Raw genomic sequence first — 56697 nt, forward strand, 5'->3', positions numbered from 1 at the left:
GAATAAAATGCTCGCGGTAGTAAGCAAGCTCAGCCACCGACTCACGAATATCGTCCATCGCCTGGTGAGTGCCCTGCTTCTTGAAGCCTGCCAGAATTTCTGGTTTCCAACGGCGAGCCAGCTCTTTCAGGGTGCTGACATCGAGGTAGCGGTAGTGGAAATAGCTTTCCAGCTCCGGCATATATTTAAACAGGAAGCGGCGGTCCTGGCCGATGCTATTGCCACAGATAGGCGATTTTCCTTCAGGGACCCACTGTTTAAGAAACTCAATGGTCGCGAGTTCCGCCGCGCGGTCGTCCTGGGTGCTCGCTTTTACACGTTCTACCAGCCCGCTTCCGGTGTGGGTACGAACGTTCCACTCATCCATCAGCGCCAGCTGCGCGTCGCTCTGATGCACCGCAATTGTCGGGCCTTCCGCCAGAATGTTCAGATTCGCATCGGTCACAAGCGTAGCGATTTCGATAATACGATCGCGCTCCGGATCGAGGCCCGTCATTTCAAGATCGATCCAAATCAGGTTGTTTTCATCTGCACTCATGCTATTTTCCACCCTTCTCGCGTCACAACGCAGTGACTATATTCATCTAAAATAGCGTGTATCATAGAGGTTTTGCCTGACTTGGGCGACCAGGAGCCAGCAAGATTGAGTAAAAATAAACTCTCCAAAGGACAACAGCGCCGGGTAAAAGCTAACCACCAGCGCCGACTCAAAACGACTGCGGAGAAGGTCGATTTCGATGACAACCTGTTCGGCGAACCCTCCGAAGGCATCGTCATCAGTCGTTTTGGTATGCATGCCGATGTGGAATCCACAGCAGGTGACGTTCACCGCTGCAATATCCGCAGGACTATCCGATCCCTGGTGACCGGCGATCGCGTGGTCTGGCGGCCAGGAAAAGCCGCGGCCGAAGGGGTAAACGTGAAGGGTATCGTGGAAGCGGTACACGAGCGTACCTCGGTGTTGACGCGTCCGGATTTCTACGACGGTGTGAAACCCATCGCCGCGAATATCGACCAGATAATCATCGTCTCAGCTATCCTGCCAGAACTGTCGCTGAACATCATCGACCGGTATCTCGTCGGCTGTGAGACCCTCGATATCGAGCCGCTTATCGTCCTGAACAAAATCGATCTGCTCGACGACGAAGGCATGGCTTTCGTCAATGAGCAGATGGATATCTATCGCCGTATTGGTTATCGGGTACTGATGGTGTCCAGCCGAACCGAACATGGCCTTGACCCGCTGAAAGACGCGCTGACCGATCGCATCAGCATCTTTGCCGGGCAGTCCGGGGTGGGGAAATCCAGCCTGCTGAACGCCCTGCTGGGGCTAAAAGACGACCAGATCCTGACCAACGATGTTTCTGATAACTCGGGGCTTGGCCAGCACACCACCACGGCCGCTCGCCTGTATCACTTCCCGCATGGCGGTGATGTGATTGATTCCCCTGGCGTTCGTGAGTTTGGCCTCTGGCACCTGGAGCCGGAACAAATCACCCGCGGGTTTGTCGAATTCCATGATTATTTAGGCCTGTGTAAGTATCGCGACTGCAAACACGATACCGATCCTGGCTGCGCCATTCGTGAAGCGGTAGAAAAAGGTGAAATCGCCGAAACGCGCTTTGAGAATTATCACCGCATTCTGGAAGGCATGGCTGACGTAAAAACGCGTAAAAACTTTTCGGAAACCGATAACTGAGAATTATGCTGGCGACGACTGACATTTACGCCGGACGTCGCTAAAATCGGCCGCTTTTCGATAAGATCTGGTGACGTTACGCCGGATCAGGAACGACAAATCATGGCCTGGAGGCTATTTTGCTAAACGATCTTAAACTTTCCTTGCAATACATTCTGCCTAAACTGTGGCTCACCCGCCTCGCAGGCTGGGGTGCAAGCAAACGCGCAGGCTGGCTGACCAAACTGGTCATCGACCTGTTCGTTAAGTACTACAAGGTCGATATGACAGAGGCGCAAAAGCCAGATACCGCCAGCTATCGCACCTTTAACGACTTCTTTGTTCGCCCGCTGCGTGACGATATCCGCCCGGTGAATACCGACCCGAACGTGCTGGTGATGCCGGCGGATGGCGCAATCAGCCAGCTTGGCCGCATCGAAGACGACAAAATTCTGCAGGCGAAGGGCCACAACTACACGCTGGAAGCCCTGCTCGCCGGTAACTACCAGATGGCGGACCTGTTCCGTAACGGGACCTTCGCGACCACCTATCTGTCGCCGCGCGACTACCATCGTGTGCACATGCCGTGCAACGGTATTCTGCGGGAAATGATTTATGTACCGGGCGATCTGTTCTCGGTAAACCACCTGACGGCGCAGAACGTACCTAACCTGTTCGCGCGTAACGAGCGCGTCATTTGCCTGTTCGATACTGAATTTGGTCCGATGGTGCAGATCCTCGTTGGTGCGACCATCGTCGGCAGCATCGAAACCGTGTGGGCAGGAACAGTGACTCCGCCGCGTGAAGGCATCATCAAACGCTGGACATGGCCTGAAGGCGAGAGCGAAGGCGCCGTAGCACTGCTGAAGGGCCAGGAAATGGGTCGCTTTAAGCTCGGCTCCACCGTTATCAACCTGTTTGCTCCGGGCAAAGTGACCCTTGTTGAGCACCTGCAGAGCATGTCAGCCACGAAACTCGGCCAGCCGCTGGCGGTCTCTACTGAGTTCACCACTCCGGTCGAAGCCGAGCCAGTCGTTGAAGACATTGCCGAACCGATTGTGCAGCCGCAGGCTGACACAATGGTTGAAGAGAGCGCCAGCCCGCTGGCCAATGACAAGAAAGACGAAGGTTAATTCCTGACAAAAGGGTTTCGCCGTGCGCCTGATTATCACTTTCCTGATGGCCTGGAGCCTCAGCCTGGGGGCGTACGCAGCGACGATCCCCGACGCCAGACAGATAACCCAGGAACTGGAGCAGGCAAAAGCGGCAAAACCCGCCCAGCCTGAAACCGTAGAGGCCCTCCAGGCCGCGCTGAATGCGCTTGAGGAGCGAAAAAACTCTCTCGAGCGCACTCAGCAGTATCAGCAGGTTATCGATAACTACCCCAAACTCTCCCAGGCGCTGCGCTCGCAGCTGAATAACCTGCGCGATGAACCTCGCCAGGTCCCGACCGGGCTTTCCAGCGACACGCTGAACCAGGAGATCCTGCAGGTCAGCAGCCAGTTGCTGGAAAAAAGCCGTCTGGCGCAGCAGGAACAGGATCGCGCCCGGGATATTGCCGATTCACTGAACCAACTGCCGCAGCAGCAAACCGACGCTCGTCGTTTACTGAACGAAGTTGAACGCCGTGGCGGTTCGGTCGCCGGGAGCTCGTCGTTAGCTCAGGCACAAAATCTGAATCAACAGGCCGAAGCCGCACGACTGAAAGCACAGGTCGACGAATTAGAACTCGCCCAGCTATCCGCTAACAACCGCCAGGAACTCTCGCGGATGCGCTCAGAGCTTGCGAAAAAGCAGAGCGAACAGCTTGATGCTTACCTGCAGGCGCTGCGTAATCAGCTCAACAGTCAGCGTCAACAGGAAGCTGAGCGCGCGCTGGAAAGCACCGAGCTGCTGGCGGAAAGCAGTGCTAACTTACCTGCCGGTATCGTTAACCAGTTCAAAATCAACCGCGAGCTTTCTGCCGCATTGAACCAGCAGGCCCAGCGGATGGATCTGGTCGCTTCGCAGCAGCGCCAGGCCACGAATCAAACCGTGCAGGTACGCCAGGCCCTGAACACGCTGCGCGAACAGTCGCAGTGGCTGGGGGCTTCAAACCTCGTTGGTGAAACGCTTCGCGCCCAGGTCGCGCGTCTGCCTGAAATGCCGAAACCGCAGCAGCTCGACACCGAGATGGCCCAACTGCGCATCCAGCGTCTGCGTTATGAAGATCAACTGAGTAAGCAGCCGCAGCTGCGCCAGACGCTGCAAGCAGAAGGCACACCGCTGACGGCCGAGCAGAACCGTATTCTCGATGCCCAGCTACGGACCCAGCGCGAACTACTCAATTCTCTTCTCCAGGGCGGTGATACGTTGATCCTCGAGCTGACAAAGCTCAAAGTCTCAAACGGTCAACTGGAAGACGCGCTGAAAGAGGTGAACGAAGCCACTCACCGCTACCTGTTCTGGACCTCTGACGTCAGCCCTATCGGCTTTAGCTGGCCGCTGGAAATTGTTCAGGATCTGCGTCGTCTGATTTCGCTCGACACCTTCAGCCAGCTGGGCAAAGCCTCCGTGATGATGCTGACCAGCAAAGAGACGCTGTTCCCGCTGTTTGGCGCCCTCATTCTGGTTGGCTTCAGTATCAGCTCGCGTAAGCACTTCACCCGCTTCCTGGAGCGTTCCAGCGCCCGGGTTGGTAAAGTCACCCAGGACCACTTCTGGCTGACGCTGCGCACCGTATTCTGGTCGATTCTGGTGGCTTCTCCGCTACCGGTGCTGTGGATGACGCTGGGATATGGTTTGCAGGAGGCCTGGCCCTACCCGCTGGCGGTGGCCATCGGCGACGGCGTGACCGCCACGGTGCCGCTGCTGTGGGTAGTCATGATCTGCGCCACCTTCGCCCGTCCGAATGGCCTCTTCGTGACCCACTTCGGCTGGCCGCGCGATCGCGTAGCGCGGGCGATGCGTTACTACCTGATGAGCATTGGCCTGATTGTGCCGCTGATCATGGCGTTGATGATGTTCGATAACCTCGATGACCGTGAGTTTACCTCCTCACTCGGCCGGTTATGCTTCATTCTCATCTGTGGTGCATTGGCGGTGGTGACGCTAAGCCTGAAACGCGCCGGGATCCCACTGTATGTCGATAAAGAAGGCAGCGGTGATAACCTGCCCAACCGGATGCTGTGGAACCTGCTGATGAGCGCCCCGCTGGCTGCGATGCTGGCTGCGGCGGTTGGTTATCTGGCAACTGCACAGGCTCTGCTCGCTCGTCTGGAAACGTCGGTGGCTATCTGGTTCCTGCTGCTGGTTATCTACCACGTCATTCGCCGCTGGATGCTCATCCAGCGGCGCCGTCTGGCGTTCGATCGTGCGAAGCACCGCCGCGCCGAAATGCTCGCTCAGCGCGCCCGCGGTGAAGAAGACCATCACGCCACCAGCCTTGAAGGCTCGGCGGAGGTGGAAGTCAGCGAGGTCGATCTCGATGCCATCAGCGCCCAGTCCCTGCGGCTGGTTCGTTCCATCCTGATGCTCATCGCGCTGGTCTCAGTGATTGTGCTGTGGTCGGAAATTCATTCCGCTTTCGGCTTCCTTGAGAACATTTCGCTGTGGGACGTTACCTCAACGGTGAAAGGAGTTGAAAGCATTGAGCCCATCACCCTTGGCGCCGTGCTGATTGCTATTCTGGTGTTAATCATCACCACTCAACTGGTGCGCAATATGCCTGCCCTGCTGGAGCTGGCGCTGCTTCAGCATCTCGATCTCACGCCGGGCACCGGCTACGCCATTACCACCATCACCAAATATCTGCTGATGCTGATTGGTGGACTGGTGGGCTTCTCGATGATTGGCATTGAATGGTCGAAGCTGCAGTGGCTGGTCGCGGCACTCGGTGTCGGGCTGGGCTTTGGTTTACAGGAAATCTTCGCCAACTTCATCTCTGGCCTGATTATCCTCTTCGAAAAACCGATTAGGATTGGTGATACGGTGACCATCCGTGACCTGACCGGCAGCGTAACCAAAATCAATACCCGCGCCACCACCATCAGCGACTGGGACCGTAAAGAGATAATCGTGCCGAACAAAGCGTTTATCACCGAGCAGTTCATCAACTGGTCGCTGTCGGATTCGGTGACTCGTGTAGTGCTGACGGTGCCAGCGCCGTCGGACGCGAACAGCGAAGAGGTCACACAGATCCTCTACACCGCCGCCGAGCGCTGCTCGCTGGTGATCGATAACCCGGCACCGGAAGTGTTCCTCGTTGATTTGCAGCAGGGGATCCAGATTTTCGAGCTGCGTATCTACGCCGCTGAAATGGGCCACCGCATGCCGCTGCGTCACGAGATCCACCAACTGATTCTGGCGGGCTTCCGCGAGCATGGTATCGATATGCCGTTCCCGCCGTTCCAGATGCGTCTGGAAACGCTGGGCGGTAAAACGCCGGGGAAAACCATCTCTTCTGCGGGCAGACGCTCAAGAGCGCCGGGGAGTTTATAAGAGACAAGCCCTCTCCCGGACGGGAGAGGGTTAACGCGAGGGGTTACGCGCGATCGACCGTAAAGGCGATCACTTCAGCCAGGCTTTCCGCCCCCAGCGCCAGCATGATCACACGATCCACACCTAACGCCACGCCAGAGCAATCCGGCAGCCCTGCTTTTAATGCTTCCAGCAGGTTGGTATCAATCGGCTGCTGCGGCAGGCCACGAGCGGCGCGCTTGCGGTTATCCTGGTCAAAACGCTGCTGCTGTTCACGGGCATCGGTCAGCTCGTGGAAACCGTTCGCCAGCTCAATACCTTTGTAGTAAACCTCAAAACGCTCCGCAACCCGGTGATCTTCAGTGCTGATCTGCGCCAGAGACGCCTGGCTTGCCGGGAAGTGATACACGCAGACCGGACGGTCTTTGCCGATGTGTGGCTCAACGCCGAACGCAAACAGCATCTGCAGCAGCGTGTCGCGGTCTTCTTCGGTATCGGCAATGTTGCTCAGGTCGAGCTTAGCCGCCACTTCACGCAGCTGTTCTTTATCCGCGGACAGAGGGTCAATTTCCAGATGGCGCTGGAACGCCTGCTGATAGGAGAGGCTCTCTGCCGGCTGGCACTCCAGCACCTGCTGCAGGAAATCATCCACTTCGTTAATCAGGCGATACATGTCGAAGTGCGGACGGTACCACTCCAGCATGGTGAATTCCGGATTGTGATGGCGACCCATCTCTTCATTACGGAAACTACGGCACAGCTGGTATACCGGGCCACAGCCCGCAGCCAGCAGGCGCTTCATGTGATATTCCGGGCTGGTCATCAGGTACAGATTCATCCCCTGAGAATGGCCGGGGCCAACGAAACGGGTCTCAAACGGAACCAGGTTGATATCGGTGACCGTTGCCTGACTCATGCATGGCGTCTCCACCTCCAGTACCCCGCGATCCGCAAAGAAGCGGCGGATTTCCGCCATCACGGCGGCGCGTTTTAGCAGGTTAGGAATGGATGCGCTCGGCTGCCAGGTTGCCGTTTCGCTCATGGTAATTTCTCCGAATTGAAACAAGGGCACGAAGTCTACTCGCAACCGTCCGGACAGACAAATTTTGCACAGAAAATTTTCTCAGCACATTCCCTGATATCAATCCGTGACACGATTCATCAATTAGGGTGATAAATAACGTGACGTAACCGCAAAATAATCGAACACATCAATTTTCCCCTCTTTCCCAAAGGTTATACTGTTTTACCCATAAAGGAGCAGTGGAAACGCTTTCGCCATGGTAACGCCTTAGTCGTCAACTACGCTTGATGAGGCGCATTGCGAAAAAACAATAAACTGGAGGAATGTCGTGCAAACCTTTCAAGCCGATCTTGCCATTATAGGCGCCGGCGGAGCTGGATTACGTGCAGCCATCGCGGCAGCGCAGGCTAATCCCAACGCCAAAATCGCCCTGATCTCTAAAGTCTATCCCATGCGCAGCCATACCGTCGCAGCCGAAGGTGGATCTGCCGCCGTCGCGCAGGATCACGATAGCTTTGAGTATCATTTTCACGATACCGTTGCCGGTGGCGACTGGCTCTGTGAACAGGATGTTGTAGATTATTTCGTGCATCATTGCCCGACGGAAATGACCCAGCTTGAGCAATGGGGTTGCCCGTGGAGCCGTCGTCCTGACGGTAGCGTCAACGTGCGTCGCTTCGGGGGGATGAAAATCGAACGTACGTGGTTTGCCGCCGATAAAACCGGCTTCCACATGCTGCACACGCTGTTCCAGACATCACTCCAGTTTCCACAGATCCAACGCTTTGACGAACATTTTGTCCTCGACATTCTGGTCGATGACGGCCAGGCTCGCGGCCTTGTCGCCATGAACATGATGGAAGGGACGCTGGTACAAATCCGCGCCAACGCGGTGGTAATGGCCACCGGCGGCGCTGGTCGCGTTTATCGCTATAACACCAACGGCGGTATCGTGACCGGCGACGGCATGGGCATGGCGCTCAGCCACGGCGTGCCGCTGCGCGATATGGAATTCGTTCAGTACCACCCAACCGGCCTGCCGGGTTCCGGCATTCTGATGACCGAAGGCTGCCGTGGTGAAGGCGGTATTCTGGTCAACAAAAACGGCTACCGCTATCTGCAGGATTACGGTATGGGCCCGGAAACGCCGCTTGGCGAGCCGAAGAACAAATACATGGAACTTGGTCCGCGCGACAAAGTATCCCAGGCCTTCTGGCACGAGTGGCGCAAAGGCAACACCATCCCGACCCCGCGCGGCGACGTGGTCTACCTCGACCTGCGTCACCTGGGCGAGAAGAAACTGCTTGAGCGTCTGCCGTTCATCTGCGAACTGGCAAAAGCCTACGTCGGCGTGGATCCGGTGAAAGAGCCGATTCCGGTACGTCCGACCGCGCACTACACCATGGGCGGTATTGAAACCGATCAGCATTGCGAAACCCGCATTAAAGGGCTGTTCGCCGTGGGTGAGTGTTCATCCGTTGGTCTGCACGGTGCTAACCGCCTCGGCTCTAACTCACTGGCAGAACTGGTGGTCTTCGGCCGCATGGCGGGTGAACAAGCCATGGAGCGCGCCTCCGTTGCCGGGGAAGCCAACAGCGCGGCCCTCGACGCGCAGGTCGTTGACGTTGAAAACCGCCTGAAAGCGCTGGTGAATCAGGAAGGTAACGAAAACTGGTCGAAGATCCGCGACGAAATGGGTCTTTCTATGGAAGAAGGCTGCGGTATCTATCGTACGCCGGAGCTGATGCAGAAAACCATCGACAAGCTGGCAGAGCTGCAGGAACGCTTCAAGCGCGTACGCATCACCGACACTTCCAGCGTCTTCAACACCGACCTGCTGTACACCATTGAGCTGGGTCACGGCCTGAACGTTGCCGAATGTATGGCGCACTCCGCCATGGCGCGTAAAGAGTCCCGTGGGGCGCACCAGCGCCTGGACGAAGGCTGCACCGAGCGTGACGACGTCAATTTCCTGAAGCACACCCTCGCCTTCCACAACGCAGATGGTTCGCTTCGCCTCGACTACAGCGACGTGAAGATCACCACCCTGCCGCCAGCAAAACGCGTGTACGGTGCTGAAGCGGAAGCGGCCGAGAAGAAGGAGAAGGCCAATGGCTGAGATGAAAAACCTGAAAGTTGAGATTGTGCGCTACAACCCGGAAGTGGACTCCGCACCGCACAGCGCTTTCTATGAAGTCCCTTACGATGAGCAAACCTCACTGCTGGATGCCCTGGGCTACATCAAAGATAACCTGGCCCCGGACCTGAGCTATCGCTGGTCGTGCCGTATGGCTATCTGCGGCTCCTGCGGCATGATGGTCAACAAAGTGCCTAAGCTCGCCTGTAAGACCTTCCTGCGCGATTACACCAACGGCCTCAAGGTTGAGGCGCTGGGTAATTTCCCGATCGAACGCGATCTGGTGGTCGACATGACCCACTTTATCGAAAGTCTGGAAGCGATTAAGCCGTACATCATCGGCAACCCGCGTACACCGGATCAGGGTCCGAACATCCAGACCCCGGCGCAGATGGCGAAGTATCACCAGTTCTCCGGCTGCATCAACTGCGGTCTGTGCTACGCCGCCTGCCCGCAGTTTGGTCTTAATCCTGAGTTTATCGGCCCGGCGGCCATTACCCTGGCGCATCGTTACAACGAAGACAACCGCGACCACGGTAAGAAGGAGCGTATGGCGCAGCTTAACGGTCAGAACGGCGTGTGGAGCTGTACCTTTGTGGGCTTCTGCTCTGAGGTATGCCCGAAACACGTCGATCCGGCTGCCGCCATTCAGCAGGGTAAAGTCGAAAGTTCGAAAGACTTTCTTATCGCTACCCTGAAACCACGCTAAGGAGTGCACTATGACGACTAAACGCAAAGCGTATGTACGGCCAATGCCGGCTACCTGGTGGAAGAGTCTGCCTTTCTATCGCTTCTATATGCTGCGTGAAGGTACAGCGGTGCCAACAGTCTGGTTCAGTCTGCTGTTGATTTACGGTCTGTTTGCCCTGAAGCATGGTCCGGAGTCCTGGACTGGCTTCGTTGGTTTTCTGCAAAACCCGGTGGTGGTTATCCTGAACCTCATCACCCTTGCAGGTGCGCTGCTGCATACCAAAACCTGGTTCGAACTGGCGCCGAAAGCCGCAAACATTATTGTTAAAGGCGAGAAAATGGGTGCCGGCCCTGTCATTAAAGGGCTGTGGGCTGTCACGATCGTTGTGACCGTTGTCATCCTGTTTGTCGCGCTGTTCTGGTAAGGAGGCCAAAGTGATCAATCCAAATCCAAAGCGTTCGGATGAACCCGTATTCTGGGGGATGTTTGGCGCGGGCGGCATGTGGGGAGCCATCATTGCACCGGTGATTGTGCTGCTGGTAGGTATTTTGCTACCGCTGGGACTTTTCCCGGGCGATGCGCTGGGCTATGACCGCGTGCTGGCATTTGCCCAGAGCTTTATTGGCCGTGTGTTCATCTTCCTGATGATCGTGCTGCCGTTGTGGTGCGGCTTACACCGTATCCACCACGCGATGCATGACCTGAAAATCCACGTTCCTAACGGTAAGTGGGTATTCTACGGCCTGGCGGCTATCCTGACGGTCGTCACGCTGGTCGGCGTTATCTTCCTGTAATGCAGAAGCCCTCTTAGCCGCACGGCTAAGAGGGCTTTTTTTCGCAAGTCCCCTGTTTTTTTCCTGCCACGCTCTACACTTAGCTTAAAACCCTGCAAGGAAGATATCATGCGTCTGATGCCTGGTATTGCTATGGTGGTTGCTGCGTTATTGCTGGCGGCCTGCAGTTCCCCAATTCCCCCCGCTGGCGTCACCGTCGTTACGCCGTTCAACACACAACGCTACCTCGGCACCTGGTATGAAATAGCCCGTCTCGACCACAGTTTTGAAAGCGGCCTTGAAAACGTCACCGCCACCTACAGCCTGCGTGATGATGGCGGTCTGAACGTGCTGAATAAGGGCTATAACCCCGATCGTGGCATGTGGCAAAAAACGGATGGTGTTGCGTACTTCACCGGTTCAACAAACGTTGCCGCCCTTAAGGTGTCGTTTATCGGCCCCTTCTACGGCGGGTATAACGTGATTGGGCTGGATAAAAACTACCAGCATGCGCTGGTCTGTGGGCCGGATCGCGACTATCTGTGGATCCTTGCCCGCACACCGACCATTTCCGCAGAAATGAAGCAGGTGCTACTGGCAAGCGCGACCCGGCAGGGGTTTGACGTCAGTAAGCTAATTTGGGTGAAACAGACGCGTTAGTGCGTGCTGAGCTTCAGGCCAATGATGCCGGCGACGATCAGCGCCAGGCTTGCGATACGCGCGACGCTCGCGGACTCACCCAACAGCAGGATCCCGGTGATGGCGGCCCCAACGGCACCGATACCTGTCCACACCGCATACGCGGTGCCAACGGGCAGGCTTTTCATCGCCCAGGAGAGCAACGCAACGCTCGCAATCATCGCGACCGCAGTGATAACGCTTGGGACGAGACGGCTAAAACCATGGGTGTATTTCAGGCCAACGGCCCAGACGACTTCAAGAAGACCAGCAACAACTAAGATTAACCAGGACATACGGACTCCAGTGTGGGGCCGTCCCCGGTGAGTGATACGCTTACAGGTCGTCCCGTAAGGTCTTTGGAAAAGTTATTCTACTCAAAGGGTCAGCAGATTCAAGACGTTTGACTTAAGTCACCCGTTAGCTATTTTTATTCCGCGAAATAAGCCCGTTTAGCGGCTCACATCGCGCCTTCATTCGCTTTATGGCTTCTTTATGATGAAAGTTTAGCGCGCTAGTCACGCTCATTTCATGACGAAAGCATCATGTATAAAACTCTCATTATTGACCGTTGCCATTTCAGCCGATGTGGGCTGGAGTCCTGGCTCAGACAGGTCGATTTGTTCGCATCTGCAGTATCCGTCACCAGCCTCAGCAGTCTGTTGTCGGCAAAAGAACACATCGAAATGTGGCAACCGCATGTGATTATTGCCGACCTCTGTGGATTCACCACCGAATTGCAACAGCTCCCCTGGCTCGTCTCCATTCTGAGCCACGCCTGGCCTCGGGCACGCCTGATCCTCTTTCAGGAGCATCTGCCTGCGGGCGAAGAAATGCACGATAACGCCTGGGCGCAACTCAACAAAAATATCGCGCTGGCGGACCTTGCTAACGTTATCGACGCTGCATTCCGCTCAAGCCCGGGGGCGAATCATCACCGCATTGTCACACCGCTGCTAACCCGCCAGGAAGAGAAAGTGCTGTCACTGTGGATGGAGGGGACAAACCATAACACCATCGCCCGCCTGATGAATATCAACGGTAAAACGGTATACACCTACAAAAGAAATATCCGCCTGAAACTGAAAATGGAAAATCGTTTCTCCCCATTTTTAGCCGTGACTGATAAAGCCGGATAACGGCACGGCCTTATTGCCGCACCGTCGATGTCGCAATTACTGCTGCGCTTTTGTTGCTGCACCAGAAATTACGCTACCACCTTCAGAAATATCCTGACCGACACCACGAGTGGTATTACACGCTGTCAGCACTGAAGAAAGCACCAGTACAGAAAAGATCGCCGCAATTGTTTTCTTAATCATACTATCTTCCTTATTTTGCCAGTGATATTTGTGTATAGCTTTTTAAGCATAGACAAAATCCGGGAAGGAAGTGGGAAAGGCGGGATTTTTAAGAACAGGCGCAGCAGGACTGCCGCGCCTGGTAAGCATCACATAAAGCGGGGATTACTTCACGCGAGAAACGTATTCACCAGAGCGGGTGTCAACTTTGATGACTTCACCGATCTGTACGAACAGCGGAACTTTAACCACAGCACCGGTGCTCAGGGTCGCTGGTTTACCGCCAGTACCTGCGGTATCACCTTTCAGGCCTGGGTCGGTTTCAACGATTTCCAGCTCAACGAAGTTCGGCGGAGTCACGGAGATAGGCTGACCGTTCCACAGGGTCACGATGCACTCAGCCTGATCCAGCAGCCATTTCGCGTTATCACCAACGGCTTTCTCATCAGCAGCCAGCTGCTCGAAAGTTTCGTTGTTCATGAAGTGGTAGAATTCGCCGTCGTTGTACAGGAAGGTCAGGTTCATATCTACAACGTCTGCGCCTTCAGCGGAGTCGGTAGACTTGAAGGTTTTCTCGACGCGAGTACCGGTCAGCAGGCGACGCAGCTTAACGCGTGCGAATGCCTGGCCTTTACCAGGTTTAACGAATTCACTGGCTTCAACCGCGTACGGTTCGCCGTCCATCATGATTTTAAGACCAGCACGAAAATCGTTGCTATAGTAAGTCGCCATAAGGCCCTCTGAAATTGTAAAATGGTAGCTAAGCCACAAAATGGCGCATATTGTAACCCTAAATACCCCATCCAGAGAAGATTGGTTAGTGCAACTTGCCGATGTTCTCACCGATCCGGATGAACTATTGCGTCTTCTGAATATAGACGCTGATGAAAATTTGCTCGCTGGCCGGGAGGCAAAACGCCTTTTCCCGCTGCGCGTTCCGCGTGCGTTTGTCGCACGAATGGAAAAAGGCAATCCCAACGATCCTCTTTTACGTCAGGTGCTTACCTCGCAAGAAGAGTTCATCGCCGCCCCCGGATTCTCGACAGACCCGCTGGAAGAACAGCACAGCGTGGTGCCAGGATTGCTGCACAAATACCGCAACCGCGCTCTGCTGCTGGTCAAAGGCGGATGTGCGGTAAATTGTCGTTATTGCTTCCGCCGTCACTTTCCGTACAGCGAAAACCAGGGCAATAAACGCAACTGGCAAAGCGCGATGGAGTACGTTCGTGCTCATCCGGAGCTTGATGAGATCATTTTTTCCGGTGGCGACCCGCTGATGGCGAAAGACCATGAGCTGGACTGGCTGATAAGCGAGCTGGAATCCATCGAACACGTTAAACGTTTACGTATCCACTCGCGTCTGCCCATTGTCATTCCGGCGCGCATCACGGATACGCTGGCGTCGCGTTTTGCCCGTTCAAGGCTGCAGATCCTGCTGGTTAATCATATCAACCACGCCAATGAGATTGACGAGGACTTCCGCAACGCGATGCAGCGTTTGCGGCAGGCTGACGTGACGCTGCTGAACCAGAGCGTGCTGCTGCGCGGAGTGAACGATAACGCGCAGACCCTCGCCGACCTCAGTAATGCCTTATTTGATGCCGGCGTAATGCCCTATTACCTGCACGTGCTGGATAAAGTCCAGGGTGCGGCGCATTTCCTTGTGTCCGACGATGAGGCCCGCACCATTGTCCGGGAATTGCTGACGCTGATTTCCGGTTATCTGGTTCCGAGACTGGCGCGAGAAATTGGCGGCGAGCCGAGCAAGACACCGCTGGATCTTATGCTTCGCCAGCAATAACAAGTAAACAAATTAAAAGGCATTAATATATTCATGGCTAAGATAAATATCTTAGCCATAATTTTATTTGGCATTAATACATGATGTGTTATTTTACCAATCCGTTATTCATTACCAATTTATAATCTCACTCTATATATAACACCTACATTATTTAATAAAGTAATGTTCAGGGAGTATTACATGTCATTATTGATAAAAGGGATCAACACCGGTGTTATTTGTCACGGTAATCATTTTCTGGCTCTTGCGCTCAAAATTAAACACCAACAGAATAAAGAGGCGTCTTTTTTCCTTCCGGCACTGGTTCTAAGAGATCTCCTCATTGCCCTGGAGTACCGCCTCTGGCAGCATGCAGCGGAGTCACCCACCGCGCAAGAACAACGCCTGCACGACAAGCGGCGTGAAGCCAAAAAACTGCGCGCTCACGTTCCTGCTATTACCGCAGAAGAGCTGAGCCACGCCGATATTCAGCGACGTGTTGCTGCTGTTACACTCGTTGCCAGCGAATCCACTCATCTGCTGTTCACCTTTACGCTGAACAATGGGCGCGTCGTTGAAATACGGGTTGAGGAGAATCAGATTGAGGTATTAATCATCGCAATGATTCAGGCGATAAATAATGCCGGAATGCACGAACTGGCGCTTCGCCTTTCTTCCTTACTGGATTTTCTGCCACTGTATGATATCGAATGTCGGTCAGCCGGTTCGCTGGAATACGACAGCTATGATCAACCCGCGTGGAAACACCGCTTATTTACCCGCTATCTCGCGCTGGTTTACCGTTACAGCGACGACGCCGGTGATATACAAACCAGCGGAGCCGTTATCAAAACCCGAAGCACGTCGGGATCTGAAGAAACCAAAGCGATTTCACGCCGGTTAATGAATTTCAGCCCACGGCTCGGGAAGCTCAAAGGACGCCCCTGTCAGGTATATATCCGGGAAATGAAAGTCACACATCAGGAGATGCTCTCACGAGAGCAATGTCTGGAAGCCGTACATCAGCTGCAGCGGCAGGTTTCGCGCAATCCGCGATAGCTTCGTTCTTCCTGCGCCCCCTGAACGAGGGCGCATGGTATCAGCAGTAGTGCATCAGTTCGGGCACTTATAGACCTGACCCACCATTTCGCTGTCGGTCGGGACAAAGCTTGAGAGCATGCCCTGCGTTGGGCTGCTGACGCCATAAATCACGTTGCCGCCCATGGCTGCCGCCTGGTTACGCAGCGCATTCGCCGCGCCACGCATGGAACCACCCTCTTCGCCATGCTGGCCAGAGAGCCAGTTACCTTGTGTACCGCTCGCAGTACCTAACAGCTGGCACTGCGCTGCGGGTTTTTCTTCTACGAAGCGAACATTCTGTCCGCCTGCGGACAGCTCGGTTGTAGAGCTGCAACCTGCCAGCAGCAATGCTGCACCGACGATCCCTGCAGAGACTTTTACGCGCATGTTATTCCTCGTTATCACTGTGCTGGACACACTTGTCCGTGTGAACGTTATACTAAAAAGATGACGAAAAGAAAAACCCCCGGACATCTCTGCCCGGGGGTTTCTTTATTTCTATGCGGTATAGCGCACGATTACATCATGCCGCCCATGCCGCCCATGCCGCCCATACCACCGGCAGCACCTAAGTCAGGAGCATCGCCTTTAGGCAGGTCGGTTACCATGCACTCGGTGGTGATCATCAGGCCAGCAACGGAAGCGGCGTACTGCAGAGCAGAACGAGTCACTTTAGTTGGGTCCAGGATACCCATGTCGATCATGTTACCGTATTCTTCAGTCGCGGCGTTGTAACCGTAGTTACCTTCGCCCGCTTTCACGTTGTTCGCCACTACAGACGGCTCTTCACCGGCGTTAGCAACGATCTGACGCAGCGGAGCTTCCATTGCGCGCAGCGCAACTTTGATACCCACGTTCTGGTCTTCGTTCTGAGCGGTCAGGCCAGCGATTTTCGCTGCAACGCGAACCAGCGCCACGCCACCACCAGCAACCACGCCTTCTTCTACTGCGGCACGGGTTGCGTGCAGCGCATCGTCAACGCGGGCTTTTTTCTCTTTCATTTCAACTTCAGTTGCTGCACCAACTTTGATAACTGCAACGCCGCCAGCCAGTTTAGCTACGCGCTCCTGCAGTTTTTCACGGTCGTAGTCAGAAGTTGCTTCTTCAATCTGCTTACGGATCTGAGCAACACGGCCCTGAATCGCCGCTTCTTCACCCACGCCATCGATGATGGTGGTGGTGTCTTTGTTAATCAGCACACGTTTCGCCTGACCCAGGTCTTCCAGAGTCGCTTTTTCCAGCTCCATACCGATCTCTTCAGAGATAACGGTACCACCGGTCAGGGTCGCGATATCCTGCAGCATCGCTTTACGACGGTCGCCGAAGCCCGGAGCTTTAACAGCTGCAACCTTCACGATACCGCGCATGGTGTTAACCACCAGCGTCGCCAGCGCTTCGCCTTCAACGTCTTCCGCGATGATAACCAGCGGTTTGCCTGCTTTCGCAACGGCTTCCAGAACTGGCAGCATTTCACGGATGTTGGAGATTTTTTTGTCAGCCAGCAGGATGAACGGGCTTTCCAGCTCAACAGCACCAGTTTCTGGCTTGTTGATGAAGTAAGGGGACAGGTAGCCACGGTCGAACTGCATACCTTCAACCACGTCCAGTTCGTCTTCCAGACCGGTACCGTCTTCAACGGTGATAACGCCTTCTTTACCAACTTTATCCATCGCTTCAGCGATCAGTTTACCTACGGTTTCGTCGGAGTTAGCGGAAATGGTACCAACCTGAGCAATGGCTTTGGAGTCAGAGCACGGTACGGACAGCGCTTTCAGTTCTTCAACAGCAGCAACGACAGCTTTGTCGATACCACGTTTCAGGTCCATCGGGTTCATGCCCGCAGCAACGGCTTTCAGGCCTTCAGCGATGATGGACTGTGCCAGTACGGTTGCGGTGGTGGTACCGTCGCCTGCAGCGTCGTTCGCTTTAGAGGCAACTTCTTTCACCATCTGCGCGCCCATGTTTTCGAACTTATCTTCCAGCTCGATTTCACGTGCTACGGAAACACCATCTTTGGTGATGGTCGGCGCACCGAAAGATTTATCCAGAACCACGTTACGGCCTTTCGGGCCCAGGGTCACTTTCACTGCGTCTGCCAGTACGTTAACGCCGCGCAGCATTTTCACACGAGCGTCGTTACCGAATTTTACGTCTTTAGCTGCCATGTTCTTGTTTCCTCAAAATTCGTACAGTTTCGTGCGTAAATTACGCTTCAACAATTGCCAGGATGTCGCTTTCGGACATGATCAACACTTCTTCATTGTCGATCTTCTCGGATTTCACGCCGTAACCGTCGTTGAAAATCACGATGTCACCAACTTTAACGTCCAGCGGCTGCACGGTTCCGTTTTCCAGGATGCGGCCCTTACCGACAGCGATGATTTCGCCACGAGTTGATTTTGCTGCCGCAGAACCGGTCAGAACGATGCCGCCAGCAGATTTGGTTTCAACTTCTTTACGTTTGACGATCACACGATCATGTAACGGACGAATACTCATTGATAGCTCTCCTTTGAGAAAGTCATTATCAGTTATGGGTGACGCCGGTCCGCATACGGTATTCCGGCTAGTGCTCTGAGAGATGGGGATGGGTTTTTCCGCCTTCAAGGGGGAGAATTAAAAAAAATTTACTCCCCGGGTATAAGGCATTAACGATCGTCTTTATGATCCAGACGATCGCGCTCGTCGTCTTTGCGCTGATACTCACCGTCAAACGTGTTCCCACCCTGGTCTGCGCCGTTGAATCCACCACCCGACATGCTGGTGAAACGCAGGTGCGGCATCAGCTTCACCGTCAGGTGATTTTGCACCGGCGGTAACAACAAAAGCAGGCCGAGGAAGTCAGTGAAGAAGCCCGGTAACAGCAGCAGGATGCCAGCGATGATGATAGACACGCTTTTGATCATCTCAGAGGCCGGGTTCTCACCCGCCGCCATTTTCTGCTGCATCAGCACAAAATTCTTGAAGCCCTGGTTACGCACCAGCGACATACCGATAATCGACGTGAAAATAACCAGCAGCAGGGTCAGCAGAACGCCCAGCACGTGCGCGACCTGGATAAAAATCGAGATCTCGACGTAAACGTATAAAAAAACAGCAATAAGTGGTATCCAGCGCACTGGCTTCTCCTTTAGGGGCAGCGGCGCTTGCGCCACTGCAGGTATAGGTTTGCGATTCGCATACCTGGAAAGTGGGGGTAAAACGCCAGTTTTCAATCAGAGGACAGAGTTATTTTTAGCAATAATCAGAAAGCGGTGACGTATTTCACAGATTAATAATTCTTATGCGAATCTGGGCTGAATAAGTGATCCAGATTACTGCAATTCGCTATCATCAGCATATGATCGTGGGCACCGGGCCGGTTAAGGAAATAATCTTCGGTCAGAAAATATGCATAACCCCAGATGTTCTGTGTATTGGGTGAAATCATTGGCAGCTTGAAAAAGAAGGTTCACATGTTAAACAACATTCGTATCGAAGAAGACTTGTTGGGTACCAGGGAAGTTCCAGCGGACGCGTACTACGGTGTCCACACTCTTAGAGCGATTGAAAACTTCTACATCAGCAACAGCAAAATCAGCGATATCCCTGAGTTTGTACGTGGCATGGTGATGGTTAAGAAAGCCGCTGCGCTGGCTAACAAGGAACTGCAAACCATTCCTAAGAGCATCGCGAACGCCATTATTGCCGCATGTGACGAAGTCCTGAACAATGGAAAATGCATGGATCAGTTCCCGGTTGACGTCTATCAGGGCGGCGCGGGCACTTCCGTGAATATGAACACCAACGAAGTACTGGCAAACATCGGCCTGGAGCTGATGGGTCATCAGAAAGGTGAATACCAATATCTGAACCCGAACGACCACGTGAACAAATGCCAGTCCACGAACGATGCCTACCCGACCGGCTTCCGTATCGCCGTTTACGCCTCCGTCGTTAAACTGGTTGATGCTATCAACCAACTGGGCGATGGCTTCCAGCGTAAAGCGGTCGAATTCCAGGACATCCTGAAAATGGGTCGTACCCAGCTGCAGGACGCGGTCCCGATGACCCTCGGTCAGGAATTCCACGCGTTTAACGTTCTGCTGAACGAAGAAACCAAAAACCTGCTGCGCACTTCCGAACTGCTGCTCGAAGTGAACCTCGGCGCGACCGCTATCGGTACACGTCTGAACACCCCGGACGGCTATCAGCAGCTGGCAGTACAGAAACTGGCGGAAGTGAGCAACCTGGCGGTCGTTCCGGCAGAAGACCTGATCGAAGCGACCTCTGACTGCGGCGCCTACGTGATGGTACACAGCGCCCTGAAACGCCTGGCGGTGAAACTGTCTAAGATCTGTAACGATCTGCGTCTGCTCTCTTCCGGTCCGCGTGCGGGTCTGAACGAAATCAACCTGCCAGAGCTGCAGGCCGGTTCTTCCATCATGCCAGCTAAAGTGAACCCGGTAGTACCAGAAGTGGTGAACCAGGTTTGCTTCAAAGTCATCGGCAACGACACTACCGTGACCATGGCTTCTGAAGCCGGTCAGCTGCAGTTGAACGTAATGGAGCCGGTGATTGGCGAAGCGATGTTTGAGTCTATCCACATCCTGACCAACGCCTGCTACAACCTGCTCGAAAAATGCATTAACGGCATTACCGCGAACAAAGAAGTTTGCGAAGGTTATGTCTACAACTCGATTGGTATCGTCACCTACCTGAACCCGTTCATCGGTCACCACAACGGCGATATCGTCGGCAAGATCTGTGCCGAAACCGGTAAGAGCGTGCGTGAAGTGGTGCTGGAGCGCGGGCTGTTAACCGAAGCAGAACTGGATGACATCTTCTCTCCACAAAACCTGATGCATCCGGCCTATAAAGCAAAACGTTATACAGATGAAAATGAACAGTAGCAGTCGTTCAGGTTAAACTGAAAAAAGGCATGCCAGCAATGGCATGCCTTTTTCACTTTTATTGGATACCAAAACACAACATTTAATTATCCAACGTTCAACAATCAAGGAAGCAGTTTATGATAATCATCGAGCTTATCATCGTATTAGCGGCGATATTTGTGGGCGCCAGGCTAGGGGGTATTGGCATCGGCTACGCCGGTGGGCTGGGGGTTTTAGTTCTGGCACTCATTGGCGTCAAACCGGGGAATATTCCCTTTGACGTGATTTCCATCATCATGGCCGTTATCGCCGCTATCTCTGCGATGCAGGTAGCAGGCGGTCTCGACTATCTCGTTAATCAAACAGAAAAACTGCTGCGCAGGAACCCGAAATACATCACCATTCTTGCGCCGATTGTGACTTACTTCCTGACGATTTTCGCAGGTACCGGGAACATCTCCCTGGCTACGCTGCCGGTTATCGCTGAAGTTGCGAAAGAACAAGGCATTAAGCCGTGCCGTCCGCTCTCAACGGCGGTGGTCTCGGCGCAGATTGCCATTACCGCCTCGCCTATCTCTGCGGCGGTGGTCTACATGTCATCCGTAATGGAAGGCCACGGTGTCAGCTACATTCATCTGCTGTCGGTCGTTATTCCGTCCACGCTGCTGGCCGTGCTGCTGATGTCCTTCCTGGTCACCATGCTGTTTAACTCAAAACTGTCTGACGATCCGGTGTACCTCAAGCGCCTGGAAGAAGGCCTGATTGAGCTGCGCGGTGAGAAGCAGATCGAAATTAAACCGCGTGCCAAACTGTCGGTACTGCTGTTCCTGCTGGGCGTGGTGTGCGTGGTCATTTATGCCATCGTCAACAGCCCGAGCCTGGGCCTGGTTGCCACCCCGCTGATGAACACCACTAACGCTATCCTCATCATCATGCTGAGCGTGGCGACGCTGACCACCATCTTCTGCGGCGTTGAACCTGACGTCATCCTCAACTCCAGTACCTTTAAAGCCGGTATGAGCGCCTGTATTTGTATTCTCGGCGTGGCGTGGCTTGGCGATACCTTCGTATCTGCCAACATCGACTGGATTAAAGAAACCGCAGGTGCCGTGATCCAGGGTCATCCGTGGCTGCTGGCGGTGATCTTCTTCTTCGCGTCTGCGCTGCTGTACTCTCAGGCGGCTACCGCGAAGGCGCTGATGCCGATGGCGCTGGCGCTGAACGTCTCTCCGCTGACCGCAGTGGCTTCTTTCGCCGCGGTATCTGGTCTGTTCATTCTGCCAACCTACCCAACGCTGGTAGCGGCGGTACAGATGGATGACACCGGTACCACTCGAATCGGCCGTTTCGTCTTTAACCACCCGTTCTTTATTCCGGGCACCATGGGCGTTGTTTTCTCCGTGTGCTTCGGTTTCCTGTTAGGCAGCGTTATGCTGTAACCACTCACAGCGGGGCGTGCAAACGCCCCGTTTGCTCAGTTTTACATCTCACCGCTAACCCGTTTCACCACCCGCTGTTATAGTATCTCCTTTCTCTTTCTGGCCATTTTTACTGATGAGGTGTCCATGTCTGACGAAAATACTCAGGTTGTTGTTGTACTTTGTACCGCTCCCGATGAAGCCAGCGCTCAGGATCTGGCCGCGAAAGTGCTCGCTGAAAAGCTTGCCGCCTGCGTCACCATCCTGCCGGGCGCGACGTCGCTCTACTACTGGGAGGGGAAGCTCGAACAGGAATATGAAGTGCAGATGATCCTCAAAACCAATATCGCGTGCCAGCAGGCGCTGCTGGACTGCCTGAAGTCACATCACCCTTATCAGACCCCAGAATTACTGGCTTTGCCTGTCACCCACGGAGATAACGATTACCTCTCATGGCTCAACGCATCATTACGCTGATTCTGCTGCTGTGCAGTACTTCCGCCTTTGCCGGACTATTTGACGCTCCCGGGCGCTCGACGTTTGTTCCGGCAGACCAGGCCTTTGCCTTCGATTTCCAGCAAAACCAGAACGATTTGACGCTGAGCTGGCACATCAAAGAGGGTTACTACCTCTACCGCCAGCAGATCAAAGTGACTCCGGCAGACGCCAGTATTGCTCCTCTGCAACTGCCAAAAGGAGAGTGGCATGAAGACGAGTTTTACGGCAAAAGCGAAATCTACCGCCAGCGCCTGAACCTGCCACTGACCGTGACTCAGGCAGCAAAAGGCGGCACGCTGACCGTGGTGTATCAGGGCTGTGCCGACGCCGGTTTCTGCTACCCACCGGAGAGCAAAACCGTTCCGCTGAGTGAAGTGACGGCAATAGCTACGGTAAATCCCTCTTTCTCCTCAGGGGAGCCCGCTGGTGCAACGCCTCCGACCGGGGTAAAGGGCGATGAGCACACCAGCCTCCCCTTCACCGCCCTGTGGGCGCTGCTGATTGGCATTGGGATCGCCTTCACCCCCTGCGTCCTGCCGATGTATCCGCTGATCTCCGGCATCGTGCTCGGCGGCAAGCAGCGTCTCTCTACTGGCCGCGCCCTGCTGCTGGCGTTTATCTACGTGCAGGGGATGGCGCTCACCTATACCGCACTTGGTCTGGTGGTTGCCGCCGCGGGGCTACAGTTCCAGGCCGCACTTCAGCACCCTTATGTGCTGATTGGCCTGTCGGTGGTGTTTATCCTGCTGGCGCTGTCGATGTTTGGCCTGTTCTCGCTGCAGCTGCCTTCATCCCTGCAGACCCGACTGACCCTGATGAGCAACCGCCGGCAGGGCGGCTCTGCGGGCGGCGTGTTTGCGATGGGTGCCATTGCCGGGCTTATCTGCTCTCCCTGCACCACCGCGCCGCTGAGCGCCATTCTGCTCTATATTGCCCAGAGTGGTAATCTGTGGCTCGGCGGCGGTACGCTATACCTGTACGCGCTGGGTATGGGCCTGCCACTTATCCTGGTCACCGTGTTTGGTAATCGCCTGCTGCCGAAGTCCGGGCCGTGGATGGCGCACGTCAAAACCGCCTTTGGCTTTGTCATTCTCGCGCTGCCGGTGTTCCTGCTGGAGCGCATTCTCGGGGATACGTGGGGGCTGCGACTGTGGTCGATGCTTGGCGTCGCCTTCTTCGCCTGGGCGTTTATCACTTCACTCAACGTCAGCCGACCCTGGATGCGGCTTCTGCAAATCATTCTGCTGGCGGCTGCGTTTATTAGCGCCCGTCCGCTGCAGGACTGGGCGTTTGGCGCGCCTCAGGCCGCGACTCAGCAGCACCTGAACTTCACCACCATCCGCACGCCAGAAGAGCTGGATAAAGCGCTTGCCAGCGCCCAGGGGAAACCGGTAATGCTCGATCTCTACGCCGACTGGTGCGTAGCCTGTAAAGAGTTCGAGAAATACACCTTCAGCGATGCAAACGTGCAACAGCAGTTAAAAAATACGCTTTTACTGCAGGCCGATGTCACCAAAAACGGGCCGCAGGATGTCGCCCTGCTGAAGCACCTGCAGGTGCTGGGGCTGCCCACCATCCTGTTCTTTAATCAGGCTGGCGAAGAACTACCGGCGCATCGGGTGACGGGTTTCATGGACGCCGGGGCATTTGCCGCGCATTTGCAGAAACTGCCGCAGTAAACAACAATTTTGAGTGGGAAATGTGGAGGAATACATCGTGCAACGTGAAGACGTACTGGGAGAAGTCCTGCAATTACTTGAGACCAAAGGAATTGCCAGCACCACGCTTGAGATGGTGGCCGAACACGTCAATTATCCTCTCGAAGAGATAACCCGTTTCTGGCCGGATAAAGAGGCGCTGCTGTACGACGCACTGCGCTTTCTCAGCCAGCAGGTAGACGTCTGGCGCCGCCAGCTGCTGCTGAACGAAGAGCTGAGCGTGGAGCAGAAGCTGATGGCGCGTTACAACGCCCTGACCGAATGCGTCAGCAACAAGCGCTACCCGGGCTGTCTGTTCATTGCTGCCTGTACGTTTTATCCGGATCCAGAGCATCCGGTGCATCAACTGGCGGACCAGCAAAAACGTGCCGCCCACGACTGCACCCATGAGCTGCTGACGCAGCTCGAAATCGACGATCCGGCGATGGTCGCAAAGCAGATGGAGCTGATTCTTGAAGGGTGTTTAAGCCGCATGCTGGTGAAACGCAGCCAGGCCGACGTAGATACCGCGCGTCGTCTGGCGGAAGATATTCTGCGTTTTGCCCAGTGCCGCCAGGGCGGCGCGCTGACCTGATCGATATGAAAATGGTGCATTGTCGGTCAAACTGCCGCAAAGTTAAGCAAACGCACCATTTTTAAGGAAATTTGGTTGACGACTGGGGCTGATTACGGTTTAATTCGCCCCGTTGCCCGGATAGCTCAGTCGGTAGAGCAGGGGATTGAAAATCCCCGTGTCCTTGGTTCGATTCCGAGTCCGGGCACCACTTATTCCAGAAAAACCAGCCTACGGGCTGGTTTTTTGCTTCCTGCTTCCCGCATCATAAAACCTTTCCCTCACCGAGAAAATCCAGAGACTCTCAACCAGGTCTTTTAACGTGACCATCAACATCATCAGATAAAGTATGCACCAGCATCCCCCGAATTCCAATGGTCTCCGCCACCTGGATAACCCGTAATCCGGCATCGCTAACCAGTACTCGCCCTATTCCCTGAGCTCGTAGCGACTGATGTACTGCGAGACGCCCCAACTCAATCACCGGGATAAGCTCTGACATATTGCGACTAAAATCCCCCGACGCATTGCTTATGGTAACGGCACTGAAGGCTAACGAGTAGTAGACGACAACTTCAGCATCGCGGTGACAGCACACAAACGTGCGGGAAGCCCCTGTGAGCGAAAGGTACTGCCAGCCGTGGCAGGCTGCAAGTGGCTTATTGCTGAAATAACAGGGCGCTACCCCAATCTGGAAACCTTCCCGCAAATCCCACTTTTTGTCATTAATAACGGCTCTGCTACCACTAATATTGATTGAGCGGTCAATCGACCACGTTGGTTTTCATTCTGTTCGCAGTGAAACCAAAACCCGTCAACGTTCTGGAGTCCATGTTATGCACAGTCGCCTTGAGGATCATCAGCAAATTAACGCGCTTATCACGGGCTGGATGCACCGCGATCTCGGGGAATGGGAACAGCTTCGCAACCTGTTTCACCCGGATGGCACTATCGAAATCACCTGGTTTGAAGGGCTTGCCAGCGATTTTGTTGATGGTTCAATGCGGATGGGAAAATCGGACCTGCGCACCAAACACCTGATCGCCACCCCGATGGTGACCTTTAATGCCAGCGCCACGAAGGCCATTGTTGAAACGAACGCGATGATTATCGCCGAGAATATAGCGCTGGATCTGGGCTGTCAGTGTCACAACCGCTTTTATGACCTGGTGGAAAAACGTGATGGCGTATGGAAGCTGTTCCACCGCCAGAGCATTTACGATATGGGTAGCTTCACCTTCCCGTGTGGGATGGTCAGCATTGACCAGGATGCAGCCGCGAAATATCCGCGTGAATACGCTGCACTGGCCTACCTGCTGGAAAAAAGCGGCTTTCCGGTACAGCGCGTATTTGCCACACGAGGCAGCCTGCTCGAACAACAGATGAAAGCGGACAGCAAACGCTGGCTGTCGGCATAACCCGCCTGACTGACTACTCCCGGACGGTAAAGCCCAGCTCATTTGAGATGGCCTGCGCGGTCTCCCGCAATGGCTTAAGCAGGTTTTTCTCGCCAATCTGCTTAAGCCGCGAAGTCGATAACGAAATAGAAATGGCATATGGCACCCGGTGATGAATATCGAAAACCGGTACTGCAATACAGGAGACACCCAACTCGTTCTCTTCACGATCCATCGCCATGCTGCTTTCGCGGATCTGCGCCAGCTCATCGTACATCGCCGGTAGCCCGGTGATGGTGTTACGGGTCAGCGGCAGGATCTTGTCCTGATGGCTTTCCCAATAAGATGCCACATAGTCCGGGTGGCCAAACGCCATATAGATTTTGCCCATGGCCGAGCAGTACAGCGGCATGTGCTGACCAATATAAGCGCGAGTACGTAGCATCCCGGTAGTGGGTTCCAGCTTATAAATCAGGATCGCGTGGTCATCTTCGCGGCTGGAGAAGTTGATAGTCTCGCCGGTGGCAATATTCAACGACTCCAGATGCGGGGCAGCAACATGAATGATATTCAGCGACGATAACGCTTTTTGACCCACAGCGATAAACTTGGTGGTCAGGCGATAGCTTCCGGCCGCCGGTGCGGGAGTGACATATCCACATGACTGCAGCCCTTGTAGTAACCGGTGAACCGTACTTTTGTTCAACCCTGCCAGTTCTGATAAATGCGCCAGCGGGCAGCCGTTGGGATAGTTACTGAGGATCTCAATCAGCATCAAACCACGGAACAGGCTCTGACTTCCTGCTGGCCTCTCTTTATCTTGCGTCACATCACTCTCTTTTGTGCCCATCGTTTTCGTTCCCCTTTTCGTCGCGCTCTGATGGTAGCGCAAAGTGTGTTTCAGTTCACGATCTGAACCAAAAAAACACAACCTTTTGATTTTGATGATTTTAAAAAATAGCGTTTGCCGTTGATCTGTCAAAATTTGATCGTTATATTTGAAATCGGATTTCGCATAGTGAAATTTAAAGATAAAAAAGCGATCAGGTTTAACAAGGAAAACCGCAATGAAAGTCACTTTTTCGCAGTTAAAAGAGTCGTTCAATCGGGTACTTCTGGCACGCGGCGTGGCAGTAGAAACCGCCGATGCCTGTGCAGAAATGTTCGCCCGCACCACCGAGTCTGGTGTCTATTCACATGGTGTAAACCGCTTCCCACGTTTCATTCAACAACTGGATAATGGCGATATCATTCCTGAGGCTAAGCCACAGCGTATTACCAGCCTCGGTGCCATTGAGCAGTGGGACGCCCAGCGCTCAATCGGCAACCTGACGGCAAAAAAGATGATGGACCGGGCCATTGAACTGGCTTCCGATCACGGCATTGGTCTGGTGGCACTGCGCAATGCCAATCACTGGATGCGCGGCGGCAGCTACGGCTGGCAGGCGGCGGAGAAAGGGTACATCGGTATCTGCTGGACCAACTCGATTGCCGTGATGCCGCCGTGGGGATCGAAAGAGTGCCGCATCGGTACCAACCCGTTGATTGTCGCTATCCCGTCGAAACCTATCACCATGGTCGATATGTCGATGTCGATGTTCTCCTACGGCATGCTGGAAGTTAACCGTCTGGCAGGCCGTGAACTCCCGGTAGACGGTGGCTTCGATGATGACGGCAACCTGACCAAAGAACCCGGCGTTATAGAGAAAAACCGTCGCATTTTACCGATGGGCTACTGGAAGGGTTCTGGTTTATCTATCGTGCTGGATATGATCGCCACCCTGCTTTCTGACGGCTCCTCCGTTGCCGAAGTCACTCAGGAAAACAGCGATGAATACGGCGTGTCGCAAATTTTCATCGCTATTGAGGTAGATAAACTTATCGATGGCGCCACCCGCGACGCCAAACTACAGCGAATTATGGATTTCGTGACCACCGCCGAACGTGCCGATGAAAATGTTGCGATGCGCCTGCCAGGCCATGAATTTACCCGGCTGCTGGAAGAGAACCGCCGCAACGGTATCACCGTTGATGACAGCGTCTGGGCCAAAATTCAGGCACTGTAAGGAGCGAGACCATGATCTTTGGACATATCGCGCAACCGAATCCGTGCCGTTTTCCGGCAGCCATTGAGCAGGCGCTTAATTTCCTGCGCACAACGGATTTCCGGAAACTGGAGCCGGGCGTTATCGAAATCGACGGTAAAAGCATCTTTGCCCAGGTTATTGATTTAACCACCCGTGAAGCCGCCGGCAATCGCCCGGAGGTCCATCGTCGCTATCTGGATATTCAGTTTCTGGCTTCGGGCGAAGAAAAAATAGGTGTCGCTATTGATACCGGCAATAACCAAATTAGCGAATCATTACTGGCGCAACGCGACATTATTTTTTATCACGACTGCGAACATGAATCTTTCTTTGAAATGATACCGGGAAGCTACGCCATATTTTTCCCACAGGATGTCCATCGCCCAGGATGTAATAAAACCGTCTCCACGCCAATCAGGAAAATAGTCGTTAAAGTGGCAATAGACGCTTTATAAAAAGTTATCTTTCAGGAGCACAACATGAACTTAAACTCTACCGATTATATTATCGGTGCGTATCCCTGTGCACCCTCATTTCACCAAAAGAGTGAAGAGGAAGAGAAGGAATTCTGGCGACAACTCTCCGACACTCCAAATATTCGAGGGCTGGAGCAACCTTGCCTTGAGCATCTTCATCCCTTCGGCGACGAGTGGCTACTGCGGCACACGCCAGAAGACTGGCAAATCGTCGTCACGGCCATTATGGAGACCATGCGCCGTCGTGGCGAAAATCACGGTTTTGGGTTGGCCTCCAGCGATGAAGAACAGCGTCAGGCCTGTGTCGAATACCATCGCCGCCTTTACCAAAAGATAAATAAACTCAATGCGACAACGCCGGGGAAAGTGATGGCGCTTGAGTTACATGCCGCTCCGCTGGCAGGCAACCCGAACACCTCTCAGGCCACTGAGGCGTTTGCTCGTTCAATAAAAGAGATAAGCCATTGGGACTGGTCCTGCGATCTGATGCTGGAACATTGTGACGCGATGAATGGCCCCGCCCCTCGCAAAGGTTTTTTGCCTTTAGAAAACGTGCTGGAGGTCATTGCCGATACTAACATCAACGTTTGTATTAACTGGGCACGTTCAGCGATTGAAGGACAGAGCACCACCCTGCCGCTTGCCCATGCGCAGCGGGTTAAACAGGCAGGAAAACTCGGCGCGCTCATGTTCTCCGGTACCACGGAGCACGGGGAATATGGCGAATGGCAGGATTTACACGCCCCGTTTGCGCCGTTCTGCACGCAAAGCCTGATGACAACCGAGCAGGTCTGCGAACTCTTCAACTGCGCTGGAACTAACCTCCTGCACTTTGCCGGTATTAAATTGCTGGAAATAAATCCTAATGCAGATGTCAGCCATCGTGTCGCAATATTGCGCGATGGGATCTCGGCGTTAAATAAAGCCGCACTATAAAAATAACTTTCATCGCTATAACAAAAACTCTACGAGAAAATTAAGATGAATATAACCTCTAGCCCTACACTAAAAAACATCCCTCAGCAGCGTTGGTTAAGAATCATTCCGCCAATATTAATTACCTGTATCATATCTTATATGGACCGGGTAAATATTGCATTTGCCATGCCTGGCGGGATGGATACTGAATTAGGTATTTCCGCTACCATGGCAGGACTCGCTGGCGGCATTTTCTTTATCGGCTATCTATTTTTACAGGTTCCCGGTGGCAAGATTGCCGTTCATGGCAGTGGCAAGAAATTTATCGGCTGGTCGCTTGTTGCCTGGGCGGTGATTTCCGTCCTTACCGGTCTTATCACCAATCAATATCAGTTGCTGGTTCTGCGCTTTTTACTCGGCGTTGCCGAAGGCGGCATGCTGCCGGTTGTACTCACGATGATCAGCAACTGGTTCCCTGATGCTGAACGCGGTCGAGCCAATGCGATTGTGATCATGTTCGTCCCCATCGCCGGGATAATCACAGCCCCCCTATCGGGCTGGATAATCACCATTCTCGACTGGCGCTGGCTGTTCATTATTGAAGGCCTGCTCTCGGTCGTAGTGCTGTTACTGTGGGCCTATACCGTCTATGACCGCCCGCAGGAAGCGCGCTGGATATCGCAGGCCGAGAAAAACTATCTGGTGACCACCCTTGCCGCCGAGCAAAAAGCCATTGCTGGAACAGAAATCAAAAACGCCTCTCTCAGTGCGGTGCTCTCCGACAAAACCATGTGGCAGCTTATCGCCCTGAACTTTTTTTATCAGACCGGGATTTACGGTTACACCCTGTGGCTACCCACCATTCTGAAAGAACTGACCCATAGCACGATGGGTCAGGTCGGGGTGCTCGCCATTCTGCCTTACGTCGGCGCGATAGCCGGTATGTTCCTGTTCTCTTCCCTCTCCGACCGCACAGGAAAACGCAAACTCTTCGTCTGTCTGCCGCTGATTGGTTTTGCGCTGTGCATGTTCTTGTCGGTGGTTTTGAAAAACCAAATCTGGCTGTCCTATGCCGCGCTGGTTGGTTGCGGCTTCTTCCTGCAATCGGCAGCTGGCGTGTTCTGGACCATCCCGGCACGTCTGTTCAGCGCTGAGATGGCCGGCGGGGCGCGTGGGGTAATTAACGCGCTGGGTAACCTTGGCGGTTTCTGTGGCCCTTACGCGGTTGGCATACTGATAACGCTATACAGCAAAGATGCGGGAGTTTACTGCCTGGCTATCTCCCTTGCACTCGCGGCACTGATGGCGCTGCTGCTGCCAGCGAAATGCGATTCCGGATCCACGCCGCTGAAAACGCTGGATCCACGTAAAACCATCCGGCAGAGCTGAGATATTAACGATGAGTGATAAAGAGACTTTCTGGCTGGGTATCGATTGTGGTGGTACTTACCTGAAAGCCGGGCTGTATGACGCCAATGGCCGTGAGCACGGCATTAACCGGCAATCGTTGCAAACAACATCACCGTTACCGGGATACGCCGAACGCGATATGCATCAGCTGTGGCAACAGTGCGCAGCCACAATAGCCGGGCTGTTGCAGCATGCTGGCGTTAGCGGCGAGCAAATCCAGGGCGTCGGCATCTCCGCTCAGGGAAAAGGACTTTTTCTTCTCGATAAGCAGGAGCAGCCACTGGGCAATGCCATTCTCTCCTCCGACAGACGCGCGATGGATATTGTCCAGCGCTGGCAGCAGGACGGCATTCCGGAAAAGCTCTATCCGGTTACCCGTCAGACGCTGTGGACCGGACATCCAGCCTCGCTGCTGCGCTGGATAAAGGAAAATGAGCCTCAGCGTTACGCGCAGATTGGCTGCGTCTTAATGGGCCATGACTATCTGCGCTGGTGTTTGACCGGGGTGAAAGGTTGTGAAGAAAGCAATATCTCCGAGTCTAATCTCTACAACATGACTCGCGGGCAATATGACCCACAGTTGACCCGCTGGCTTGACATCAGTGACATCGACAACGCACTGCCGCCGATAGTTGCTTCAGCCGAAATAGGGGGAGTAATCACCGCTGAGGCCGCCGCCCTGACCGGTCTGGCGGCAGGTACTCCCGTCGTCGGTGGCCTGTTTGACGTGGTCTCTACCGCACTTTGCGCCGGTATTGAAGATGAATTCACCCTCAACGCGGTGATGGGAACCTGGGCCGTGACCAGCGGTATCACACAAGGCCTGCGCGACCACGAGGCGCATCCCTACGTCTATGGCCGCTATGTGAATGACGGACAGTACATCGTTCACGAAGCCAGCCCAACGTCTTCCGGCAATCTCGAATGGTTTACCGCCCAGTGGGGAACGCTCTCTTTTGCCGAGATCAACCAGGCTGTTGCCAGTTTGCCCAAAGCCGGGAGCGAACTTTTTTTCTTACCGTTTCTGTACGGCAGCAATGCCGGTCTGGAGATGAACAGCGGTTTTTACGGGATACAGGCGCTGCACACCCGCGCGCATCTGCTTCAGGCGGTCTACGAAGGTGTCATCTTCAGCCACATGACCCATATCAACCGAATGCGTGAGCGGTTTACCCAGGCTCGTACCCTTCGCGTTACCGGTGGTCCGGCACATTCTGACGTCTGGATGCAGATGCTGGCAGACGTCAGCGGCCTGTGCATCGAATTACCCCAGGTAGAAGAAACTGGCTGCTTTGGTGCGGCGCTCGCCGCCCGCGTCGGCACCGGCGTTTACCGCAATTTCAGCGATGCCCAACGCAGCGTACAGCACCCGGTGCGCACGCTGCTGCCGGACATGACCGCACACAAACGCTACCAGCACAAATACCACCATTACCAGAATTTGATTTCAGCCCTTCAGGGCTATCACGCCCGCATTAAGGAGCATGCACTATGAGCCGTCCATTACTACAACTGGCGCTCGACCACACCAATCTTCAGGCCGCACAACATGACGTCGCCCTGCTGCAGGACCATGTCGATATCGTTGAAGCCGGTACTATCCTCTGCTTAACCGAAGGACTTAGCGCGGTAAAAGCGCTGCGCACCCAATGCCCGAATAAAATCATCGTCGCCGACTGGAAGGTCGCCGATGCCGGAGAAACCCTCGCGCAGCAAGCTTTTGCCGCCGGGGCCAACTGGATGACCATTATCTGCGCCGCACCGCTGGCGACCGTTGAGATAGGCCACACCGTTGCTCAGGCCTGTGGTGGCGAAATTCAGATGGAACTGTTCGGAAACTGGACGCTGGATGACGCTCGCGCCTGGTACCGCAGCGGTGTGCGTCAGGCAATATACCATCGTGGGCGAGATGCGCAGGCCAGCGGCCAGCAGTGGGGGGAAAGCGATCTGGCGCGCATGCGGGCACTTTCTGATATCGGACTGGCGCTGTCGATTACCGGCGGAATCACCCCGACCTCCCTGCCGCTGTTTAAAGACATCAATGTGAAGGCGTTTATCGCGGGTCGTGCGCTGACTGGTGCTGCCCACCCCACGCAGGTTGCCGCTGAATTTCATGCGCAAATCGATAGCATCTGGGGGGCACAGCATGCGTAATCATCCGCTGGGTATCTATGAAAAAGCACTGGCGAAGGATCTCAGCTGGCCCGAACGGTTGGTGCTGACAAAAAGCTGCGGTTTTGATTTTGTTGAAATGTCCGTGGATGAGACCGACGAACGCTTGTCGCGCCTTGAATGGAGCGCAACCCAACGAGCATCGCTGGTGACCGCCATGCTGGAAACCGGCGTCGCCATCCCATCGATGTGCCTGTCAGCCCATCGCCGCTTTCCTTTTGGCAGCCACGATGCGTTGGTGCGCGCGCGAGCACGAGAGATCATGACCAAAGCTATCCGCCTGGCGCGCGATCTGGGTATCCGTACTATCCAGTTGGCAGGTTACGACGTCTACTACGAAGAACACGACGAAGGGACCCAGCAGCGCTTTGCCGAAGGACTTGCATGGGCGGTAGAGCAAGCAGCAGCGGCGCAGGTGATGCTGGCAGTGGAAATCATGGATACCGCCTTTATGAACTCAATCAGTAAGTGGAAAAAGTGGGATGAGATGCTCGCCTCTCCCTGGTTCAGCGTTTATCCGGACGTGGGCAACCTCAGCGCCTGGGGAAACGATGTGACCGCGGAACTGAAGCTCGGTATCGATAAAATTGCTGCCATCCATCTGAAAGATACCCAGCCGGTGACCGAGCACAGCCCCGGCCAGTTCCGCGATGTTCCCTTTGGTGAGGGATGTGTAGATTTTGTCGGCATTTTTAAAACGCTGCATGAACTGAACTACCGCGGTGCATTTCTGATTGAGATGTGGACAGAAAAAGCCAAAGAACCGGTGCTCGAGATTATTCAGGCTCGTCGCTGGATTGAAGCACGGATGCAGGAAGGAGGATTCACATGTTAGAACAACTGAAAGCCGAGGTACTGGCGGCAAACCTGGCCCTTCCTGCCCACGGGCTCGTCACGTTTACCTGGGGTAACGTCAGCGCGATTGACGACACGAACAGGTTAATGGTGATTAAACCCTCCGGCGTCGAGTATAGCGTGATGACCGCTGACGATATGGTGGTGGTGGATATCGGCAGTGGCAAAGTCGTTGAAGGCAGTAAAAAACCCTCGTCCGATACGCCGACGCACCTGGCGCTCTATCGTCGTTATCCGCAGATCGGCGGGATCGTCCACACCCATTCCCGCCATGCAACGATCTGGTCGCAGGCTGGTCTCGATCTGCCCGCCTGGGGTACGACCCATGCCGACTATTTCTATGGCGCGATCCCATGCACCCGCCTGATGAGCACTGAGGAGATCAACGGTGAGTATGAATACCAGACTGGTGAAGTGATCATTAACACCTTTACCGAACGTGGCCTGGATCCTATGCAGATCCCGGCGGTGCTCGTACATTCACACGGCCCATTTGCCTGGGGAAAAGATGCCGCCGACGCGGTACATAACGCCGTGGTGCTTGAGGAGTGCGCTTACATGGGGCTGTTCTCACGCCAGTTGGCACCGCAGTTGCCTGACATGCAGACGGAATTACTCGATAAACACTATCTGCGCAAGCACGGTACCAACGCCTACTATGGGCAATAAAATGCTTCTCCTAGGCCGAAGTGCCCAGGCCGCAGCGAGGCGCGCTACAGTCCCTGCTCAGCCATCACTACCTGCTGCAGCTGCTGGTTGAAGGCGTCGTACTCGGCTGCGGTCAGGCGGCGAGGGAAGCTCAGCACCTCGAGCACGTGCGGCTGATATGCCGGTTTATAGCTCGGGTGCGCATGGTTCACGCCGTTGGTGACGTATCCCCTGCCCTGGTAAAACGCCAGCCGGTTGCGGGAAACCGTATCCTGCGGCGGATCGATTTCAAGGATAACCTGAGCAAACCGGGTGTTAATCTCGTCCATCGCCAGCTTGCCGATCCCCTGACCGCGCAGCGCATTATCCACGGCGAAATGTTCGATGTAGAACCATTCTCCCACCTGCCAGCCACCTAAAATCCCGGCGTTTCTCCCCTGATACGAGAGCACCCAGGCCCGAAACGTTGGCGCTGCGCGCAAAATCGTCCCTCGCCCTTCTCGCGTCCGCTGTTCGTAATCCGGAAATGCGTCGTCATAAACCTCATTAAAATAACGAACATTTTCATCATCTTCCATGCGTAACGCATGGAAGGAAATCCTTTCATCCATCGGGCTATCACCGTCATTGTCTGTCATTATCACCCCTGTTATAACAGTTGAAAGGCACATTTCACCAGGCGATCCCTGACTAATTGCCCTACCCTTAAAGGTGGTACCAGTCTGGCAACCATCCTCATTCGGTTATGAATCACTGAGATAACATCATGGAATTAAAGGATTATTACTCTATTCTAGGGGTTAAGCCGACGGACGATCTCAAGACTATCAAGACCGCTTACCGTCGCCTCGCGCGAAAATATCACCCCGATGTCAGTAAAGAACCTGACGCCGAAGCCCGTTTTAAAGATCTTGCTGAAGCCTGGGAAGTGCTGAAAGACGACGAACGTCGTGCGGAGTACGACCAAATCTGGCAGCACCGCAACGATCCGCAGTTTGCCCGTCATCAGGGTCAGGGGCATGCCCAGGGCCAACAGCAGCACCAGTACAGTCAGGAGGAGTTTGACGACATCTTCTCCTCTATCTTCGGCCAGCATGCCCGTCAGTCGCGGCAGCCGCACGCCGAACGAGGCCATGATATTGAAATTGAAGTGGCGGTGTTCCTCGAGGAGACGCTGGAAGAACACACTCGTACCCTTAGCTATAAGCTGCCGGTCTACAACGTGTTCGGTCAGGTAGAGCAGGAGATCCCGAAAACCCTCAACGTGAAAATCCCTGCTGGCGTTGGCGACGGTCAACGTATCCGCCTGAAAGGCCAGGGCACGCCGGGCGAGCACGGTGGCGCGAACGGAGACCTGTGGCTGGTTATCCATATCGCACCACATCCACTGTTCGATATCGTCGGACACAACCTCGAAATCGTAGTGCCGCTGGCACCGTGGGAAGCAGCGCTCGGCGCGAAGGTCACTGTACCTACGCTTAAAGAGAGCATCCTGCTAACCATCCCGCCAGGTAGCCAGGCGGGCCAGCGGTTACGCATTAAAGGAAAAGGACTGGTCAGTAAGAAAGTCACCGGCGATCTGTATGCAATTATCAAAATTGTGATGCCGCCAAAACCTGACGAGCAGGCCGCCGATCTCTGGCAACAGCTCGCTAAGGCGCAGTCCTCGTTTGAGCCACGTAAAGAGTGGGGGAAAACTAAATGACCAAGGTTACAGTCACCTTCACCGTCACCGAGTTTTGTGTGCATACCGGTGTGTCGGAAGAAGAACTGAATGAAATTGTGGGATTAGGCGTGATTGAGCCGTCACAGAACCAGGCCGAGCGCTGGTTGTTTGACGATCGCGCGGTGAGCATCGTCCATCGCGCCCTGCGTCTGCGCCGGGAGCTGGAGCTGGACTGGCCCGGCATCGCCGTCGCCATGACGCTGCTTGAAGAGAACGCGCAGTTGGTGAAAGAGAATCGGTTGCTGCATCAGCGGCTGGCGCGTTTTCTGACCCATTCCTGAAAGTGCGTAAATCCGCCGCTGCGGCGGATTTTCCCTGCAGGCTGAGATACACTTCAGGTATCACCTCTGCGGAGCATCGCCATGACCACGCAATCACTTTCACGCTACTGGCGTCTCTCCGGCCTTGGCCTCTTCATGCTGGTATCACTGCTGGCGGTAGCGGTAGTGCATGCTCACTGGGGGGCTTTCATTCAGTGGTGCCTCAGCACACAAATCACCCTGCACCGCTATCTGGTGATGTACCTTCTGCAGCTCAATAATCATCAATACAGCGGCGGGCTATGGCTGCTCGGCGGGGCGTTTACCTATGGCGTTCTGCACGCCGTGGGGCCGGGTCACGGCAAGTTTATTGTTACCACCTATCTCAGCACCAACCAGGAAAGCCAGCTGGCGGCGCGCGTCGTGCCTTTTTTAGGCAGTCTGATGCAGGGCGTTACCGCCATTCTGTTCGTCTTCATTCTCGCTATCGGGTTTAACCTCGCCGCAGGAGATCTCAGCGAAAGCCGCTGGTACGTTGAAAAAGTCAGCGCCCTGATGATAGGTGCATTTGGTGCGTTCGTTATCTGGCAGGCGCTGAAAACGCTGCGTCCACGCAAGCTCACCTTTAACCGGTTAACCCCCCTTCATCAGCACAGTGAGAGCTGCGGTTGCGGCGGCCATGGCGTAGGGATAGATATCGCCAAAGTCGGCTGGAAAACGCGCGTGGGGGTTATCCTCACTATCGGCGCACGCCCGTGCAGCGGGGCAATTATGATTTTGATGTTCTCAAATGCGCTGGGGATGGTGAGCTGGGGCATTGCCGCCGTGATGGTGATGGCGCTCGGTACAGCGCTCTCCATCATGGGGCTATCGCTGGCGGTTCGCTACGCCCGTAACCGTACCGTGGCGTTTTTCGGTGCCGACAACCCGCAGTATCGCTGGCTGGTCCCGCTGGTGAAAATTGCCGGTGGCGTGGTGATTATTTTGTTCGCCACCGTCCTGTTCCTGACGGTTATCCCGATCAGCGCTAACGGCGACTATATCGCTGCAGGTTGCTGAAGCACGTATTCCCGGGGCGTGGTTCCGGTCATGGTACGGAAAAACTGGATAAACGCGCTGTCGCTGGCGAACGCCAGATGGCTTGCCACGTCGGTAACACGCGCTCCTGTTGCCAACAGTTCAACGGCCTTCATCAGCCGCCACTGCTGGCGCCACTGCTGATAAGATAGCCCAGTATCCCGCAAAAATAACCGGGTAATGGTTCTCTCGCTCGCCCCTGTGCTCCCCGCCAGCACGTGCAACGGTGGCGGCAACTCATCGCCGGTGAGCGCACTGAGACGCTTATCCTGCGGGAAACGCAGCGTCATCGGCATCGCCTGTGCGTTCTCAAGCTCCGCCACGCACAGCGCCGCCAGGTGTCGCTCCGGGCTTGCCTGCCAGTCGGCGTCGAACGGCGCCGCGGCAATCCGCTCCAGCAGCTCCCGCAGCAGCGGCGTAACGTTCAGCACCTTAGCCTCTTTCGGTAGCGCCATAAACGCAGCAGGTTCAAACCAGATGGAACGGTAATCCACCGTGCTGCGCATCTCGGCGCGGTGAGAAACGCCTCCAGGGATCCACGCCACCTTCATCGGCGGCAGCAGGCACAGCATTTCCCCGTCGTGCATCGTCAGGCGGATGCATCCGGCGCGAGTAAACATCAGCTGCCCCATACGATGGCGGTGCAGCCCGGAGTCGTGATCGCCCAGTTCTGACTGCACGCCAATCACCGGCTGCTGCAGGCTATCGGGATTGAAAGTGGCTTCTGCATTCAACCATGCCATATTTTCTGACTCCCTGTAGTGGCTACCACTGCGTCGCAATCCAGGCGGCAAAATCACGCATCGCGGCGGTTTCCGGGCGAGATTGCAGGCGCGTCAGCCAGTATCCGCCAAGGCTAATCTGGGTCGGGAACGGCTGTACGATACGCTCGCTGTTAAGCAAATGGCTGAACATGCTGGTCGGCGCAATCGCAATCCCTGCTCCACACTGCGCGGCCTCAAGCATCGCCAGCGAAGTGTCAAACACCATCACCGGATGCGTCGGCGCAGGCGGCGCTTCCCCGGCAGCCGTCAACCATGCCGCCCATTCGTCACGGCGGTAGGAGCGCAGCAGGGTGTAGTTAAGCACATCGGCAGGCTTGTGCAGCATTTCGGCAATCCCCGGCGCACATAGCGCGGAAAGCGGCGCATCGCAAAGGAATATCGCTTCGGTACCATGCCAGGCGCCGCTGCCAAAGCGAATAGTATAATCCAGTCCTTCTGCCGCCGGGTCGACCCGGTTGTTATGCGTCGACAGATGCAGATCGATGTGCGGGCACCGGCGACGAAAAGCCTCCAGCCGTGGCAGTAAGAACCCTACGGCAAAGGTCCCGACTACGCCTATTTTAAGTTTTTCTCGCAGTTGTTGGGCGCTAAAGCGATCGAGGGTATCGGCAATGCGGTCGAAGGAGTCATTCAGTACCGGCAGTAAATTCTCCCCTTCCGTCGTCAGCATCAGCCCGCGCGATACCCGCACAAATAGCTGACAATTAAGGTGTTCCTCCAGGGTTTTCACCTGCTGGCTGATAGCAGAATGGGTCACGTTCAGCTCAATAGCCGCGTGAGTAAAACTTAAGTGTCGCGCGGCGGCCTCGAAGGCGCGCAGGGCGTTGAGCGGAATATAGCTTCGGGTCATGATGATATCTGTTAGAAAAACTGTAGGCAGATGCTAAATTTAATCGTTTGTCAGCCGCTGTCAAATCCCACAGACTGAGCGCGTCTTAAGGGCCCTGACATCTCTCTCACTCTATGGAAGGTTTTCACCCATGCAAAAAATGTTGAATGGCGTACTGGCGCTGGCCGCACTTTCGCTCTCTACGGCGGGCATTGCTGCGCCGAAAACGCTTACCGCGGAGCAGATAGCTCAGGCGGTGAATCGTACTATCGTGCCTCTGCTTAAAGAGCAGGCGATCCCGGGAATGGCGGTAGCGGTGATTTATCAGGGCCAGCCGTATTACTTTACCTGGGGTAAAGCGGATGTGCAGAACAACCGTCCGGTCACCACGCAGACGCTGTTCGAACTCGGCTCCGTTAGCAAAACTTTCACCGGCGTACTGGGTGGTGATGCCGTTGCCCGTGGTGAAATCAAGCTCAGCGATAAAGCAAATCAGTACTGGCCAGAGCTTAACGCCAGGCAGTGGCAAGGGATTACCATGCTAGACCTGGCGACCTATACCGCGGGTGGCCTGCCGCTGCAGGTGCCGGATAACGTCACGGACAACGCTTCGCTGCTTGAGTTCTATCAGCAGTGGCAGCCGAAATGGGCGCCGGGTACCACCCGGTTGTATGCCAACAGCAGCATTGGCCTGTTCGGCGCGCTGGCGGTAAAACCTTCCGGACTTGGCTTTGAAGAGGCCATGAACCAGCGTGTACTGCAGCCGCTGAATCTGAAACACACGTGGATAACCGTTCCGGCATCAGAAGAGAAAAACTACGCCTGGGGCTATCGCGACGGCCAGCCGGTCCACGTTTCACCCGGCATGCTGGATGCCGAATCCTACGGTGTGAAATCCTCGGTCACGGATATGGCCGCCTGGCTGCAGGCGAACATGGCTCCGCAGCATGCCAGCAGCCCGACGTTGAAGAAAGGGCTGGAGATGGCACAGGCGCGCTACTGGCGCATTGGCAGCATGTATCAGGGGCTGGGTTGGGAGATGCTCAACTGGCCGGTTAATGGCGCAGCAATGGCGAAAGACGGTGATGGCGCTGTGGCGCTGGCACCGCACCCGGCAGCCGCGGTAGAACCACCGGTTCCTGCCGTTGCCGCCTCCTGGGTGCATAAAACCGGCTCCACCGGCGGCTTTGGGGCTTACGTCGCGTTTATCCCGGAGCAGCAGCTTGGTATCGTGATGCTGGCAAACAAAAGCTACCCGAATCCGGCACGCATCCAGGCCGGATACACCATCCTGAAAGCGTTACAGTAAACTTATGCGCGCCCGGCGGTTCGGATCCCCGGGCGCAGCAGCACCTCGGTCAGTTTCTCAAACGGCAGCGGTGCCCAGAAGTAATAGCCCTGTAACAGGGTGATGTGCTGCTGGTTCATATGGTCGAGCTGCTGGGCAGTCTCGACCCCTTCCGCCACAATCCGTAGCGACAGCGCCTTCGCCATATCGATAACGCAGTCCACCAGCCGGGTCGACTCCGGATCTTCGGTGATCCGCCCAACGAAGCTGCGGTCAATTTTGATGTAATCCACCGAAAATTCATTCAGATAGGCCAGCCCGGAATAGCCGGTACCGAAATCATCCAGCGCCAGCGCCACGCCATTTTCCCGCAAATCCGCCAGCGCTTTACGGCTTTCCGTCGTCAGCTCCAGCGGTTCCCGCTCGGTAATTTCCAGAATCAACGTCACGCGCTTTGCGCCAAAGGCGGCAATAAACGTGCGGCAATCATCCAGCAGCCCCGGCGAATGAATATGCGCGGCGCTGATGTTGAAGCTGATATGCAGCCCCTCCGGTACGTCAGCCATAATCGTTTGCATATCACGCATCGTGCTCATCATCAGATGGTGGGTCAGCGGCAGGATCAGGCCGCTTTTTTCCGCCACCGGAATAAACACATCCGGAGGAATAAATCCGGAGACCGGGTGCTTCCAGCGCGCCAGCACTTCGTAGCCATGGATCTCGCCGGTGATACCGTTCACCACCGGCTGATAGTACGGAACAATTTCTCCCTGGCTGATGGCGTTTTTCAGCGTCTCTTCCGGACTGGTGAATTTGTTCAGGTAGCGCCATAGCAGAAGTGCGGCACCAAACGACCACAGCAGAGAAAACAGCAGCAACAGCCAGCCCTGCTCCCAAAGGCGCTGCGGGCTAAAGCGCGCGGGTGGCTCAAAGCTCACGCCAAAGTCATAACGTGCGGAAGCTAATTGCGTTAACCCCGGCCCGACCGCGCTGAGGGAGCCATTCCAGGAGTATTTCTGCTCCCCTACCTGCAGATACAGCGGAGATTCCCCGGGAGGCACCTCCAGGCTGTCGCGCAGATAGACGTCGCGCAGGGTCACCACCACGTGTCCGGTCGGAAACGACGCCAGATAAACCAGCCGTGAAACCTGTCGCGGTGAACGGTTGTCGGTATAAAACATCAGCGAGGTTCGCGGCAGCGCACTATAGGGTACCAACTCCGTTTTTGCGCCCAGCAGCGAAGAGCACCAGATCCACTCCCCACGCAATAAACTCACCGAGCGAATGTGAGGTAAAAATGCGGCTAATTCATTGAGCGTTTGCTGTGTATCTGGCGTGCAGCGGCTGGTTAATAATACCCGGGCGTCTTCGGTGGCCTGCCTGGCATCATCGAGCATATTTTCAGTTTGCTTTAACGCTTGTGCAGCATGATTCGTCGTCCTGGTCTGTGCAGAACGAAAAAGTTGCCAGTCAATTATGGCAACACTGAAACCGAGCAGCGTCAAAGCCAGCAGCCCGGTAATTAAAGAATTTTTCATTTTGTGAAGGACTTTAAAATAGATAACTAACGGCCAGAACCAATACCGCTCCGTTATCAGATTAGATGAGGAAGAGTGCGCTGACCACTCCTTGACCTCCTTTTTCAGAAGTTTCCAGACGGGAATATATCGACAATATTGTGTTTTTTATTTGTTTATCAAATAAAAAAACCCGGAAATCCGGGTTTTTCACTGTCACAATTATTCGTTTATTTTGGGATGCTGCTGCACCAACCGCGAGCGTTTCTCCTGAAGCTCGGCAATCTCTTTGTCGAGATCGTCAATCTTCTGCTCGATGTTATCGTGATGCTCCCGCAGGATTTCTTTCGCTTCCTGAAGGTCAGACGCCGCAGGCGTTGCCCCTTTCAGCGGCAGATTCGCGGTCTCTTTCATCATCAGCCCCGTAATCAGGCCAATCACCGCAATCACCATCAGGTAATACGCTGGCATCATCAGATTCTGTGAGGTTTCCACCAGCCATGCTGCAAGCGTTGGCGTTAAACCAGCAATCAGTACCGAGATGTTAAAGGCCGCTGCCAGCGCGCTATAACGAATATGCGTCGGGAACATTGCCGGCAGCGAGGAGGCCATCACCCCGGTAAAACAGTTCAGGATCACCGCCAGCATCAGCAAGCCGGCAAAAATGAGCCCAATCACGTCGCTGTTAATCAACATAAAGGACGGAATAGCCAGGATAAACAGCGCCACACTACCAATCATCACAAACGGACGGCGGCCAAAGCGGTCGCTCAGAAGCCCCATCACCGGCTGCACAAACAGCATACCAATCATGATGGCGATGATGATAAGCACCCCGTGATCTTCCGAGTAGTGCAGGTTATGCGACAGGTAGCTCGGCATATAGGTCAGCAACATGTAGTAGGTCACGTTGGTGGAAATCACCAGACCAATACACGCCAGCAGGCTGCGCCAGTGTTTCGTAGCAATCTCTTTGAAGGAGACCTTCGGGCCGTCCTGCAGACCCTGGCGGTCGCCCTGCTCAAGCTTATCGACATGCTGCTGGAACGCCGGGGTCTCTTCCAGCGCGTGGCGCAGGTAAAGACCAATCAACCCTAGCGGCAGCGCGAGGAAGAACGGAATACGCCAGCCCCATGACAGGAAGTTTTCTTCACCCACCACGGTGGAGATCAGCACCACCACGCCAGCACCCAGCACAAACCCGGCAATAGAGCCAAAGTCGAGCCAGCTGCCCATAAATCCACGCTTGCGGTCCGGCGAATACTCGGCCACAAAGATAGAGGCACCAGTGTATTCCCCACCCACGGAGAAACCCTGCGCCATCTTACACAGCAGCAGCAGAACCGGAGCCCAGATACCAATCGACGCATAGGACGGGATCAGACCGATACAGAAGGTACTGAGCGACATGATGACGATGGTGATTGCCAGAATTTTTTGTCGGCCATACTTGTCGCCGAGCATCCCGAAGAACAGACCACCCAGCGGGCGGATCAGGAAGGGTACGGAGAAGGTCGCCAGGGCAGCAATCATCTGCACGCTGGGGTTTGCATCAGGGAAGAAGACCTTACCTAAGGCGAAGGCCACGAAACCATAAACACCAAAATCAAACCATTCCATTGCGTTGCCAAGAGAGGCGGCTGTTATCGCTTTACGCAATTTACCATCATCGATGATGGTGACATCCCGGAGTGTAATTGGCTTTATTCTTTTCCTTTTAAGCATATGTTTTCCTCGTAATCTTTCGTCACGCCCGCACTTTTTTGTGACGACAGCACCCTGTGGTGGTCATCGTGCGTGGCTGGAGTAACGAAATGCTGTGCTCCTCATTTCAAGCGTAGCAGGTTTGCCTGCACGGGCTGCTCACCCTTTGTACAACCGAACCTGTTGACGCCTGCTCAGACAAGCTCTGAATATTGACCGCACCCTTTTCCGGACGGGAAAAATTCAGACTCTGCCTTTTACCCTAACAGCGTTTATATTTGTGATCAACCTCACGAAAATAGAGAGGGTCGATAAATCTGACAATTTCAGCCGATATTTATGGGGATTCAGCGAGGTAAAAAAACACTATTTTCAGGCATGATTTACACCCTGTAATAACGATATATTCTCGGTTAATGCACCATTATTTTCGTGGATGAGAACCCGGTATTTCTTCCTGAGAAAAAAGCTCTTCCATCATCGCATCCACCAGCCTCGCCGCGGAACAAATACGCGGCATCCCCAACGCAACGGTCTGCCAGGTCTGAGTAATGGACCAGCTCACAGGATGGTGCTGCGCGGTGCATTCATTGCCGAGCCAGCCCAGCATTTCGCGATAATCCATCAACAACGCGCTGACCGGTGCGGTCAACCATTGATGATAAAAATGCCGTTCCTGCGGCAATGCATTCATACTCTCAGCCAGATACTGACTCGCCATACTCCGAAGGTTCTCTTTCAACAGCGTACGCACTTCGTCATTCGCCAGACGACAGGCATCGCCAAACGCCCCCCAGCGCAGCTCTTCCAGCGCGATAAAACAGCGCCCGGCGAGTGACCAACCGTCATAACTACCCGCATGCCAGCGGGTGAAAACCTGGTCGCTGTGCTCGCCAGCCTGTACCATCAGCCCGCGCTGGCTCAGCGCACGCTGTTTGTGGGTGGCCCGCTGAAGAAATTGCTCTGCCACCGCGCCATATTGTTCACGGAGCTCCGGTGAGCCCCGGCTTTGCGTTTGCAGGGTTTGTAAGTACCTGCTCATACGCGTCAGCGCCAGATGGCCCGGGTCAAACATACCAGCCAGCTTTTCTGCAAGCCCCAGGCGCATCACCGGCGTATCAGCAAACAGCCCGGCAACGGCCCATGGCATGAGCTGGGTCTGCGCCACAATCTCTTTCATCAGCCGATCGCGGAACAACTGCTGCTGTGGCGTAACGGCTTCCCGACGAGGATTATCGATGCCGAGGATCAGCGCCTCGATAAATTTCGGGTGAACAGATTCGAGCAAACGCCCTGGACCTTCCAGCAATCGCGTATTCATTTCATTTCTGCCGCAAATAGAGCCTGAATATCATCCCGGAGCAGACGCGTATCTTCCTCAACCCAGCGCACTGCTGCCTGATGCTGCTGCAATTGCTGGTTTAACGTCATCACTGCCGAATGGTGTAGCTGACGGATGAGAAGGCTCTCCTGCAAACTTTTTTGCAAACCGGCAAGGCTTCGTGAAAAACCGGCAAAGAAAGCGGTCATCCCCGCAGTAACAGAAACATCGACCTGCGCCGCTAATGCTTTAAGGATTTGCTCACAAAAATGCGCAATATGTGCACTCAGTTTCTGCTTCAGCTGCGCGAGGTCGATAACAAAGCGGGACTGCGTCATCACGTAGTCATCCCAGCTCCAGCCCGGATTATTCAACCAACGCGATACCGACTCGCGCATCCCGCCCTTCAGCGCCTGACCGGCGGGGGCATCCTCCCGCACGATGGCATCACTGAAGAACTCCGGCAGGTTAAAATCCAGAAGTCCGGCGCGGAACGTGGGCAGGCTCACCCTGGCGCGAAAGCCAGACTGGCTGAGTTCCTCTTTAATATGCTGCTCAATGGGTTTGACAGATTCCTGCAGAATGCGCGCCAGGCTTGATTCAAGCTGGCTAAAGCGAGCGGAAACCTCCCGACTGATAGTTTCCTGAGTACCGAGCAGTACGCTTTCGCATCCCTGACGAATTTTACTCAGCAGACAATGCGCCTGACTTTCGTCGCTCAACACCACTTCGTTCACTTCAGCAGGCGACAGCATCCGCAGCTCAGCGTCAACCTCACCGCACAGTGTGCGCAGACTGTCTGCGCTAAACCAGGCGTCAGCCCGGCGGCAGGCGCTCTCCTGAAGCTCACTAATCGCAGCATTCACCGCCGACATCGACTGCCCGACCTCATGGGCAATCTCATCATTAACACGCTGCCTGCGGGCAGCAAACTGCGTCATACTGACTTCAAGTTCATCGATATGATGGATAAGTGTATCGAATTTCACACTCATCACCTGCTGGCGGAAATCCAGATACTCCTGCGCCGCCTGCGCATAATTCAGCAGCTTGTGCGAGGCGGAACGCAGGGCGAACAGTGACGCATTGAGATGCGCCGCGTGCAGTAGCTTGCTGATAGGCTGTTCAAAGAGCGAATCTTCCCACAGCAGATCCGCCGCATGGCGAATGTGTTCAATATCGTTAAGATCGGCACTGCGCCAGCGACGGCCCAGCGCCGCTTCGGCAAAGTCCTGTACCCAGCGCTGCTCGTCCGGCGGCGGAAGCTTCCCACGCAGAACAAGCTCATGGCGTGCCCGGTTTGCCAGATAACCCCACATCGAAGAGACCGGAAAGATCTGCCCGGGGCGAATGCTGCCTTTCATCAGCGTCCCGCAGATGAGCGCCCGCACCTGATCTTCGTCATCGCTGTTACGATCTTGTTGATCGAACTTATTCACCAGCGCGTACAACGGTACCGACGGCCCTACCGCCGTCACCGCCTGACGTACTTCCTGATCGGAAACGGACTTAAGCTGGGTGTAGTCCATCACCACCAGCACCGCCGATGCACGTGCCAGCTGTTCATCCAGCATCTTTTGCAGATGCGGCTGACCCGCCTCATTCGGCCCCGGCGTATCCAGCAGGGTGAGCTGGCCGGGAAAATTGCCCATCCCGGCAAGATGGACAAACTCCACCTCAATCACCGGAATGTGCTCAATGGCGGCATAGTCGGCAAAAGGGAAATCTACCTCCAGCACCTGCGACAGACGCACCAGATCGTTGAGGCTTTTCAGGCAGTGGAAAATCGGCTGCGCGCCCAGATAGTGCTTTTCGAATGCCACCCCGTGAGCAATACGCTCCAGCAGCGCCGCCATGTCCTTATCCAGCTCCAGCGTTTCTGCAAGCGTTGCGCGATCGATATGGCGGAGCTTTCCCTGCAGCGCCTGCATAAGATTATCGATAGGCTCCGGATGCATAAAATGCAGACTCGGCTCTTTCTGACCCGCCGTATGGCGGATCAGCGTCGGTAATGCCGTCATCGGGCGATTGCGATTGGGTAACACCTCAGTACCCACGATGGCATTGATGGTGGTTGATTTACCTGCCTTCATCGTCCCAACAATCGCCAGTACCATTTCCAGCCGCGTCACCTTGCGCAGCTCATTATGTAGCGTGGCCTGCTGAGCGCTAATTTCCTGGGCGCTGAAAACCGCAGAGTTTGACGCGGGTAAATCTTGCGTACTGTTGCCCGGTAACGCACTCAGTTGTTGCAGTTGCTGTAACGCAAGCTGCAGCAAGCGTTCAGCTTCCTGGCTTAATTCGTATATTGTCTGTGTGTACATGGTTAAAGTATTCCCTTAACGCAAATTTTATTACTTTTAATTGTTGCTTTTCTTATTAGCCGGATATTGTTTTTGGAATATATTTTTAATTACATCGAATATCTTTATGCTTGTATTCATTAATATTTTATTCCGACTTGAGCCCGATAGAAAGCGAGCGATAAACAGCGTAGCGCATTTTAAAAAATAATCCGGATATATCTTTAGTTATTTTCCCTACGTGATTGCAGGGACTTCTGCAGTATGGTTATCGCTACGTTCAGAAATAGTACCGACAAATGTGGGGATTTGAGGTATAATTGGGCCTATTTTCGGCGAACTGCCATTTTTTGAGAGGATTTTTTCGATGTCACTTCCACACTGCCCAAAATGTAATTCCGAATATACCTATGAAGACAATGGCATGTACATCTGCCCGGAATGCGCGCACGAATGGAACGATGCTGAGCCTGCACAGGACGCTGATGCCCTGATCGTAAAAGATGCTAACGGCAACCTGCTGGCTGACGGCGACAGCGTGACGGTCGTGAAAGACCTGAAGGTTAAAGGCAGCTCTTCCATGCTGAAAATCGGCACCAAAGTGAAGAACATCCGTCTGGTTGAAGGCGATCACAACATCGACTGCAAAATTGATGGCTTTGGCCCGATGAAACTGAAATCTGAGTTCGTGAAAAAGAACTGATTTTTCTGTTAGGTATGCCCGGTAAGCCCAGCGCTGCCGGGTATGCTCCCCGATGCACTTCGTTTATCCCTCCTGTAATCTGTACAAAAATCGAACTACACTTAACGGGTTTCCCTTTTCTGAGGTAACGATTATGCCGTTAAGTCCCTACGTCTCATTCCCTGGCAACTGCGCCGATGCCATCGCCTTTTATCAAAAAGCGCTGGGTGCAGAACTCCTCTACAAAATTACCTTCGGCGAAATGCCGAAAAACGATCAGAACAGCGATGAAGGCTGTGCCTCTAACATGCAGTTCTCAGACACTGATATCGCTCACGCTAACCTGCGTATTGCCGAGAGCAGTATCATGATGAGTGACGGAATGCAGCGTGAAAATCTGCAATATTCCGGCTTTACCCTCGCGCTGGATCCGCCGAACGTGAACGTTGGCAAGGCCTGGTTCGATGCGCTGGCGGAAGGCGGAAAAATCGGGATGGCCTGGCAGGAAACCTTCTGGGCGGAGGGTTTTGGGACCGTCACCGATAAGTTCGGCGTGCCGTGGCTGGTCAATGCCGTAAAAGCGCAGTAACCCTGTCCGGACGGGCCCGAACGTGGCCCGTCACTTAGCCTCGTGAACTCTTCATCTCTCAGTAACCATCACTTAACCAAAATGTCACACTAATCCGCCAGGATGGGGCCACTTTTTATGGAGGCCGCATCATGCAAACGATGATTCGTGTTGAGAAACTGAGTAAGACTTTCCAGCAGCATCAGGCGCTTCACCGCGTTGATCTCACAATAAATTCCGGTGAGATGGTCGCTCTGCTTGGGCCATCTGGCTCTGGCAAATCCACCCTCTTACGCCACTTAAGTGGTCTTATCGTCGGTGATAAGACCCCGGACAGCCACGTTGAGCTGCTCGGCCGTACGGTACAGAAAGCGGGCCGCCTGGCACGCGATATCCGCAAAAGCCGTGCTCACACCGGCTGCATCTTCCAGCAGTTCAATCTGGTGAACCGACTGAGCGTGCTTGAGAACGTGCTGATTGGCGCGCTCGGTAGCACGCCGTTCTGGCGCACCTGCTTCAACTGGTTCAGTACCGCGCAAAAACAGCAAGCCCTGCAGGCTTTAACCCGCGTTGGCATGGCGCATATGGCTCATCAGCGTGTGTCCACCCTGTCCGGTGGGCAACAGCAGCGGGTGGCGATTGCCCGCGCCCTGATGCAGCAGGCCAAAGTCATTCTTGCCGACGAGCCTATCGCCTCGCTTGACCCGGAATCGGCGCGCATCGTGATGGACACCCTGCGCGATATTAATCAGAAAGACGGCATCACGGTCGTCGTCACTCTGCACCAGGTGGATTACGCCCTGCGCTACTGCGAGCGCATCGTCGCCCTGCGTCAGGGTCACGTGTTCTATGACGGCAGTAGCCAGTTGTTTGATAACGAAAGATTCGACCATCTCTATCGCAGCCTGAACCGCGTCGATGAGAACGCACAGGCCGCTTAATGACGTTACCCATACCGAGGACTGGAAATGAGTTATAAGACGGTTGCCGCGCTGGCGTTCACCAGCATGTTCAGCATCAGCACTCTGTTAAGCCCGGCCCACGCGGACGAGCAGGAAAAGTCGCTGAATTTTGGCATTATTTCGACAGAATCACAGCAGAACCTCAAACCACAGTGGGACCCGTTCCTGAAGGATATGGAGAAGTCCCTCGGCATGAAGGTTAACGCCTTCTTCGCACCAGACTACGCCGGTATCATCCAGGGGATGCGCTTTAACAAAGTCGACATCGCCTGGTACGGCAACCTGTCGGCAATGGAAGCCGTCGATCGCGCCAACGGCCAGGTCTTCGCACAGACGGTGGCGGCTGACGGTTCTCCGGGCTACTGGAGCGTGCTTATCGTCAATAAAGACAGCCCCATCAATAACCTGAACGATCTGCTGGCGAAGCGCAAAGAGCTGACCTTCGGTAACGGCGATCCGAACTCCACCTCTGGTTTCCTCGTTCCCGGTTATTACGTCTTCGCGAAAAACAACGCCTCCCCGACTGAATTCAAACGCACCGTTAACGCCAACCACGAAACCAACGCCCTTGCGGTGGCTAACAAACAGGTGGATGTGGCGACCAACAACACCGAAAACCTCGACAAACTGAAGACTTCTGCACCAGACAAGCTGAAAGAACTGAAGGTTATCTGGAAGTCACCGCTGATCCCGGGCGACCCGATCGTGTGGCGTAAAAACCTCTCCGAAACCACCAAGGACAAGGTGTACGACTTCTTCATGAACTACGGCAAAACGCCGGAGCAGAAAGAAGTTCTCGCTCGCCTGGGATGGGCCCCATTCCGTCCATCAAGCGACCTGCAGCTGGTGCCGATTCGCCAGCTGGCGCTGTTTAAACAGATGCAGGGCGTGAAGGACAACAAAGGTCTGAACGAGCAGGAGAAAACCAGCCAGGTGTCAACGCTTCAGGCGCAGCTGGACGACCTCGATCGCCTGACCGCCGCGCTGGGTGCCATGAGCTCGGTGAATAAAGCGGTGCAATGATTTTATTCCCCTCTCCCCTGAGGGAGAGGGGAATATGCACACGCTGATGCCCTCTCCCACAGGGAGAGGAAGAAAAGATTAAGGAAGCAACATGCAAACCATCACCGTTCCTCCCCCTAAACGCAGTTGGTTCTCGCAGGTGTGCTGGGCCGTTCTGCTGGCAGTACTGATTGTCTCCTGGCAGGGCGCAGAAATGGCGCCGCTGACCTTGTTCAAAGACTCCGGCAACATGGCCACCTTCGCCGCCGATTTCTTTCCTCCTGATTTCAGCCAGTGGCAGTACTACCTCAGCGAAATGGCAGTCACGCTGCAGATTGCCGTCTGGGGGACGGCGCTTGCCGTCGTTCTGTCAATTCCGTTTGGCCTGATGTGTGCCGACAACCTGGTGCCATGGTGGATCTACCAGCCGATGCGTCGCCTGATGGACGCCTGTCGCGCCATCAACGAAATGGTTTTCGCCATGCTGTTCGTCGTGGCGGTAGGGCTTGGCCCATTTGCCGGAGTTCTGGCCCTGTTCATTCACACCACCGGCGTGCTGTCGAAACTGCTCTCCGAGGCGGTGGAAGCTATCGAGCCCGGGCCGGTTGAAGGCATCCGCGCCACCGGTGCCAACAAAATTGAAGAGATCCTCTACGGCGTGTTGCCGCAGGTGATGCCGTTGCTTATCTCCTACTCGCTGTACCGCTTTGAATCCAACGTGCGCTCCGCCACCGTCGTCGGCATGGTCGGCGCGGGGGGTATCGGGGTGACGCTGTGGGAGGCGATCCGCGGCTTCCAGTTCCCGCAAACCTGCGCCCTGATGGTGGTCATCATCATCACCGTCAGCCTGCTGGACTTTCTTTCCCAACGTCTGCGTAAGCACTTCATCTGATTAACGAGGCTTTGATGGCTATGCACTTGTCCAGACATCCGACCAGTTATCCGACCCGCTACCAGGAAATTGCCGCCAGGCTCGAGCAGGAGCTGCGGAGCCACTACCGCTGCGGCGACTGGTTGCCCGCTGAACATCAGCTCGCGGCGCGCTTTGCCGTCAACCGCCACACCCTGCGGCGCGCTATCGATCAGCTGGTGGAAAAAGGCTGGGTACAGCGCCGCCAGGGCGTTGGCGTGCTGGTGCTGATGCGCCCGTTTGATTATCCGCTTAATGCTCAGGCTCGCTTCAGCCAGAACCTGCTCGATCAGGGCAGTCACCCTACCAGCGAAAAGCTGCTCTCGGTACTGCGCCCGGCGTCGAGCCATGTGGCGGAGGCGCTGGGCGTGGAGGAAGGCGCCAATATCATTCATCTACGTACGCTACGCCGGGTCAACGGTATCGCACTGTGCCTTATCGATCACTACTTTGCCGATATGCGCTTCTGGCCGGAGTTACAGAATTTTAGCCACGGTTCGCTGCATGATTTTCTGCGTGAACGCCTCGGCGTCTCGCTCACTCGTACCCAGACACGCATCAGCGCCCGCCGCGCGCAGGCCAAAGAGAGCCGGGTGCTGGAAATTCCTAACATGGCGCCGCTGCTGTGCGTGCGCACCCTGAATCATCGTGATGGCGAGGAGAGCGCGGCGGAGTACTCCGTCAGCCTGACCCGCGCGGACATGATTGAATTCACCATGGAGCACTGAATGAAAATCAACACCGAAACCCGTCAGCGCTGGCTCTCCGCCCTCGCCCACAGCGAGCCTGCAGTACTTGAGAGCCGAATGCAGTCCCTGAAACTGGCACCGGAATATTCCCTCATTCGTCCGGCAGAAACGGGGTTAGTCCAGCTACAGGCGCGCATGGGCGGCACCGGCGATCGTTTTTTTGCCGGTGACGCAACCCTGACCCGCGCGGTGGTACGCCTTAACGACGGCACGCTCGGCTATAGCTGGGTGCTTGGGCGCGATAAACCCCACGCCGAACGCTGTGCGGTCATCGATGCGCTGCTCCAGGCACCGCACCATTTTCAGACCCTGATGGAAACCCTTATTTGCCCGCTGGAAGCGCAACGCGACGCGCAGATTGCCGCTCGCCGTGCCGAGGTTAACGCCAGCCGGGTCGACTTCTTTACTCTGGTTCGCGGAGATAACGCATGACCCTACAAACCGCTTTTGTCCTTCCGGTGCAGGATGCCCAACACAGTTTTCGTCGCCTGCTGAAAGCGATGAGCGAACCCGGCGTGATTGTCTCGCTGCATCAGCTCAAACATGGCTGGCAGCCGCTCAATCTGGCCACCACCAGCGTCCTGTTAACCCTCGCCGATAACGACACGCCAGTGTGGCTCTCTGCCGCTATGAGCAACGATATCGCGGGCCAGAACCTCCGTTTTCACACCAACGCACCGCTGGTGAGCCAACCGCAGCAGGCGGTGTTCGCCGTCGCCGACGGTAGCCTCAGCGCCGAGCAGCTGGACGCACTTTGCAGCGGCAGCGCCGTCGCCCCGGAAACCAGCGCCACGCTGATAGTGCAGATCCCGGCGCTCAGCGGTGGACGCATGCTGCGCCTCACCGGTGCCGGCATTGCCGAAGAACGCATGATTGCCCCGCAGCTGCCCGAATGCCTGCTTCACGAACTGACCGAACGTCCGCACCCCTTCCCGCTCGGTGTGGATCTGATCCTCACCTGCGGCGAGCGCCTGCTGGCTATCCCGCGGACTACCCATGTTGAGGTGTGCTGATGTATGTCGCCGTCAAAGGGGGCGAGAAGGCAATTGCCGCCGCCCATCTCTTACAGGAACAACGACGCCGTGGAGATGACGCCATTGCGGAGCTTACGGTCGCGCAGATAGAGCAGCAGTTGAATCTCGCCGTCGACCGGGTGATGACCGAAGGCGGTATCGCCGATCGCGAGCTGGCGGCGCTGGCGCTGAAACAGGCCAGTGGCGATAACGTAGAGGCGATCTTTTTACTGCGTGCCTACCGCACGACGCTTGCGAAACTGGCGGTCAGCGAGCCGTTAAACAGCGCGGAGATGCGCCTCGAACGCCGCATCTCCGCCGTCTATAAAGATATTCCCGGCGGCCAGCTGCTCGGACCAACCTACGACTACACCCATCGCCTGCTCGATTTTACCCTGCTGGCTAACGGTGAAACGCCCGCCCCGGCCCCGGTCTCCCCGGAACAAGAGTCTGCCCCGCACGTATTCAGCCTGCTGGCGCAGCAGGGACTCGCGAAAAAGGAAACCGACAGCGGCGCCGTGCCGGATGACATCACCCGTACACCGCCGGTGTATCCCTGTTCACGCGCCTCCAGGCTGCAGCAGTTGATGCGCGGAGACGAAGGCTACCTGCTGGCGCTTGCCTACTCCACTCAGCGCGGCTATGGCCGCAATCATCCGTTTGCCGCTGAGATCCGCAGTGGTTATATCGAGGTGGAGATTGTGCCAGAAGAGCTGGGTTTTGCGGTGAACGTCGGCGAACTGCTCATGACCGAGTGTGAAATGGTCAACGGTTTTGTTGCCCCTGAAGCGGAGCCACCGCACTTCACCCGCGGCTACGGCCTCACCTTCGGCATGAGCGAGCGAAAAGCCATGGCGATGGCGCTGGTTGACCGCTCGCTGCAGGCGCCGGACTACGATGAGTACCTCACCGGCCCGGCGCAGGACGAAGAGTTTGTGCTCGCACATGCCGATAACGTGGAAGCCGCCGGGTTTGTCTCGCACCTCAAGCTTCCGCACTACGTGGATTTCCAGGCTGAACTGGAACTGCTGAAACGTCTGCAACGGGAGGATCGTCGTGGCTAATCCGCTGACGGGCTACAACTTTGCTTATCTTGATGAGCAAACCAAACGTATGATTCGCCGCGCCATTCTCAAAGCGGTGGCGATCCCCGGTTATCAGGTTCCGTTCGGCGGACGCGAAATGCCGATGCCCTACGGCTGGGGCACCGGTGGGATCCAGCTTACCGCCAGCGTGATCGGCGAACATGATGTGCTGAAGGTTATCGATCAGGGCGCAGACGACACGACAAACGCCGTCTCGATCCGCCAGTTCTTCACCCGCGTGACCGGGGTGAATACCACTGAACGCACGGAAGACGCGACGATCGTTCAGACCCGTCACCGGATCCCGGAAACGCCGCTGACGGAAGATCAGATCCTTATCTACCAGGTGCCCATTCCGGAGCCGCTGCGCTTTATCGAACCGCGCGAAACCGAAACCCGCACGATGCATGCGCTGGAAGAGTACGGCGTAATACAGGTGAAGCTGTACGAAGACATCGCCCGCTTCGGCCATATCGCTACCACCTACGCCTATCCGGTAAAGGTGAACGATCGCTACGTTATGGATCCTTCGCCCATCCCGAAATTTGATAACCCGAAGATGGATATGATGCCCGCCCTGCAGCTGTTTGGCGCCGGGCGCGAGAAGCGTATTTACGCGGTGCCGCCGTTTACCCGCGTGGAGAGCCTCGATTTCGATGACCACCCCTTCAGCGTTCAGACCTGGGACGAGCCCTGCGCCATCTGCGGCTCACGCCACAGCTATCTCGATGAAGTGGTGCTGGATGACAGCGGCAAACGGATGTTTGTCTGCTCCGACACCGACTACTGCCGCCAACAACGCGAGGCGTTAGACCAATGACTCAACCGCTGCTTTCCGTGAATCATCTGACCCATCTTTACGCCCCGAGTAAAGGCTTCAGCGACGTCTCGTTCGAACTGTGGCCGGGCGAAGTGCTGGGGATCGTCGGTGAATCCGGCTCAGGGAAAACCACGTTGCTGAAATCGATTTCCGCCCGTCTTGCACCGCAGCAGGGTGAGGTGGTGTACCAGGCGCAGTCTTTATACGCCATGAGCGAAGCAGAGCGCCGCCGTCTGCTGCGTACCGAATGGGGTGTAGTGCATCAGCACCCGCTGGACGGGCTGCGCCGTCAGGTCTCAGCCGGAGGAAATATCGGCGAAAGACTGATGGCCACCGGGGCGCGCCACTACGGCAACATTCGCGCCACCGCACAGCAGTGGCTGGAAGATGTCGAGATCCCTGCTTCACGCATCGATGACCTGCCCACCACCTTCTCTGGCGGGATGCAACAGCGTTTGCAGATAGCCCGTAACCTCGTCACCCAGCCGAAACTGGTTTTTATGGACGAGCCAACCGGCGGTCTTGATGTCTCGGTACAGGCTCGCCTGCTGGACCTGCTGCGCGGGCTGGTTAGCGAACTGAACCTGGCGGTGGTGATTGTCACCCACGATCTTGGCGTCGCCCGTCTGCTGGCTGACCGCCTGATGGTGATGAAAGAGAGCCAGGTGGTGGAAAGTGGATTAACCGACCGCGTGCTCGACGATCCGCATCATCCCTATACCCAGCTGCTGGTGTCATCGGTATTGCAGAATTAAGAGGCCAACATGATCCGCGTAGAAAACGTGAGTAAGACCTTTGTACTCCACCAGCAAAACGGCATTCGCTTGCCGGTACTTGATAACACGTCGCTCGCCGTTAACGCGGGCGAATGCGTGGTACTGCACGGCCACTCCGGCAGCGGGAAATCAACCCTGCTGCGCTCGCTGTACGCCAACTATTTGCCCGACGAAGGGCATATTCACATCAAACACGGCGACGAGTGGGTAGACCTGGTCAGCGCCCCGGCACGAAAAGTCGTAGAAGTGCGTAAATCCACCATCGGCTGGGTGAGTCAGTTCTTACGGGTGATCCCCCGTATTTCGGCCCTCGACGTGGTGATGCAACCGCTGCTCAGTCTCGGCGTGCCGCGTGATACCTGCGCCGCCCGGGCTGCCAGCCTGCTGACGCGCCTCAACGTGCCGGAACGCCTGTGGCACCTGGCACCGTCAACCTTCTCCGGCGGTGAACAACAGCGAGTGAATATCGCCCGCGGGTTCATCGTGGAGTACCCCATTCTGCTGCTCGATGAACCGACCGCCTCGCTGGATGAAAAAAACAGTGCCGCCGTCGTTGGGCTTATCGACGAAGCAAAATCGCGCGGGGCGGCAATCGTGGGTATTTTCCACGATGAAACCGTACGAAACCGCGTGGCCGACCGTCTCCATCCGATGGGAACAACACCATGATTATCAATAATGTAAAACTGGTAC

Annotated in this window: 59 protein-coding genes, 1 tRNA gene and 1 pseudogene (2 of these 61 running past the window's edge); 43 read left to right on the forward strand and 18 right to left on the reverse strand. The window is 55.3% G+C overall.

What is annotated here, in order from left to right:
- Positions 1-538 carry the 5' portion of an oligoribonuclease gene (gene orn / locus GYRE_RS02340; protein WP_006816784.1) on the reverse strand. The gene continues 8 nt to the left of window position 1, outside the view, so 538 of the gene's 546 nt are visible here — the first part of the coding sequence; it begins with the start codon at positions 536-538; its stop codon lies off the left edge, out of view.
- Positions 539-643: 105 nt separating this feature from the next.
- On the opposite strand from orn, the gene rsgA reads away from it, so the two are divergent.
- The 3 genes from rsgA to mscM all read left to right on the forward strand — a co-directional run bounded on the left by rsgA (position 644) and on the right by mscM (position 6157).
- Positions 644-1699: a small ribosomal subunit biogenesis GTPase RsgA gene (gene rsgA, locus GYRE_RS02345; RefSeq protein ID WP_038252687.1), complete on the forward strand. Its 1056-nt coding sequence runs from the start codon at positions 644-646 to the stop codon at positions 1697-1699.
- A gap of 119 nt (positions 1700-1818) precedes the next feature.
- Positions 1819-2811: an archaetidylserine decarboxylase gene (asd, locus tag GYRE_RS02350; RefSeq protein ID WP_038252689.1), complete on the forward strand. Its 993-nt coding sequence runs from the start codon at positions 1819-1821 to the stop codon at positions 2809-2811.
- Between the two features lie 22 nt (positions 2812-2833).
- The gene (gene mscM / locus GYRE_RS02355) at positions 2834-6157 is read left to right on the forward strand and encodes a miniconductance mechanosensitive channel MscM (protein ID WP_006816781.1); all 3324 of its coding nucleotides are present in this window, start codon (positions 2834-2836) and stop codon (positions 6155-6157) included.
- Positions 6158-6200: 43 nt separating this feature from the next.
- On the opposite strand, the gene epmA is transcribed toward mscM, so the two are convergent.
- A complete protein-coding gene (gene epmA / locus GYRE_RS02360; protein ID WP_006816780.1) occupies positions 6201-7178 on the reverse strand; it encodes an elongation factor P--(R)-beta-lysine ligase in 978 nt (325 codons plus the stop codon).
- 310 nt (positions 7179-7488) lie between these two features.
- Between epmA and frdA the strand changes: the two genes are divergently transcribed.
- From frdA to GYRE_RS02385, 5 genes are all read left to right on the forward strand, one after another.
- Positions 7489-9279 (forward strand): fumarate reductase (quinol) flavoprotein subunit, encoded by a 1791-nt coding sequence (gene frdA / locus GYRE_RS02365; RefSeq protein WP_006816779.1) that lies wholly within the window; start codon positions 7489-7491, stop codon positions 9277-9279.
- Entirely contained in the window at positions 9272-10006 is a 735-nt protein-coding gene (locus tag GYRE_RS02370; protein WP_006816778.1) for a succinate dehydrogenase/fumarate reductase iron-sulfur subunit, read from the forward strand. The genes frdA and GYRE_RS02370 overlap by 8 nt, the downstream gene beginning before the upstream one ends.
- Before the next feature lie 10 nt (positions 10007-10016).
- Positions 10017-10412: a fumarate reductase subunit FrdC gene (gene frdC, locus GYRE_RS02375; protein WP_038252691.1), complete on the forward strand. Its 396-nt coding sequence runs from the start codon at positions 10017-10019 to the stop codon at positions 10410-10412.
- Positions 10413-10422: 10 nt separating this feature from the next.
- Positions 10423-10782, forward strand: a complete 360-nt coding sequence (frdD, locus tag GYRE_RS02380) for a fumarate reductase subunit FrdD (RefSeq protein ID WP_038252695.1) — start codon at positions 10423-10425, stop codon at positions 10780-10782.
- A gap of 108 nt (positions 10783-10890) precedes the next feature.
- On the forward strand, positions 10891-11421 hold the full coding sequence (locus GYRE_RS02385) for a lipocalin family protein (RefSeq protein WP_038252697.1): 531 nt from the start codon (positions 10891-10893) through the stop codon (positions 11419-11421).
- Here the strand turns inward: GYRE_RS02385 and sugE are convergent.
- Positions 11418-11735, reverse strand: coding sequence for a quaternary ammonium compound efflux SMR transporter SugE (gene sugE / locus GYRE_RS02390; RefSeq protein ID WP_006816774.1), 318 nt, complete (start codon positions 11733-11735; stop codon positions 11418-11420). The genes GYRE_RS02385 and sugE overlap by 4 nt on opposite strands.
- Positions 11736-11984: 249 nt before the next feature.
- On the opposite strand from sugE, the gene GYRE_RS02395 reads away from it, so the two are divergent.
- A complete protein-coding gene (locus GYRE_RS02395) occupies positions 11985-12578 on the forward strand; it encodes a LuxR C-terminal-related transcriptional regulator (protein ID WP_006816773.1) in 594 nt (197 codons plus the stop codon).
- 36 nt (positions 12579-12614) lie between these two features.
- On the opposite strand, the gene ecnB is transcribed toward GYRE_RS02395, so the two are convergent.
- Together ecnB and efp are read right to left on the reverse strand one after the other, a co-directional pair.
- Entirely contained in the window at positions 12615-12761 is a 147-nt protein-coding gene (gene ecnB, locus GYRE_RS02400; RefSeq protein ID WP_006816772.1) for a lipoprotein toxin entericidin B, read from the reverse strand.
- Positions 12762-12905: 144 nt separating this feature from the next.
- A complete protein-coding gene (efp, locus tag GYRE_RS02405) occupies positions 12906-13472 on the reverse strand; it encodes an elongation factor P (protein ID WP_006816771.1) in 567 nt (188 codons plus the stop codon).
- A 40-nt stretch (positions 13473-13512) separates the two neighbouring features.
- Here efp and epmB point away from each other — a divergent pair, with 40 nt between their 5' ends.
- Both epmB and yjeJ read left to right on the forward strand, forming a co-directional pair.
- The gene (gene epmB / locus GYRE_RS02410; protein ID WP_038252700.1) at positions 13513-14541 is read left to right on the forward strand and encodes an EF-P beta-lysylation protein EpmB; all 1029 of its coding nucleotides are present in this window, start codon (positions 13513-13515) and stop codon (positions 14539-14541) included.
- 183 nt (positions 14542-14724) lie between these two features.
- Positions 14725-15582 carry a YjeJ family protein gene (gene yjeJ / locus GYRE_RS02415; protein ID WP_038252703.1) on the forward strand — a complete coding sequence of 286 codons (858 nt, stop codon included), beginning with the start codon at positions 14725-14727 and terminating at the stop codon, positions 15580-15582.
- 54 nt (positions 15583-15636) lie between these two features.
- On the opposite strand, the gene GYRE_RS02420 is transcribed toward yjeJ, so the two are convergent.
- The 4 genes from GYRE_RS02420 to GYRE_RS02435 form a co-directional block, all read right to left on the reverse strand.
- Positions 15637-15990, reverse strand: coding sequence for a DUF4156 domain-containing protein (locus GYRE_RS02420; protein ID WP_006816767.1), 354 nt, complete (start codon positions 15988-15990; stop codon positions 15637-15639).
- 131 nt (positions 15991-16121) lie between these two features.
- Positions 16122-17768, reverse strand: a complete 1647-nt coding sequence (gene groL, locus GYRE_RS02425) for a chaperonin GroEL (protein ID WP_006816766.1) — start codon at positions 17766-17768, stop codon at positions 16122-16124.
- Positions 17769-17808: 40 nt separating this feature from the next.
- Entirely contained in the window at positions 17809-18102 is a 294-nt protein-coding gene (locus GYRE_RS02430) for a co-chaperone GroES (protein WP_003855929.1), read from the reverse strand.
- 149 nt (positions 18103-18251) lie between these two features.
- Positions 18252-18722: an FxsA family protein gene (locus GYRE_RS02435; RefSeq protein WP_038252708.1), complete on the reverse strand. Its 471-nt coding sequence runs from the start codon at positions 18720-18722 to the stop codon at positions 18252-18254.
- Positions 18723-19058: 336 nt separating this feature from the next.
- Here GYRE_RS02435 and aspA point away from each other — a divergent pair, with 336 nt between their 5' ends.
- The 6 genes from aspA to GYRE_RS02465 all read left to right on the forward strand — a co-directional run bounded on the left by aspA (position 19059) and on the right by GYRE_RS02465 (position 24875).
- Complete coding sequence (gene aspA, locus GYRE_RS02440; protein ID WP_038252869.1) at positions 19059-20495, forward strand: aspartate ammonia-lyase; 1437 nt, start codon at positions 19059-19061, stop codon at positions 20493-20495.
- 119 nt (positions 20496-20614) lie between these two features.
- The gene (locus GYRE_RS02445) at positions 20615-21916 is read left to right on the forward strand and encodes an anaerobic C4-dicarboxylate transporter (RefSeq protein WP_006816762.1); all 1302 of its coding nucleotides are present in this window, start codon (positions 20615-20617) and stop codon (positions 21914-21916) included.
- A gap of 126 nt (positions 21917-22042) precedes the next feature.
- Positions 22043-22372 (forward strand): divalent cation tolerance protein CutA, encoded by a 330-nt coding sequence (gene cutA / locus GYRE_RS02450; protein ID WP_006816761.1) that lies wholly within the window; start codon positions 22043-22045, stop codon positions 22370-22372.
- Complete coding sequence (locus tag GYRE_RS02455; protein WP_038252712.1) at positions 22348-24072, forward strand: protein-disulfide reductase DsbD; 1725 nt, start codon at positions 22348-22350, stop codon at positions 24070-24072. Before cutA ends, GYRE_RS02455 begins: the two co-directional genes overlap by 25 nt.
- Positions 24073-24109: 37 nt before the next feature.
- Entirely contained in the window at positions 24110-24685 is a 576-nt protein-coding gene (locus GYRE_RS02460) for a transcriptional regulator (protein WP_038252715.1), read from the forward strand.
- A 114-nt stretch (positions 24686-24799) separates the two neighbouring features.
- A tRNA-Phe gene (locus GYRE_RS02465) sits at positions 24800-24875 on the forward strand.
- Between the two features lie 96 nt (positions 24876-24971).
- On the opposite strand, the pseudogene GYRE_RS23375 reads toward GYRE_RS02465, so the two are convergent.
- Positions 24972-25286, reverse strand: a pseudogene (locus GYRE_RS23375) (GNAT family N-acetyltransferase); the annotation flags it as partial.
- Positions 25287-25500: 214 nt separating this feature from the next.
- Between GYRE_RS23375 and GYRE_RS02470 the strand changes: the two are divergent.
- On the forward strand, positions 25501-26082 hold the full coding sequence (locus tag GYRE_RS02470; protein ID WP_038252717.1) for a nuclear transport factor 2 family protein: 582 nt from the start codon (positions 25501-25503) through the stop codon (positions 26080-26082).
- A gap of 13 nt (positions 26083-26095) precedes the next feature.
- On the opposite strand, the gene yiaJ is transcribed toward GYRE_RS02470, so the two are convergent.
- Positions 26096-26911 carry an IclR family transcriptional regulator YiaJ gene (yiaJ, locus tag GYRE_RS02475; protein ID WP_038252719.1) on the reverse strand — a complete coding sequence of 272 codons (816 nt, stop codon included), beginning with the start codon at positions 26909-26911 and terminating at the stop codon, positions 26096-26098.
- A 217-nt stretch (positions 26912-27128) separates the two neighbouring features.
- Between yiaJ and yiaK the strand changes: the two genes are divergently transcribed.
- From yiaK to araD, 8 genes are read left to right on the forward strand one after another with little or no spacing between them, the layout of a single operon-like run.
- Complete coding sequence (yiaK, locus tag GYRE_RS02480; RefSeq protein WP_038252722.1) at positions 27129-28127, forward strand: 3-dehydro-L-gulonate 2-dehydrogenase; 999 nt, start codon at positions 27129-27131, stop codon at positions 28125-28127.
- 11 nt (positions 28128-28138) lie between these two features.
- A complete protein-coding gene (locus tag GYRE_RS02485) occupies positions 28139-28603 on the forward strand; it encodes a YhcH/YjgK/YiaL family protein (protein ID WP_038252724.1) in 465 nt (154 codons plus the stop codon).
- A gap of 24 nt (positions 28604-28627) precedes the next feature.
- Entirely contained in the window at positions 28628-29560 is a 933-nt protein-coding gene (locus GYRE_RS02490) for a DUF4862 family protein (RefSeq protein ID WP_038252727.1), read from the forward strand.
- 45 nt (positions 29561-29605) lie between these two features.
- Entirely contained in the window at positions 29606-30931 is a 1326-nt protein-coding gene (locus tag GYRE_RS02495) for an MFS transporter (RefSeq protein WP_038252730.1), read from the forward strand.
- A 10-nt stretch (positions 30932-30941) separates the two neighbouring features.
- Positions 30942-32447 (forward strand): FGGY-family carbohydrate kinase, encoded by a 1506-nt coding sequence (locus tag GYRE_RS02500; RefSeq protein ID WP_038252732.1) that lies wholly within the window; start codon positions 30942-30944, stop codon positions 32445-32447.
- A complete protein-coding gene (gene ulaD, locus GYRE_RS02505; protein ID WP_038252734.1) occupies positions 32444-33106 on the forward strand; it encodes a 3-keto-L-gulonate-6-phosphate decarboxylase UlaD in 663 nt (220 codons plus the stop codon). Before GYRE_RS02500 ends, ulaD begins: the two co-directional genes overlap by 4 nt.
- The gene (locus GYRE_RS02510; protein WP_038252736.1) at positions 33099-33959 is read left to right on the forward strand and encodes an L-ribulose-5-phosphate 3-epimerase; all 861 of its coding nucleotides are present in this window, start codon (positions 33099-33101) and stop codon (positions 33957-33959) included. Before ulaD ends, GYRE_RS02510 begins: the two co-directional genes overlap by 8 nt.
- Positions 33953-34648: an L-ribulose-5-phosphate 4-epimerase gene (gene araD, locus GYRE_RS02515; protein WP_038252738.1), complete on the forward strand. Its 696-nt coding sequence runs from the start codon at positions 33953-33955 to the stop codon at positions 34646-34648. Before GYRE_RS02510 ends, araD begins: the two co-directional genes overlap by 7 nt.
- 44 nt (positions 34649-34692) lie before the next feature.
- Here the strand turns inward: araD and GYRE_RS02520 are convergent, their stop codons facing one another.
- Positions 34693-35265, reverse strand: a complete 573-nt coding sequence (locus GYRE_RS02520) for a GNAT family N-acetyltransferase (protein WP_051860905.1) — start codon at positions 35263-35265, stop codon at positions 34693-34695.
- A gap of 128 nt (positions 35266-35393) precedes the next feature.
- Between GYRE_RS02520 and cbpA the strand changes: the two genes are divergently transcribed.
- The 3 genes from cbpA to GYRE_RS02535 all read left to right on the forward strand — a co-directional run bounded on the left by cbpA (position 35394) and on the right by GYRE_RS02535 (position 37672).
- Positions 35394-36332: a curved DNA-binding protein gene (cbpA, locus tag GYRE_RS02525; RefSeq protein ID WP_038252740.1), complete on the forward strand. Its 939-nt coding sequence runs from the start codon at positions 35394-35396 to the stop codon at positions 36330-36332.
- A complete protein-coding gene (gene cbpM, locus GYRE_RS02530) occupies positions 36329-36634 on the forward strand; it encodes a chaperone modulator CbpM (RefSeq protein ID WP_006816753.1) in 306 nt (101 codons plus the stop codon). The genes cbpA and cbpM overlap by 4 nt, the downstream gene beginning before the upstream one ends.
- An 81-nt stretch (positions 36635-36715) precedes the next feature.
- Positions 36716-37672: a nickel/cobalt transporter gene (locus tag GYRE_RS02535; protein WP_038252743.1), complete on the forward strand. Its 957-nt coding sequence runs from the start codon at positions 36716-36718 to the stop codon at positions 37670-37672.
- Here GYRE_RS02535 and GYRE_RS02540 read toward each other — a convergent pair.
- Positions 37651-38433, reverse strand: coding sequence for an AraC family transcriptional regulator (locus GYRE_RS02540; RefSeq protein ID WP_038252745.1), 783 nt, complete (start codon positions 38431-38433; stop codon positions 37651-37653). The two genes, GYRE_RS02535 and GYRE_RS02540, sit on opposite strands and share 22 nt — an antisense overlap.
- Positions 38434-38455: 22 nt before the next feature.
- Entirely contained in the window at positions 38456-39325 is an 870-nt protein-coding gene (gene ampR / locus GYRE_RS02545; RefSeq protein ID WP_038252747.1) for a LysR family transcriptional regulator AmpR, read from the reverse strand.
- Positions 39326-39464: 139 nt separating this feature from the next.
- On the opposite strand from ampR, the gene ampC reads away from it, so the two are divergent.
- Positions 39465-40613, forward strand: coding sequence for a CMY2/MIR/ACT/EC family class C beta-lactamase (gene ampC / locus GYRE_RS02550; protein ID WP_112471478.1), 1149 nt, complete (start codon positions 39465-39467; stop codon positions 40611-40613).
- A 2-nt stretch (positions 40614-40615) separates the two neighbouring features.
- On the opposite strand, the gene GYRE_RS02555 is transcribed toward ampC, so the two are convergent.
- From GYRE_RS02555 to crfC, 4 genes are all read right to left on the reverse strand, one after another.
- Positions 40616-42130: an EAL domain-containing protein gene (locus GYRE_RS02555; RefSeq protein WP_038252749.1), complete on the reverse strand. Its 1515-nt coding sequence runs from the start codon at positions 42128-42130 to the stop codon at positions 40616-40618.
- A gap of 201 nt (positions 42131-42331) precedes the next feature.
- Positions 42332-43834 (reverse strand): glycine betaine/L-proline transporter ProP, encoded by a 1503-nt coding sequence (proP, locus tag GYRE_RS02560; RefSeq protein ID WP_006816746.1) that lies wholly within the window; start codon positions 43832-43834, stop codon positions 42332-42334.
- A gap of 403 nt (positions 43835-44237) precedes the next feature.
- Positions 44238-45134 (reverse strand): diguanylate cyclase regulator RdcB family protein, encoded by an 897-nt coding sequence (locus GYRE_RS02565; protein WP_038252751.1) that lies wholly within the window; start codon positions 45132-45134, stop codon positions 44238-44240.
- Complete coding sequence (gene crfC, locus GYRE_RS02570; RefSeq protein ID WP_038252754.1) at positions 45131-47458, reverse strand: clamp-binding protein CrfC; 2328 nt, start codon at positions 47456-47458, stop codon at positions 45131-45133. The genes GYRE_RS02565 and crfC overlap by 4 nt, the downstream gene beginning before the upstream one ends.
- Positions 47459-47804: 346 nt before the next feature.
- Between crfC and GYRE_RS02575 the strand changes: the two genes are divergently transcribed.
- The 13 genes from GYRE_RS02575 to phnM form a co-directional block, all read left to right on the forward strand.
- A complete protein-coding gene (locus GYRE_RS02575) occupies positions 47805-48140 on the forward strand; it encodes a zinc ribbon domain-containing protein YjdM (protein WP_038252755.1) in 336 nt (111 codons plus the stop codon).
- A 133-nt stretch (positions 48141-48273) separates the two neighbouring features.
- Positions 48274-48708 (forward strand): VOC family metalloprotein YjdN, encoded by a 435-nt coding sequence (yjdN, locus tag GYRE_RS02580; RefSeq protein ID WP_006816742.1) that lies wholly within the window; start codon positions 48274-48276, stop codon positions 48706-48708.
- Positions 48709-48839: 131 nt separating this feature from the next.
- Positions 48840-49628, forward strand: coding sequence for a phosphonate ABC transporter ATP-binding protein (gene phnC / locus GYRE_RS02585; protein ID WP_038252757.1), 789 nt, complete (start codon positions 48840-48842; stop codon positions 49626-49628).
- 27 nt (positions 49629-49655) lie between these two features.
- Positions 49656-50672, forward strand: a complete 1017-nt coding sequence (gene phnD, locus GYRE_RS02590; RefSeq protein WP_006816740.1) for a phosphonate ABC transporter substrate-binding protein — start codon at positions 49656-49658, stop codon at positions 50670-50672.
- 91 nt (positions 50673-50763) lie between these two features.
- Positions 50764-51543 (forward strand): phosphonate ABC transporter, permease protein PhnE, encoded by a 780-nt coding sequence (gene phnE / locus GYRE_RS02595; RefSeq protein ID WP_006816739.1) that lies wholly within the window; start codon positions 50764-50766, stop codon positions 51541-51543.
- Between the two features lie 20 nt (positions 51544-51563).
- Positions 51564-52289 (forward strand): phosphonate metabolism transcriptional regulator PhnF, encoded by a 726-nt coding sequence (phnF, locus tag GYRE_RS02600; RefSeq protein ID WP_038252874.1) that lies wholly within the window; start codon positions 51564-51566, stop codon positions 52287-52289.
- On the forward strand, positions 52290-52742 hold the full coding sequence (gene phnG / locus GYRE_RS02605) for a phosphonate C-P lyase system protein PhnG (RefSeq protein ID WP_006816737.1): 453 nt from the start codon (positions 52290-52292) through the stop codon (positions 52740-52742).
- On the forward strand, positions 52739-53323 hold the full coding sequence (gene phnH / locus GYRE_RS02610) for a phosphonate C-P lyase system protein PhnH (protein WP_006816736.1): 585 nt from the start codon (positions 52739-52741) through the stop codon (positions 53321-53323). Before phnG ends, phnH begins: the two co-directional genes overlap by 4 nt.
- Positions 53323-54387, forward strand: a complete 1065-nt coding sequence (locus GYRE_RS02615) for a carbon-phosphorus lyase complex subunit (protein ID WP_038252759.1) — start codon at positions 53323-53325, stop codon at positions 54385-54387. Before phnH ends, GYRE_RS02615 begins: the two co-directional genes overlap by 1 nt.
- Positions 54380-55228, forward strand: a complete 849-nt coding sequence (locus tag GYRE_RS02620) for an alpha-D-ribose 1-methylphosphonate 5-phosphate C-P-lyase PhnJ (RefSeq protein ID WP_038252761.1) — start codon at positions 54380-54382, stop codon at positions 55226-55228. The genes GYRE_RS02615 and GYRE_RS02620 overlap by 8 nt, the downstream gene beginning before the upstream one ends.
- Complete coding sequence (gene phnK, locus GYRE_RS02625; protein WP_038252763.1) at positions 55225-55983, forward strand: phosphonate C-P lyase system protein PhnK; 759 nt, start codon at positions 55225-55227, stop codon at positions 55981-55983. Before GYRE_RS02620 ends, phnK begins: the two co-directional genes overlap by 4 nt.
- Positions 55984-55992: 9 nt before the next feature.
- Complete coding sequence (gene phnL, locus GYRE_RS02630) at positions 55993-56673, forward strand: phosphonate C-P lyase system protein PhnL (RefSeq protein ID WP_038252766.1); 681 nt, start codon at positions 55993-55995, stop codon at positions 56671-56673.
- Positions 56670-56697: the start of an alpha-D-ribose 1-methylphosphonate 5-triphosphate diphosphatase gene (gene phnM, locus GYRE_RS02635; RefSeq protein WP_006816731.1), read on the forward strand. Its footprint extends 1109 nt past the window's final position; the window shows 28 of its 1137 coding nt (coding positions 1-28); it begins with the start codon at positions 56670-56672; the stop codon falls past the right edge of the window. Before phnL ends, phnM begins: the two co-directional genes overlap by 4 nt.

This window comes from Yokenella regensburgei ATCC 49455, from assembly GCF_000735455.1.
GTDB classification, from domain to species: Bacteria; Pseudomonadota; Gammaproteobacteria; order Enterobacterales; family Enterobacteriaceae; genus Yokenella; species Yokenella regensburgei.

Excerpts from the sequence above, each read along its gene's own strand:
- phnE (WP_006816739.1), top strand. The coding sequence starts at position 50,764 with ATGCAAACCATCACCGTTCCTCCCCCTAAACGCAGTTGGTTCTCGCAG.
- GYRE_RS02565 (WP_038252751.1), bottom strand. The coding sequence starts at position 45,134 with ATGAATACGCGATTGCTGGAAGGTCCAGGGCGTTTGCTCGAATCTGTT.
- groL (WP_006816766.1), bottom strand. The coding sequence starts at position 17,768 with ATGGCAGCTAAAGACGTAAAATTCGGTAACGACGCTCGTGTGAAAATG.
- GYRE_RS02385 (WP_038252697.1), top strand. The coding sequence starts at position 10,891 with ATGCGTCTGATGCCTGGTATTGCTATGGTGGTTGCTGCGTTATTGCTG.
- ulaD (WP_038252734.1), top strand. The coding sequence starts at position 32,444 with ATGAGCCGTCCATTACTACAACTGGCGCTCGACCACACCAATCTTCAG.
- phnF (WP_038252874.1), top strand. The coding sequence starts at position 51,564 with ATGCACTTGTCCAGACATCCGACCAGTTATCCGACCCGCTACCAGGAA.
- epmB (WP_038252700.1), top strand. The coding sequence starts at position 13,513 with ATGGCGCATATTGTAACCCTAAATACCCCATCCAGAGAAGATTGGTTA.
- proP (WP_006816746.1), bottom strand. The coding sequence starts at position 43,834 with ATGCTTAAAAGGAAAAGAATAAAGCCAATTACACTCCGGGATGTCACC.
- crfC (WP_038252754.1), bottom strand. The coding sequence starts at position 47,458 with ATGTACACACAGACAATATACGAATTAAGCCAGGAAGCTGAACGCTTG.
- efp (WP_006816771.1), bottom strand. The coding sequence starts at position 13,472 with ATGGCGACTTACTATAGCAACGATTTTCGTGCTGGTCTTAAAATCATG.
- GYRE_RS02420 (WP_006816767.1), bottom strand. The coding sequence starts at position 15,990 with ATGCGCGTAAAAGTCTCTGCAGGGATCGTCGGTGCAGCATTGCTGCTG.
- GYRE_RS02555 (WP_038252749.1), bottom strand. The coding sequence starts at position 42,130 with ATGAAAAATTCTTTAATTACCGGGCTGCTGGCTTTGACGCTGCTCGGT.
- yjdN (WP_006816742.1), top strand. The coding sequence starts at position 48,274 with ATGCCGTTAAGTCCCTACGTCTCATTCCCTGGCAACTGCGCCGATGCC.
- GYRE_RS02455 (WP_038252712.1), top strand. The coding sequence starts at position 22,348 with ATGGCTCAACGCATCATTACGCTGATTCTGCTGCTGTGCAGTACTTCC.
- GYRE_RS02535 (WP_038252743.1), top strand. The coding sequence starts at position 36,716 with ATGACCACGCAATCACTTTCACGCTACTGGCGTCTCTCCGGCCTTGGC.
- yiaJ (WP_038252719.1), bottom strand. The coding sequence starts at position 26,911 with ATGGGCACAAAAGAGAGTGATGTGACGCAAGATAAAGAGAGGCCAGCA.
- phnD (WP_006816740.1), top strand. The coding sequence starts at position 49,656 with ATGAGTTATAAGACGGTTGCCGCGCTGGCGTTCACCAGCATGTTCAGC.
- ampR (WP_038252747.1), bottom strand. The coding sequence starts at position 39,325 with ATGACCCGAAGCTATATTCCGCTCAACGCCCTGCGCGCCTTCGAGGCC.
- ecnB (WP_006816772.1), bottom strand. The coding sequence starts at position 12,761 with ATGATTAAGAAAACAATTGCGGCGATCTTTTCTGTACTGGTGCTTTCT.
- phnK (WP_038252763.1), top strand. The coding sequence starts at position 55,225 with ATGACTCAACCGCTGCTTTCCGTGAATCATCTGACCCATCTTTACGCC.
- GYRE_RS02510 (WP_038252736.1), top strand. The coding sequence starts at position 33,099 with ATGCGTAATCATCCGCTGGGTATCTATGAAAAAGCACTGGCGAAGGAT.
- GYRE_RS02615 (WP_038252759.1), top strand. The coding sequence starts at position 53,323 with ATGTATGTCGCCGTCAAAGGGGGCGAGAAGGCAATTGCCGCCGCCCAT.
- phnG (WP_006816737.1), top strand. The coding sequence starts at position 52,290 with ATGAAAATCAACACCGAAACCCGTCAGCGCTGGCTCTCCGCCCTCGCC.
- sugE (WP_006816774.1), bottom strand. The coding sequence starts at position 11,735 with ATGTCCTGGTTAATCTTAGTTGTTGCTGGTCTTCTTGAAGTCGTCTGG.
- frdC (WP_038252691.1), top strand. The coding sequence starts at position 10,017 with ATGACGACTAAACGCAAAGCGTATGTACGGCCAATGCCGGCTACCTGG.
- ampC (WP_112471478.1), top strand. The coding sequence starts at position 39,465 with ATGTTGAATGGCGTACTGGCGCTGGCCGCACTTTCGCTCTCTACGGCG.
- epmA (WP_006816780.1), bottom strand. The coding sequence starts at position 7,178 with ATGAGCGAAACGGCAACCTGGCAGCCGAGCGCATCCATTCCTAACCTG.
- cbpM (WP_006816753.1), top strand. The coding sequence starts at position 36,329 with ATGACCAAGGTTACAGTCACCTTCACCGTCACCGAGTTTTGTGTGCAT.
- GYRE_RS02370 (WP_006816778.1), top strand. The coding sequence starts at position 9,272 with ATGGCTGAGATGAAAAACCTGAAAGTTGAGATTGTGCGCTACAACCCG.
- cutA (WP_006816761.1), top strand. The coding sequence starts at position 22,043 with ATGTCTGACGAAAATACTCAGGTTGTTGTTGTACTTTGTACCGCTCCC.
- GYRE_RS02485 (WP_038252724.1), top strand. The coding sequence starts at position 28,139 with ATGATCTTTGGACATATCGCGCAACCGAATCCGTGCCGTTTTCCGGCA.
- aspA (WP_038252869.1), top strand. The coding sequence starts at position 19,059 with ATGTTAAACAACATTCGTATCGAAGAAGACTTGTTGGGTACCAGGGAA.
- yiaK (WP_038252722.1), top strand. The coding sequence starts at position 27,129 with ATGAAAGTCACTTTTTCGCAGTTAAAAGAGTCGTTCAATCGGGTACTT.
- phnL (WP_038252766.1), top strand. The coding sequence starts at position 55,993 with ATGATCCGCGTAGAAAACGTGAGTAAGACCTTTGTACTCCACCAGCAA.
- GYRE_RS02445 (WP_006816762.1), top strand. The coding sequence starts at position 20,615 with ATGATAATCATCGAGCTTATCATCGTATTAGCGGCGATATTTGTGGGC.
- GYRE_RS02520 (WP_051860905.1), bottom strand. The coding sequence starts at position 35,265 with ATGACAGACAATGACGGTGATAGCCCGATGGATGAAAGGATTTCCTTC.
- araD (WP_038252738.1), top strand. The coding sequence starts at position 33,953 with ATGTTAGAACAACTGAAAGCCGAGGTACTGGCGGCAAACCTGGCCCTT.
- GYRE_RS02470 (WP_038252717.1), top strand. The coding sequence starts at position 25,501 with ATGCACAGTCGCCTTGAGGATCATCAGCAAATTAACGCGCTTATCACG.
- GYRE_RS02500 (WP_038252732.1), top strand. The coding sequence starts at position 30,942 with ATGAGTGATAAAGAGACTTTCTGGCTGGGTATCGATTGTGGTGGTACT.
- GYRE_RS02430 (WP_003855929.1), bottom strand. The coding sequence starts at position 18,102 with ATGAGTATTCGTCCGTTACATGATCGTGTGATCGTCAAACGTAAAGAA.
- phnH (WP_006816736.1), top strand. The coding sequence starts at position 52,739 with ATGACCCTACAAACCGCTTTTGTCCTTCCGGTGCAGGATGCCCAACAC.
- GYRE_RS02395 (WP_006816773.1), top strand. The coding sequence starts at position 11,985 with ATGTATAAAACTCTCATTATTGACCGTTGCCATTTCAGCCGATGTGGG.
- GYRE_RS02540 (WP_038252745.1), bottom strand. The coding sequence starts at position 38,433 with ATGGCATGGTTGAATGCAGAAGCCACTTTCAATCCCGATAGCCTGCAG.
- cbpA (WP_038252740.1), top strand. The coding sequence starts at position 35,394 with ATGGAATTAAAGGATTATTACTCTATTCTAGGGGTTAAGCCGACGGAC.
- GYRE_RS02575 (WP_038252755.1), top strand. The coding sequence starts at position 47,805 with ATGTCACTTCCACACTGCCCAAAATGTAATTCCGAATATACCTATGAA.
- GYRE_RS02495 (WP_038252730.1), top strand. The coding sequence starts at position 29,606 with ATGAATATAACCTCTAGCCCTACACTAAAAAACATCCCTCAGCAGCGT.
- yjeJ (WP_038252703.1), top strand. The coding sequence starts at position 14,725 with ATGTCATTATTGATAAAAGGGATCAACACCGGTGTTATTTGTCACGGT.
- phnC (WP_038252757.1), top strand. The coding sequence starts at position 48,840 with ATGCAAACGATGATTCGTGTTGAGAAACTGAGTAAGACTTTCCAGCAG.
- GYRE_RS02490 (WP_038252727.1), top strand. The coding sequence starts at position 28,628 with ATGAACTTAAACTCTACCGATTATATTATCGGTGCGTATCCCTGTGCA.